60 protein-coding genes, 1 tRNA gene and 1 pseudogene (1 of these 62 running past the window's edge) are annotated in these 54194 nt (G+C 67.2%); 24 read left to right on the top strand and 38 right to left on the bottom strand.

The window, feature by feature from the left end; genetic code table 11:
- Nucleotides 1-57: 57 nt before the first annotated feature.
- Together ABIB28_RS16420 and ABIB28_RS16425 are read right to left on the bottom strand one after the other, a co-directional pair.
- A pseudogene (locus ABIB28_RS16420) lies at nucleotides 58-350 on the bottom strand (IS66 family transposase); the annotation flags it as partial.
- Nucleotides 351-622: 272 nt separating this feature from the next.
- The gene (locus ABIB28_RS16425; protein ID WP_354289163.1) at nucleotides 623-2038 is read right to left on the bottom strand and encodes a serine hydrolase domain-containing protein; all 1416 of its coding nucleotides are present in this window, start codon (nucleotides 2036-2038) and stop codon (nucleotides 623-625) included.
- A gap of 276 nt (nucleotides 2039-2314) precedes the next feature.
- Between ABIB28_RS16425 and ABIB28_RS16430 the strand changes: the two genes are divergently transcribed.
- The gene (locus ABIB28_RS16430) at nucleotides 2315-2911 is read left to right on the top strand and encodes an arylesterase (RefSeq protein ID WP_354289164.1); all 597 of its coding nucleotides are present in this window, start codon (nucleotides 2315-2317) and stop codon (nucleotides 2909-2911) included.
- Between the two features lie 177 nt (nucleotides 2912-3088).
- Here ABIB28_RS16430 and ABIB28_RS16435 read toward each other — a convergent pair whose 3' ends face one another.
- The gene (locus ABIB28_RS16435) at nucleotides 3089-3379 is read right to left on the bottom strand and encodes an ArsR/SmtB family transcription factor (protein ID WP_354289237.1); all 291 of its coding nucleotides are present in this window, start codon (nucleotides 3377-3379) and stop codon (nucleotides 3089-3091) included.
- A 189-nt stretch (nucleotides 3380-3568) separates the two neighbouring features.
- Here ABIB28_RS16435 and ABIB28_RS16440 point away from each other — a divergent pair, with 189 nt between their 5' ends.
- The 5 genes from ABIB28_RS16440 to ABIB28_RS16460 all read left to right on the top strand — a co-directional run bounded on the left by ABIB28_RS16440 (nucleotide 3569) and on the right by ABIB28_RS16460 (nucleotide 7217).
- Entirely contained in the window at nucleotides 3569-4342 is a 774-nt protein-coding gene (locus tag ABIB28_RS16440) for a hypothetical protein (protein ID WP_354289165.1), read from the top strand.
- An 87-nt stretch (nucleotides 4343-4429) separates the two neighbouring features.
- Nucleotides 4430-5338, top strand: coding sequence for a 3'-5' exonuclease (locus ABIB28_RS16445; protein WP_354289166.1), 909 nt, complete (start codon nucleotides 4430-4432; stop codon nucleotides 5336-5338).
- Nucleotides 5338-6081 (top strand): hypothetical protein, encoded by a 744-nt coding sequence (locus tag ABIB28_RS16450; protein ID WP_354289167.1) that lies wholly within the window; start codon nucleotides 5338-5340, stop codon nucleotides 6079-6081. Before ABIB28_RS16445 ends, ABIB28_RS16450 begins: the two co-directional genes overlap by 1 nt.
- 177 nt (nucleotides 6082-6258) lie before the next feature.
- Complete coding sequence (locus ABIB28_RS16455; protein WP_354289168.1) at nucleotides 6259-6501, top strand: hypothetical protein; 243 nt, start codon at nucleotides 6259-6261, stop codon at nucleotides 6499-6501.
- Nucleotides 6502-6512: 11 nt separating this feature from the next.
- A complete protein-coding gene (locus ABIB28_RS16460; RefSeq protein ID WP_354289170.1) occupies nucleotides 6513-7217 on the top strand; it encodes a hypothetical protein in 705 nt (234 codons plus the stop codon).
- A gap of 182 nt (nucleotides 7218-7399) precedes the next feature.
- On the opposite strand, the gene ABIB28_RS16465 is transcribed toward ABIB28_RS16460, so the two are convergent.
- The 3 genes from ABIB28_RS16465 to ABIB28_RS16475 form a co-directional block, all read right to left on the bottom strand.
- Complete coding sequence (locus ABIB28_RS16465) at nucleotides 7400-8089, bottom strand: hypothetical protein (protein ID WP_354289171.1); 690 nt, start codon at nucleotides 8087-8089, stop codon at nucleotides 7400-7402.
- Nucleotides 8090-8314: 225 nt separating this feature from the next.
- Nucleotides 8315-9322, bottom strand: a complete 1008-nt coding sequence (locus tag ABIB28_RS16470) for a hypothetical protein (protein ID WP_354289172.1) — start codon at nucleotides 9320-9322, stop codon at nucleotides 8315-8317.
- Nucleotides 9323-9822: 500 nt separating this feature from the next.
- Nucleotides 9823-10125, bottom strand: a complete 303-nt coding sequence (locus ABIB28_RS16475) for an ArsR/SmtB family transcription factor (RefSeq protein ID WP_354289174.1) — start codon at nucleotides 10123-10125, stop codon at nucleotides 9823-9825.
- A gap of 314 nt (nucleotides 10126-10439) precedes the next feature.
- On the opposite strand from ABIB28_RS16475, the gene ABIB28_RS16480 reads away from it, so the two are divergent.
- Nucleotides 10440-11036: a hypothetical protein gene (locus ABIB28_RS16480; RefSeq protein WP_354289175.1), complete on the top strand. Its 597-nt coding sequence runs from the start codon at nucleotides 10440-10442 to the stop codon at nucleotides 11034-11036.
- A gap of 43 nt (nucleotides 11037-11079) precedes the next feature.
- On the opposite strand, the gene ABIB28_RS16485 is transcribed toward ABIB28_RS16480, so the two are convergent.
- The 10 genes from ABIB28_RS16485 to thiL form a co-directional block, all read right to left on the bottom strand.
- Nucleotides 11080-11155, bottom strand: a tRNA-Phe gene (locus ABIB28_RS16485).
- A gap of 30 nt (nucleotides 11156-11185) precedes the next feature.
- Nucleotides 11186-11374 (bottom strand): DNA gyrase inhibitor YacG, encoded by a 189-nt coding sequence (locus tag ABIB28_RS16490; RefSeq protein ID WP_133190620.1) that lies wholly within the window; start codon nucleotides 11372-11374, stop codon nucleotides 11186-11188.
- On the bottom strand, nucleotides 11374-12330 hold the full coding sequence (locus tag ABIB28_RS16495) for a ribonuclease (RefSeq protein WP_354289177.1): 957 nt from the start codon (nucleotides 12328-12330) through the stop codon (nucleotides 11374-11376). Before ABIB28_RS16495 ends, ABIB28_RS16490 begins: the two co-directional genes overlap by 1 nt.
- 6 nt (nucleotides 12331-12336) lie before the next feature.
- Nucleotides 12337-12906, bottom strand: coding sequence for a Maf family protein (locus ABIB28_RS16500; RefSeq protein WP_354289178.1), 570 nt, complete (start codon nucleotides 12904-12906; stop codon nucleotides 12337-12339).
- Between the two features lie 136 nt (nucleotides 12907-13042).
- Nucleotides 13043-13261, bottom strand: coding sequence for a translation initiation factor IF-1 (infA, locus tag ABIB28_RS16505; protein ID WP_010162480.1), 219 nt, complete (start codon nucleotides 13259-13261; stop codon nucleotides 13043-13045).
- Nucleotides 13262-13559: 298 nt separating this feature from the next.
- On the bottom strand, nucleotides 13560-14876 hold the full coding sequence (locus ABIB28_RS16510) for a type IIL restriction-modification enzyme MmeI (RefSeq protein ID WP_354289238.1): 1317 nt from the start codon (nucleotides 14874-14876) through the stop codon (nucleotides 13560-13562).
- Between the two features lie 33 nt (nucleotides 14877-14909).
- Entirely contained in the window at nucleotides 14910-16949 is a 2040-nt protein-coding gene (locus ABIB28_RS16515; protein ID WP_354289179.1) for a DNA methyltransferase, read from the bottom strand.
- A gap of 54 nt (nucleotides 16950-17003) precedes the next feature.
- Nucleotides 17004-17468 (bottom strand): vgr related protein, encoded by a 465-nt coding sequence (locus ABIB28_RS16520; protein WP_354289181.1) that lies wholly within the window; start codon nucleotides 17466-17468, stop codon nucleotides 17004-17006.
- A gap of 238 nt (nucleotides 17469-17706) precedes the next feature.
- Complete coding sequence (locus ABIB28_RS16525) at nucleotides 17707-19863, bottom strand: sodium-translocating pyrophosphatase (protein ID WP_354289182.1); 2157 nt, start codon at nucleotides 19861-19863, stop codon at nucleotides 17707-17709.
- Between the two features lie 112 nt (nucleotides 19864-19975).
- On the bottom strand, nucleotides 19976-20926 hold the full coding sequence (thiL, locus tag ABIB28_RS16530; protein WP_354289183.1) for a thiamine-phosphate kinase: 951 nt from the start codon (nucleotides 20924-20926) through the stop codon (nucleotides 19976-19978).
- A 114-nt stretch (nucleotides 20927-21040) separates the two neighbouring features.
- Here thiL and ABIB28_RS16535 point away from each other — a divergent pair, with 114 nt between their 5' ends.
- Entirely contained in the window at nucleotides 21041-21481 is a 441-nt protein-coding gene (locus ABIB28_RS16535) for a WapI family immunity protein (protein WP_354289184.1), read from the top strand.
- A 256-nt stretch (nucleotides 21482-21737) separates the two neighbouring features.
- Here the strand turns inward: ABIB28_RS16535 and ABIB28_RS16540 are convergent, their stop codons facing one another.
- The 5 genes from ABIB28_RS16540 to hisG all read right to left on the bottom strand — a co-directional run bounded on the left by ABIB28_RS16540 (nucleotide 21738) and on the right by hisG (nucleotide 26182).
- Entirely contained in the window at nucleotides 21738-23099 is a 1362-nt protein-coding gene (locus tag ABIB28_RS16540) for a S41 family peptidase (protein ID WP_354289185.1), read from the bottom strand.
- Nucleotides 23100-23263: 164 nt separating this feature from the next.
- Nucleotides 23264-23440, bottom strand: a complete 177-nt coding sequence (locus ABIB28_RS16545; protein ID WP_354289186.1) for a DUF4169 family protein — start codon at nucleotides 23438-23440, stop codon at nucleotides 23264-23266.
- 2 nt (nucleotides 23441-23442) lie between these two features.
- Entirely contained in the window at nucleotides 23443-23913 is a 471-nt protein-coding gene (gene nusB, locus ABIB28_RS16550; protein WP_133191784.1) for a transcription antitermination factor NusB, read from the bottom strand.
- Nucleotides 23914-24189: 276 nt separating this feature from the next.
- Nucleotides 24190-25476: a histidinol dehydrogenase gene (gene hisD, locus ABIB28_RS16555; RefSeq protein ID WP_354289187.1), complete on the bottom strand. Its 1287-nt coding sequence runs from the start codon at nucleotides 25474-25476 to the stop codon at nucleotides 24190-24192.
- A 43-nt stretch (nucleotides 25477-25519) separates the two neighbouring features.
- The gene (gene hisG, locus ABIB28_RS16560; protein ID WP_133191786.1) at nucleotides 25520-26182 is read right to left on the bottom strand and encodes an ATP phosphoribosyltransferase; all 663 of its coding nucleotides are present in this window, start codon (nucleotides 26180-26182) and stop codon (nucleotides 25520-25522) included.
- Nucleotides 26183-26245: 63 nt separating this feature from the next.
- Between hisG and ABIB28_RS16565 the strand changes: the two genes are divergently transcribed.
- Nucleotides 26246-27346, top strand: a complete 1101-nt coding sequence (locus ABIB28_RS16565) for a DUF2332 domain-containing protein (RefSeq protein ID WP_354289188.1) — start codon at nucleotides 26246-26248, stop codon at nucleotides 27344-27346.
- Nucleotides 27347-27491: 145 nt separating this feature from the next.
- On the opposite strand, the gene ABIB28_RS16570 is transcribed toward ABIB28_RS16565, so the two are convergent.
- From ABIB28_RS16570 to ABIB28_RS16590, 5 genes are all read right to left on the bottom strand, one after another.
- Complete coding sequence (locus ABIB28_RS16570; RefSeq protein ID WP_354289189.1) at nucleotides 27492-28379, bottom strand: alpha/beta fold hydrolase; 888 nt, start codon at nucleotides 28377-28379, stop codon at nucleotides 27492-27494.
- Nucleotides 28380-28500: 121 nt separating this feature from the next.
- Entirely contained in the window at nucleotides 28501-29403 is a 903-nt protein-coding gene (locus tag ABIB28_RS16575; RefSeq protein WP_354289191.1) for a pirin family protein, read from the bottom strand.
- Nucleotides 29400-29843, bottom strand: coding sequence for an NUDIX hydrolase (locus tag ABIB28_RS16580; protein WP_354289192.1), 444 nt, complete (start codon nucleotides 29841-29843; stop codon nucleotides 29400-29402). Before ABIB28_RS16580 ends, ABIB28_RS16575 begins: the two co-directional genes overlap by 4 nt.
- The gene (locus ABIB28_RS16585) at nucleotides 29840-30571 is read right to left on the bottom strand and encodes a glutathione S-transferase (protein ID WP_354289193.1); all 732 of its coding nucleotides are present in this window, start codon (nucleotides 30569-30571) and stop codon (nucleotides 29840-29842) included. The genes ABIB28_RS16580 and ABIB28_RS16585 overlap by 4 nt, the downstream gene beginning before the upstream one ends.
- The gene (locus tag ABIB28_RS16590) at nucleotides 30568-30882 is read right to left on the bottom strand and encodes a BolA family protein (protein ID WP_354289194.1); all 315 of its coding nucleotides are present in this window, start codon (nucleotides 30880-30882) and stop codon (nucleotides 30568-30570) included. Before ABIB28_RS16590 ends, ABIB28_RS16585 begins: the two co-directional genes overlap by 4 nt.
- 40 nt (nucleotides 30883-30922) lie before the next feature.
- Here ABIB28_RS16590 and ABIB28_RS16595 point away from each other — a divergent pair, with 40 nt between their 5' ends.
- Nucleotides 30923-31543, top strand: a complete 621-nt coding sequence (locus ABIB28_RS16595) for a J domain-containing protein (protein WP_322161112.1) — start codon at nucleotides 30923-30925, stop codon at nucleotides 31541-31543.
- 24 nt (nucleotides 31544-31567) lie between these two features.
- Here the strand turns inward: ABIB28_RS16595 and ABIB28_RS16600 are convergent, their stop codons facing one another.
- Genes ABIB28_RS16600 through ABIB28_RS16610 form a run of 3 tightly spaced genes read right to left on the bottom strand, consistent with a single transcriptional unit; the run spans nucleotide 31568 to nucleotide 33469 of the window.
- Entirely contained in the window at nucleotides 31568-32344 is a 777-nt protein-coding gene (locus ABIB28_RS16600) for a VOC family protein (protein ID WP_354289196.1), read from the bottom strand.
- Between the two features lie 13 nt (nucleotides 32345-32357).
- A complete protein-coding gene (locus ABIB28_RS16605) occupies nucleotides 32358-33011 on the bottom strand; it encodes a glutathione S-transferase family protein (protein WP_354289197.1) in 654 nt (217 codons plus the stop codon).
- Between the two features lie 26 nt (nucleotides 33012-33037).
- On the bottom strand, nucleotides 33038-33469 hold the full coding sequence (locus tag ABIB28_RS16610) for a VOC family protein (protein ID WP_354289198.1): 432 nt from the start codon (nucleotides 33467-33469) through the stop codon (nucleotides 33038-33040).
- Between the two features lie 80 nt (nucleotides 33470-33549).
- Between ABIB28_RS16610 and ABIB28_RS16615 the strand changes: the two genes are divergently transcribed.
- The 8 genes from ABIB28_RS16615 (at nucleotide 33550) to ABIB28_RS16650 (ending at nucleotide 38025) form a co-directional block, all read left to right on the top strand.
- A complete protein-coding gene (locus tag ABIB28_RS16615; protein WP_354289199.1) occupies nucleotides 33550-34227 on the top strand; it encodes a winged helix-turn-helix transcriptional regulator in 678 nt (225 codons plus the stop codon).
- 70 nt (nucleotides 34228-34297) lie between these two features.
- Nucleotides 34298-35320, top strand: coding sequence for a cobaltochelatase subunit CobS (cobS, locus tag ABIB28_RS16620; protein ID WP_133191799.1), 1023 nt, complete (start codon nucleotides 34298-34300; stop codon nucleotides 35318-35320).
- Nucleotides 35320-35874 carry a hypothetical protein gene (locus ABIB28_RS16625; RefSeq protein ID WP_354289200.1) on the top strand — a complete coding sequence of 185 codons (555 nt, stop codon included), beginning with the start codon at nucleotides 35320-35322 and terminating at the stop codon, nucleotides 35872-35874. Before cobS ends, ABIB28_RS16625 begins: the two co-directional genes overlap by 1 nt.
- Nucleotides 35875-35884: 10 nt before the next feature.
- On the top strand, nucleotides 35885-36319 hold the full coding sequence (gene mce / locus ABIB28_RS16630) for a methylmalonyl-CoA epimerase (protein ID WP_354289201.1): 435 nt from the start codon (nucleotides 35885-35887) through the stop codon (nucleotides 36317-36319).
- Between the two features lie 32 nt (nucleotides 36320-36351).
- Nucleotides 36352-36600 carry a hypothetical protein gene (locus ABIB28_RS16635; RefSeq protein WP_354289202.1) on the top strand — a complete coding sequence of 83 codons (249 nt, stop codon included), beginning with the start codon at nucleotides 36352-36354 and terminating at the stop codon, nucleotides 36598-36600.
- Nucleotides 36597-36878, top strand: coding sequence for a type II toxin-antitoxin system RelE/ParE family toxin (locus ABIB28_RS16640; protein WP_354289203.1), 282 nt, complete (start codon nucleotides 36597-36599; stop codon nucleotides 36876-36878). The genes ABIB28_RS16635 and ABIB28_RS16640 overlap by 4 nt, the downstream gene beginning before the upstream one ends.
- Nucleotides 36875-37654 carry an enoyl-CoA hydratase-related protein gene (locus tag ABIB28_RS16645; protein WP_354289205.1) on the top strand — a complete coding sequence of 260 codons (780 nt, stop codon included), beginning with the start codon at nucleotides 36875-36877 and terminating at the stop codon, nucleotides 37652-37654. Before ABIB28_RS16640 ends, ABIB28_RS16645 begins: the two co-directional genes overlap by 4 nt.
- A 233-nt stretch (nucleotides 37655-37887) precedes the next feature.
- Complete coding sequence (locus ABIB28_RS16650) at nucleotides 37888-38025, top strand: hypothetical protein (protein ID WP_354289206.1); 138 nt, start codon at nucleotides 37888-37890, stop codon at nucleotides 38023-38025.
- A 27-nt stretch (nucleotides 38026-38052) separates the two neighbouring features.
- Here the strand turns inward: ABIB28_RS16650 and ABIB28_RS16655 are convergent, their stop codons facing one another.
- Together ABIB28_RS16655 and ABIB28_RS16660 are read right to left on the bottom strand one after the other, a co-directional pair.
- Nucleotides 38053-38940, bottom strand: coding sequence for a hypothetical protein (locus tag ABIB28_RS16655; protein WP_354289208.1), 888 nt, complete (start codon nucleotides 38938-38940; stop codon nucleotides 38053-38055).
- Between the two features lie 69 nt (nucleotides 38941-39009).
- On the bottom strand, nucleotides 39010-40236 hold the full coding sequence (locus tag ABIB28_RS16660; RefSeq protein ID WP_354289209.1) for a S8 family serine peptidase: 1227 nt from the start codon (nucleotides 40234-40236) through the stop codon (nucleotides 39010-39012).
- A gap of 87 nt (nucleotides 40237-40323) precedes the next feature.
- Between ABIB28_RS16660 and ABIB28_RS16665 the strand changes: the two genes are divergently transcribed.
- From ABIB28_RS16665 to ABIB28_RS16675, 3 genes are all read left to right on the top strand, one after another.
- Nucleotides 40324-40809, top strand: a complete 486-nt coding sequence (locus ABIB28_RS16665; protein ID WP_354289210.1) for a sigma-70 family RNA polymerase sigma factor — start codon at nucleotides 40324-40326, stop codon at nucleotides 40807-40809.
- Nucleotides 40806-41480, top strand: coding sequence for an anti-sigma factor family protein (locus tag ABIB28_RS16670; RefSeq protein WP_354289211.1), 675 nt, complete (start codon nucleotides 40806-40808; stop codon nucleotides 41478-41480). Before ABIB28_RS16665 ends, ABIB28_RS16670 begins: the two co-directional genes overlap by 4 nt.
- Nucleotides 41481-41622: 142 nt before the next feature.
- Complete coding sequence (locus tag ABIB28_RS16675; RefSeq protein WP_354289212.1) at nucleotides 41623-42837, top strand: outer membrane beta-barrel protein; 1215 nt, start codon at nucleotides 41623-41625, stop codon at nucleotides 42835-42837.
- Nucleotides 42838-42883: 46 nt separating this feature from the next.
- Here the strand turns inward: ABIB28_RS16675 and ABIB28_RS16680 are convergent, their stop codons facing one another.
- From ABIB28_RS16680 to ABIB28_RS16705, 6 genes are all read right to left on the bottom strand, one after another.
- The gene (locus tag ABIB28_RS16680; RefSeq protein ID WP_133191807.1) at nucleotides 42884-43561 is read right to left on the bottom strand and encodes a response regulator; all 678 of its coding nucleotides are present in this window, start codon (nucleotides 43559-43561) and stop codon (nucleotides 42884-42886) included.
- Nucleotides 43562-43598: 37 nt separating this feature from the next.
- Nucleotides 43599-46238 (bottom strand): DUF4118 domain-containing protein, encoded by a 2640-nt coding sequence (locus ABIB28_RS16685; RefSeq protein WP_354289213.1) that lies wholly within the window; start codon nucleotides 46236-46238, stop codon nucleotides 43599-43601.
- 133 nt (nucleotides 46239-46371) lie between these two features.
- Nucleotides 46372-46971, bottom strand: a complete 600-nt coding sequence (gene kdpC / locus ABIB28_RS16690; RefSeq protein WP_354289214.1) for a potassium-transporting ATPase subunit KdpC — start codon at nucleotides 46969-46971, stop codon at nucleotides 46372-46374.
- 10 nt (nucleotides 46972-46981) lie between these two features.
- Nucleotides 46982-49009 carry a potassium-transporting ATPase subunit KdpB gene (gene kdpB / locus ABIB28_RS16695; RefSeq protein WP_354289215.1) on the bottom strand — a complete coding sequence of 676 codons (2028 nt, stop codon included), beginning with the start codon at nucleotides 49007-49009 and terminating at the stop codon, nucleotides 46982-46984.
- A gap of 14 nt (nucleotides 49010-49023) precedes the next feature.
- Nucleotides 49024-50715 (bottom strand): potassium-transporting ATPase subunit KdpA, encoded by a 1692-nt coding sequence (gene kdpA / locus ABIB28_RS16700; protein WP_354289216.1) that lies wholly within the window; start codon nucleotides 50713-50715, stop codon nucleotides 49024-49026.
- Between the two features lie 13 nt (nucleotides 50716-50728).
- Nucleotides 50729-50818 carry a potassium-transporting ATPase subunit F gene (locus ABIB28_RS16705; RefSeq protein WP_081476845.1) on the bottom strand — a complete coding sequence of 30 codons (90 nt, stop codon included), beginning with the start codon at nucleotides 50816-50818 and terminating at the stop codon, nucleotides 50729-50731.
- Between the two features lie 220 nt (nucleotides 50819-51038).
- Between ABIB28_RS16705 and ABIB28_RS16710 the strand changes: the two genes are divergently transcribed.
- From ABIB28_RS16710 to ABIB28_RS16720, 3 genes are read left to right on the top strand one after another with little or no spacing between them, the layout of a single operon-like run.
- On the top strand, nucleotides 51039-51242 hold the full coding sequence (locus ABIB28_RS16710) for a hypothetical protein (protein WP_189675999.1): 204 nt from the start codon (nucleotides 51039-51041) through the stop codon (nucleotides 51240-51242).
- Nucleotides 51243-51285: 43 nt separating this feature from the next.
- Complete coding sequence (locus ABIB28_RS16715; protein WP_189675998.1) at nucleotides 51286-51696, top strand: hypothetical protein; 411 nt, start codon at nucleotides 51286-51288, stop codon at nucleotides 51694-51696.
- Nucleotides 51693-52838, top strand: a complete 1146-nt coding sequence (locus ABIB28_RS16720) for a glutathionylspermidine synthase family protein (protein WP_354289217.1) — start codon at nucleotides 51693-51695, stop codon at nucleotides 52836-52838. The genes ABIB28_RS16715 and ABIB28_RS16720 overlap by 4 nt, the downstream gene beginning before the upstream one ends.
- A gap of 241 nt (nucleotides 52839-53079) precedes the next feature.
- Here ABIB28_RS16720 and ABIB28_RS16725 read toward each other — a convergent pair whose 3' ends face one another.
- Nucleotides 53080-54194: the 3' portion of an alginate export family protein gene (locus tag ABIB28_RS16725; protein WP_189675996.1), read on the bottom strand. It continues 106 nt past the right edge of the window; 1115 of the gene's 1221 nt are visible here — the last part of the coding sequence; its start codon lies off the right edge, out of view; the stop codon is at nucleotides 53080-53082.

Below are 54194 nucleotides of genomic sequence, written 5' to 3' on the forward strand. Positions count from 1 at the left end.
GACTTCATCATCCACCGCGCCGCTCCGCCGAAAGGCACAAGCATCGCAGCATCACCGTCAGCCGCAAGGCGGCCTATGCGCCACGCTTACGGCGATGCGGGCGATGGTGTCGGTGAGCCACGCCACGGGATCGACGCCACTGAGCTTCGCGGTCTCGATCAAGCTGTAGATATTGGCGGCGCGATGGCCGCCCTGGTCCTAGCCCACGAACAACCAGTTCTTACAACCGACCCCGATGCCGCGCAGCGAGCGTTCCGCCGCGTTGTTGTTGATTTCGAGCCGACCATCCTCGACGTAGCGGGACAATACGACCAGAGAGTGAGCGCATAACGCCGCGCGACATCCGAACGCTCGCCCCGGGCAGCATCGCCTCCAAGACGATCCTCCTTGTCGTCATCGCTATTCGCAGGTTGCAAACCCAATCTGATCTGATCGCCATCCCACAAAGTCGTCCAAGGTTTCCGCCGGTAAGGCCCAGGACAGATCGACCGCAATCGTGTGTCGCGGATGACCCACGTTGGGAACGCCAGTCATGGGGACGCCCCCTCGCAGTGCCCCTGCACCATCTCGGGTCGCTCCGTCGTGTCCAGTCCAGCTAAGCCCTCTCAGAGCGCCGGCAGGATCAGCTGTCGCCTTTCGCTCGCGTTGATATGGCGTTCAGGATCGCTGAAAAGTGCCGGTCGATGGCGAAGTCCTGATCGGGTGGTGTCCACCCCAAGCGAACTATGACGATGTTCAGGGACGGGACGATCGCGACGAACTGGCCGGAGAAGCCCTCTGCCAGATACATGTCGGCGGGACAGTGCGGGTAGTGACGCGCGCTTCGCCCACTGACCGGCCCTTGGTTGAGCCAGAACTGCGCGCCATAGAGCTTGGTCGGCGCAGCTGGCGTTGGCGTCGTTGTGAAATCGATCCAGCTTTTCGGCAGGATTTGCTGACCCTTTACGTTTCCACCGTGCAGGTAGAGAAGTCCGAACCGTGCCCAGTCGCGCGTTGTGGCATAGCCATATGAGCTGCCGACCGGCACGCCGGACTGGTCGGGTTCGATGACCATGCTGCGGATGCCGGCCGGCGCAAACAGCGCATCGCGGGCGAAGTTATTGAAGCTGGCGTCAGTGCCACCCACGGCGTTTCGGACCATTCGCGCCAAGATGTTGGTGGTTCCGGACGAGTAGGACCAGTGGCTTCCAGGCTGATGCTGCTGTGGCTGTCGCGCGGCATAGGCCGCCATGTCGGGCTCGTGGAAGAGCATCTGCACCGAGTCCGAACCCGCAACATAGTCCTCGATGAACTTCAGGCCGCTGCTCATCGTCAACAGTTGGCGGAGCGTGATCGTATGACGCGGATCGCCTGGCTTTTGCCATTCGGGAACCGGGGCGGGCGCGTCCAACTCAAGACGACCTCGGCCAACGAGGATTCCGATAAGAGCGCTGGTGACGCTTTTCGTCATCGACCATCCGAGCATGGGCGTGGCTGCAGAATATCCAGGGGCATAGCGCTCGGCGATGATACGGCCGTCCTTCACGACAACCATTCCGCGTGTATCCGGATAGCCGTTCGCATTGGTTTCGTTGAAGATGCGATCGACAGCGGCCTGTGCAGGGCCATTCAGCTGCGTTGGAAGCGGGACCTCCGTTGCGTTCAGGCCAGGCAAAGATGAACTGGCGGCGCTTGGGACAGAGGCTGCGAGGTTGGACTTAGCCGTCGAACCGCTTGCCAGCGTGCAACCGAAGCCGGGACGAAACGTCGAAATCCGCGTCACGACCCCTGGTATGCTCGCCTTGACGGTTCTCGCGGCTGGGTCTGACCTCAGACGTATGATCATAGCAGTGGGCGCTAGGGAATGAACGTCGTTGCGCTCGGCATCTTCGACGGTGCGATGCATCAGGAACACATCAGCGCAACCGATCTGTGCGGCTAGTGCGGTTCCGGCGCCCGCTTGGCCGTCACGCAGCAATGGCGCACCGATCAGATAGGCACCCCCAAGAGCCGCGATGGCGAACGCCCCACCAAGCGCAATCCTTGCTCCTGTTCGCATCGGCTATCCTCGGTTCCTTGGGAACTGTGCCCAACTTCATCACTCATAGACCCTCGATCTTGGCTGAGGGGCAAGAATTTCCCTGAATACCACCTACGCACGGCAGGACGCTCTCCGCTGAATTTTCATCCGCCAAAGTTGCCGCACGCTTTCGCGACGCCTTCGCCACCACCATGTTGCCCCAGAGGAGTGTGAGATGACGCAATGTATCTACGGCCTGCTTCTGCCCATGGCTCGAGTATCCGATCATGTCGGTCTCGCTCGGATCCCCGCGCTTTGACCGGCACGGTCCCGAAGGCGGATCCGTTTCTGCTAGCGTTCGGCGACAGCCTCACCGCTGGATACGGCCTGCGTCGTGACGAGGCGTTCCCCTCGCGCCTGCAGGCGCTACTGCGAGCGGTCCGCCCTGGCGCCGTCGTTCAAAATGCAGGCGTTTCTGGCGACACGACCTCCAGCGGACGTGCCCGTCTGCCGCGCCTTCTGACGGGCTTGCGGCAGAGGCCTGACCTCGCGATCGTCGAATTGGGGGCGAACGACATGCTGCGCGGCCAGGATCCTGCTCGCATGCGCGATAACCTCGAATGGATTCTTGGCGAGTTCGGCCGCTGCGACATACCGGTGCTGGTTGCTGGCATAATGGCCCCACCGTTCCTGGGGGACATCGCCCGCCGCTTCAATGCGGTCCATCCAGAAGTGGCAGCGAAGCACAGCTTACCACTCTATCCATTCTTCCTCGCAGGCGTGGCTGGCAGGACCGGCTTCACGTTGGCCGATCGCGTCCATCCGAACGCGCGTGCGATCGAGATTGTCGCTCAGTCGATCCTGCCGCATGTCGTCGCCGCCCTCGGCATGACCACGAGAAAAGCCGCCTGATTGGTAAGAGCGAGCCAGACGGCCGGTAACGGTCCGGGCGCCTGGAATTTCGCAGTGTCAGTATCGCTGCCATCTATACTCCGCAGCATAAGGCAAGCGACTACCCAACGGTCGGGGATTGAAAAGTTGGATTCGCCGATGGTTCGGCGAGCGCCATCTGCATTTCGGACCGTGGACCTAGTCGCGCGTCTTCCTGCCGCGCGCGCATGCCAGGACAAGGAATTCCGAAAGTTCCTCCACGGTCGAGGTCTCCGCACGGTAGATGACGGTGCGCCCGACCTTGTTTGAATCGACAAGGCCCGCGCGCGTGAGGATCGCGAGGTGAGCGCTCATCGTGTTCGGAGAAGTAGCGGTGGCGGTGGCGAGATCGCCTGAAGCCATGCCGTTCGGCAGCATGTCGACGAGCAGGCGGAACACCTCAAGCCGTGTTGCCTGCGCGAGGGCGCTCATCACCTGCATAGCGTGCATGTTTTCCACTCCAATACGATAAACGAAGAACCGCCGGCTTCAAGCCGGCTGAACTCGATATAGGAAACGAGCGTTAACAATACAACATTTCGCGAAGCCTTGTAATGTCCGATATTGGTGTTATCTTGGTGACGTTCGCGGATGTCGCCGCCGCGGACCGATGGAGAAATCGGCGAGCAGGAGCCTGTCATGAACATGACTGCCACAAAGGGGGCCGCACGGCCCAAGACGCCCGCCGCCGCGAACATCGGCAGCCCCGCCTATCTCGATCCGCTCGATGACGACCGTCCGGGCGACGACGTCGTGGTCACGACGCGTCGGGCGATCTCGCGCATCGCTCTAGTGGCGGCTGAGACTGCGGGGCGGTTTCAGCGCGAGGGCGTGCCCCACGACGCGATGACCTGGATGCTGGCACCGCTCGCGCTGTTCAGCGGATCGAACGCGCTGGAGGCGTGCCTCGACCGCGATGCCTGTCTTCGGGGCATTCTGATCCACGGGCTCTCGCTTGGCCTGGATGCGGATCCGATGACCATCGACGCGCTGACAGCGGACGATGATACGGCTTACGACGATGTCGGTTGCGAGCTGTCGCCGCACGGGTTCGCTCCGGATGCCGCGACCGGTGGGTTTCGCTCCAACGTGCTGTCGTTTCCGGAGCCGACCGCATGTGGGTTGCGCCTGTTCACCGCCACGCTCGTGGCCAGCGATGGCTTCGAAACGGTGCAGGCGTTCCACGCGTCTCTCGCGATGGACGAGGTCGAGGTCGCGGGACGACTATATTGCCGCATTGGCGCCGCCGCTGCGGACGCCAAGATCTTGAAGGGGTTCGACCCGACCGATCCCCTCGTGGCGGCACTGGTGTCCGATGTGATGTGCGACACGCTGGCGCTGATCGCGGCCGAGCCCACATCGCCGATCGCTGCGGGCCTCGACGTCAACATCGAGCAGCGCTTCTACGGCTGAGCTGCGTTCGGGTCGGGCGCGCCGCTGAGCGCGATCGCCTGTCCTAGGCGCCTGGGCGCCCGGCCTGTCCAATAATGGAGAGATGCAATGCGAGACGTGATTCTCGGATCGGGAGAGCTGCGCGCTGTAAATTCCGACGACGACCTGCGGTTGTTGCACCGCCTCGACATCCGCGAGGGCGAGACGGGCGTCGGTGGCCGCGTCGACACCCAGATCGGCGTCGTGGTCGACGTCGAGACGTCTGGCCTCGGCAATGAGGATGTCATCATCGAGCTCGCGCTGCGTCGCTTCCGTTGCGATCCCGACGGCGTGATCGTGAAGATCGACAAACCGTATGCGTGGCTGGAGGATCCGGGGCGCGAGCTGCCCGCTGACATCGTCCGACTGACCGGGCTCACTGACGCCGATCTCACTGGACAGGTCATTGACGACGAGGCGGCCGTTCGGCTGCTGCGCTCCGCTGACTTCATCTGCGCTCACAATGCGAAGTTCGACCGGCCGCATGTCGAGCGCCGCCTGCCCGACGCGAGTGGGCTGGCTTGGACATGCAGCTGCTCCGACATCGATTGGCGCGCGCGGGGCTTCGACGGCAGATCGCTGGGCTGGCTGCTGGCGCAGTGCGGCTGGTTCCATGGTGCGCACCGCGCGGGCGACGACGTGGACGCGGTGATCGCGCTCCTGCAGCATTCGCTGTCGGCGGGCGGCACTGCGCTGGCCGAGATGCTGGAAACCGCGCGCACGCCGACCTTCCGTTTCCGCGCCATCGGGGCTGCCTTCGAACTGAAGGACGAGCTGCGGCTCCGCGGCTACCGGTGGGATGCCGACAGCGATCCGAAGTGCTGGTGGCGAGACGTGCCGGAGGCGCGTCGGACCGAAGAGGAGTGGTGGCTCGCGGGCCACGTCTATTCCGCGGATGCGCGCCCCAAGGCGCTCGGACCCATCGTTCAGCAGGTGACCTGGCGTGAGCGCTACGCTGCGGCGGCGCGGCGATCGTGATGGCCGTGCGCCAGGGTGCCGGACCTCGCGAGCTGGATTCCGGCGCGAGGACGTATCGGCATCCGGATCCTACAACCGTGGACGACCGAGGCCGGATCAGGAACGCGCGGATCGAGGCCCGCGGACGTCTGAGGGCAACGAAAAGCGATGAACACGGTCTGATCAAGGGGATTTTCCAGCGGGAGATCGGCACGAACGTGCGGTCGGTATCACCCTTCCTTCTCGCCTTCGTCGCGTCGCAGGGTGGAGAGATCGACGGGCTGGTCGACCGGATCGAGCCCGGACCGAGATGGCCGCGCGCCCCTGCGCTTTCGGAGCGTCCGGCCAACCTCTTCCGGCGTGCCCGGGAGCCGTATCGGGAATATGTGATCGGCACTCCGTCGGGAGACAGGAAGACCGCCCGAATGCGCAGCTTCGGTCACGGGCTTCTCTTCGCATCGTTGGGAAGCGACTGGGCCTGCCTAGACGTTGTCGACCATTCTCTGGAGATCGAGGCGCGGATCGGGGCAGTGAAGATCGAGACGCTTTTCGGCGTGCTGCGGATCGAACTGGACTTTGGCATCCCCGAGGCTCTGGCGATTGCATGCGTCGGCAGGCCGGTGGGCGATGTCGTCGCCCACGCGGCGCTGTGCGGACGCGACTGGCCGATCACCGGGGTCGAGGGTTCGTCATCGCCGATCTTCGGACAGACCCTGATCGCCGAAACCGGTTCCATGCCCTTCCGCATGCCTTGGATGCGCTGACGCGTGTCCTTCGCCGGGCGGCCTATCTGCTAGCCGTCACCACGCCAGCGACGCCGGGCCGGCAACGCCAAACCGCAACGCTTTATTTTGCGAAGGAATGTCATGACGAGAATGTCCGCCGTGTTCGCAACGGCTTCCCCTCGTGACCAGCACAGGCCGAGGCGGCGCAGGACCGCAGTGCCCTTCGCCATCTTCATCGTCGACGACGCGTTGAACTCGGTCCTCGGACCTGCGCTCACAATCGTCGCGCCGCCTCACGGCCGGCCGTATCCCGATTCGCGGGAAATTCCGTTCAACTTCCTTACTGTTGTTGTGCGGAACCGGCTCGATCGGGATGGTTTGTCTCGCCGCCGATGCGACTATGCGCTCGTTCGTCGATTGATGGGGGCGATCACGATCACGGGCGGGGTGGCGAGATGATGGCGGCGCGAATGCGGGGCCGTGCCAACCTCGTCGTCAGCGAAGGCGTGCTGGACGAACCTACGGCCGGCGATCGCCGACGCATGAAGAATGCCCGGCGCAAGGCGCATGCCCGGCTCCGAGAGATCGACGTCGCGCGGACCGCCGCCGTGGCCGACGCGTTCCGCGCGGAGATGGCGGCTACCGTCAGGTCCCCCTCGCCCCTGCTCACAGCGCTGCTCGCTACGTTTGATCTAACATTGAACGATGCTGTGCGGCGGATCGGCCCGCAGCGCGAGTGGCCGCGCCGGCCCCGCTTGTCAGGCCCGAAGGGCTATTACCCGTTGCATCCTCATCTGCTTCGCCACCACATCGCCGGACTGCATCCGGCGCAGATCTCGTCACACCCGCTGACCGGCTGCCGGTTCGAACGGGACAACGGGGACTTTCTCCTGCTACAGTTCGTGGACCACTCTCTGGAGCTCAACGCGCGCATCGGCCGGGTCCTGATCGAGACCCGGTTTGGCGAGCTGCGCATCGAATTCATGGACACGTTGCCTGAGACGATCCTCGCCAGCTGCGTGGGGCGGATGATCGAAGAGATCGTCGATCACGTCGCGTGGCGGGGCAGGGGTTGGCGGATCAGGTCCGCAAAGGACGCCGAATGGCCCTTTCTCGGCCAGAGGCTGATCGTCGTGACGGGATCGGTCTCGTATCGGATGCCTTGGGCGCGATAGGACTGTCTGCTTTGAACGCATTGAGGCGGCAGCGCGACGGCGAGATGGCGCTGCCATGCAACGCGACCGACTCTTTTCTGGTCTGATGGCGTGGATTGTTTCATCCCGCAGACGAAGGTGAAACGGTGCGAGCACCTCGGCGAAGTCGCCTCGCCAATGTTGGACGACTCAGCTCTGCGAACTCATTTCCCGATCACGGCTATCATTGCCACGACAGAGATCAGCAGCGAGCCGATACCGGAAATATTGTTCAGGACCTGGAGAAGCTCCTTGATCGCGGTCGCTGGCGGGTCGGGTGCCTCGGCGGCGTATCGTATGGCCGCCAGTATCGCCATGGCCTGAGCGCGGTCGCGATTGGATAGGACCCCGAGTGTCTGGAATTCGATGTCGGCCTTGGCGATGAAGGTTTTCAGCGCCTCGAGCTTCTCCCCTTCGATCACGATTGGGTCAGGTCGCCCTGTCCAGGATACGCTGTGGACAGCCTCGGGATCCTTAATCGTGTCGGAAGGCCCTGCCGGTAGCGCATAGCCTATGGCGCCTTCGACAGGATCTGGCAGGGCGTCGTGCGTGCGCTTCACCTGTTTTGGAAAAATGAGGAAGTTTGCGTTCCTGAGCTTTGCCGCGCGTGTAGCCCCCGACTTCGTGAGCTGAATGAACTGATCGTCGGCGTCTCCGTCCCGAGTGTAAGGCACCAATAAGCCAAGGGCGCCAAGATTGCGGGCGGCTTCAAACACCCAGTCGGATGAAGGCTGATCGAAATTATACCTCGAGGTCAGTGCGCGCGCTTCCAGTCGCCTCTCCAGATCGCCTTCACAGACCTCCAGCGCCGCGACCAGCAACTCGTTTTCAAGCCGTGTGAATTCTAAGGCCAAACTTACCACCTCGAGGACGGGGATTATTGAGCCGCGAGGATGAGATCGCGAGCCTCCGAGCTACCGCATGGGTATGGCCGAGGTCAAAGAGTCGACCGCACCGCCTCTACAACACGATGACCATTGTAACATCGTGAAGAACTCGTTGCCGGCGGGTGAGCACGAGATTTTACGCCTCATAGTGTTGGCACGATCGGAGGCAACCGTCGCAGCATGCATACGGGCTCATGCATCCGAGCTCTCCAGCCAGGTTGCGAGGCAACCCGCAAGATCCTTCCAGCCAGGGCTGGCTCGATCGCCTGACGTCTTGATCCCGATTACCGCCTCGACGAACGCTTGGGCCTCCTCGAGGGACATCGGCTGCTGACCGCTCGCGACGCGGGGATGGCGCTTCTCGGGCGGACGGGTGGCGAGACGGGGCCGCAGGGCAAGACCGTTCACCTTCTCTCCGACGAAGGCTTCCGCCACGCCGCGCCGTAGCTTTTCCCGCGCCGAACCCGTGATGGTAGCGCCAGTGCTCTCGATCGTTCTGACTAGCTCAAGCCAATCGACGCCGTCGTAGGTGTCGATGGCGATGCGCGGGAGACGCCCGTCGCCATCGATCCGCGTCGCCAGCCGCGTGGCTGAGAGCAACGCCCGCGCGGTGTGCCGGGCATCCGGCCCATCGATGGATAGCGACACGCCCACGATGCGCCGTGATGCAACGTCGATCACCAGGGCCGCAACCGGCATCGTCACCGCGATCCCGGGCGCGGTGACGGGAATTGCGATCGCGCAGTGATCCACGACTAGGTCGGCGCCAGCCCCGAAAGTCGAGGGCTCGGCGACCGCCCGCAGTTCCTTGACCCGCGTGCGCATGGTAACGAGAGACGGCATCGCAATGTCCCGCTGGGCCGCGATCCTGACCGCGACACGGACCACTTCCTCGGTGACAGCTTCGGGCGTCAGAGCGATCGCTTCACGGATTACCGCGAGCTGCTCGTCCTTGGTCTCGATGCGCTTGCGCTTGATCCAGTCGGCGCCAGGCAGGCTGTCGGCGCGCTGCTTCGCCTCCCAAACGCTGACCAGCTTCTTGAAGTGCCCGATGCCTAAGCCGAGCTCGCGCGCGCCCTTCTCGGCGTTCTCGCGTGTCCGCACTTTGATATAGGCCCTTATCGCCCGGATCCGCTTGCGGATCATCTCCCGCTTGTGCGGGGGCAGGTGGTCGAGGCCACCAATCCGTGTGCTGGTCATTTTCAATCTCCCATTATAGTTCAACAGTTATTGAATTATTAGCGCGTGCGCTTATCTCCTCTCCTGTGAGGCAGGAACGGTGCGCAAAGGCCGGCTGGAGGCCCGGACATGGCGGGTCATTAGGTATTGGTCTGGTTGGATTAGGAAGCACGTGCGTCGTGAGCTGTGCTCACTGGTCGCCCCGGCCTATCGTCTCAGCCCCTGCGTCTCCGGGACTAAGATGTTTGATCACTCAGGCCGTGCCGTGTGGCCCGGGTTGCGCACGGGGACCCGCCTAGGTTTTGGGCCAGTTGCTGTTGCCGGTAGCGTTGGCCGGCGATGCGCAGGTGACAGAGGCGAACGGCGGTTCGACTGATGCAGTGGCGCAGTGCCTTGCGTCCGTCCCGCGACCGTCTTGTGGGCGGGGTGCTAAGCGATGTGGTGGGCTTACTGAAAGCCGTGTGGAAAAGCGCGAAGCCGTCGGCCCGCGGGCGCGAAGGAAACGGAAGGTGAGCGCCGTTCTAGTGGCCTTGGACGCGCCGATTCGGGTTGGCGATGGCGTTCAGGATGTCGGTAGCCATGACGTGTGCGGATTGCGGCGTTGCTCGGTAGGTGATCTCGCGACCGTTTCGCTCTGACGATACCAGACCGGCCGCCTGCATGATCTTGAGGTGTGAGGAGAGTAGGTTTTTCGATACGCCGAGGGCAGCCGCGATCTCTCCCTGCAGCAGCCCCTTGTCAGTCGCGCTGAGCAGAAGCTCGAAGACACGCCAACGCGAAGATTGGGCGAGCGCGGACATGACGAAAAAGGAAGGATCAGCCATGCCTATAGGTAAGGGGGAGTTTACCAGTCCGCCAGCCGCCGCGGGGGAAGCGGGCACCCGCGCGCCCGTTTTCGTCGGTGAGCCGGAATCAGTAGAGCGGCCTGCGCCTTTCAGGATCACCCATGCCAAGTCCCCAACGGGTTCGGCCGTGACGATGAGGCACCAGAAGAGATTCAACGCTCACTTGCCCGATCGACTCGATATCGAGGAGGCTGCGAGGGCTTGCGAGCGCCTGCCGTGCCTGCCGCTCAGGCGCGCCGGATCGGCAACCAGGCGCGCGCTGCGACTAAGCCGCCGATTGCGGCGGCGACCCCATGATAGCTGATCCGGTGGCGACGCTTAACGCCTTTTCGACGAGTGCCAGGCTACCAGTGCTGCGGAGCGCAATCTGGAGTGTCGCGATGCAGGACAGCTCAATGGTAAGGGAGCAGGCGGACTTTGTTCTCGTGCCGGTTATCCTATCAGAGTATCTCGCCGTGCGGACTGCCGACCCCGATCGCATACTTCAGCTGCTGGTTGCGGCGATCGGCGGAGGGTTGACCGAGATCATTCTGCCCGACGCCGATGTCCATGCCGGTCTGACTGCTTGTCCGTGGAAGGCGCTGACGATGACCGCTATGGTCGGCAACTGCGTCAAGGTTGACATCGTAGCCACTGATTGGACGATCAGCGCGGACGACAATACGACGGTCCTAACCTACAGGAAAATTTTTCAGATCGTTGAAGGAACGGTCGGCTTGCCGCTGAAAAGCGTCTTCGAAGCGGCGATACTGCCGCCAGAGCTCATTATCAAAAGTGTCGAGGTCAGCGCTACCGGTGAGGGCGTGTTCTCGTGCAGCGGCTTCACCAGGCCCCTCGGGAGCCGCCCAAACAGGCATCTTAGCGCCTTAGTGATGTCAGCGGACACCTAACCCGGTCCGATCGTCCTCGATAGAGGGTCCGATCACAGGAAAATGGTGCCCGAGGGCGGATTCGAACCACCGACACTGCGATTTTCAGTCGCATGCTCTACCAACTGAGCTACTCGGGCACTCCCGAATTGCTCCGGGGAAGCGGCCTCTTAGTCGCGGTCTTGGGGCGTGTCTAGCCCGTCTTCATCATCTTCGCTCGGCAAAGTGCGCACCGGGATCGCATACCCCTCGCCGAGCCACTGCAGCAGGTCGCGGTCGCGACAGCCTTGCGAGCAGAACGGGGAGAAGGCCGCGAGCGGCGGTTTGCCGCAGAGCGGACAGGGTTTGGAACGCGCCATCATGCCACCTCGAAGACCGGGGTGACGCCGGTGCGCCGGGCGAGCTCGGCGATCCAGTGCGGATTGGCGGCGAGTGCGCTTCGCACGCGCGGCGACACGCGGTGCTGCGTCGGGGACGGCGGCGGGGTGCGCTCGATTCGGCGGAGCAGCGCACGCGCCTCGGCGGCGGCGGGATCGGCACGGAGCAGCTCGGGGAGCGAGACGCGGGTGCGGCGGCGGATGATCTGGACGAAGCCGAAGCCGTTCATCGCGGTGCGTTCGAACGGCTGGGGCAAGCCGGCATCGAGCGCGGCATCGACCGCGCCGCGCGCCGCCTTGCCGGTGAGCGTCGGGAAGTCCACGCCGATCGACCCGCCGATGTCGAAGCGCACGATGGCTGCGGCAACCGCGCGCGCGGCGGCGAGCGCGAGCGGTTCGAGCGGGGGATAGCCGTCGACGTCGAACAGCGTCATCGCCGGGGTCGGGCTCATCCGCAGCGCGCCGCCGACGGGGCCGGAAAAGACGATGTCGCCGGTCTGCGCTTCCTCGAGCGTTTCGGACCAGCCGGCGGCCTCGAAATGGTCGGGCTCGTGCGCGTGGCAGGTCCGTACGGCCACGCCGCTTGCGGTGATTCGCTCGTACAGGCTTGGCCCGGTGCGCTCGGGGCCGTCAGCGGGGACGCAGCGTGGCAGCTTGGTGCGGCGCCCCTCGGGAATCGCCTCGCGCACCAGCTCGACCAGCAGCGTCGCCCCTTGCGTGATGCCGGGCGGGAGCGGCGCGAGCATCGCCTCGCCGCCGGCAAAGGCGACGCGGCCCTCGCGGCCCTTCACCGTGACCTCGACCAGCCGGGCGGGCAGCACCGCGCCGATCCGCGGGCCGTCGCGGTCAAGCTCGATCCGCGCCTCGACGATCGCGCCGCCCGCGAGCTGGATCGCGCGGGCCTCGCCGATCCCGGCCTCGTAGAGCCACTCGCTCATGGCCGCTCAGCCAAGCGCCACGCCCGCTGCCAGCAACAGCGCGCGCGTCTCGAACAGCGGCAAGCCGACGACGCCCGAATGCGACCCCGACAGGAAGCGCACGAAGGCCTCGGCGCGGCCCTGGATGGCATAGCCGCCAGCCTTGCCGAGCCCCTCGCCGCTGGCGACATAGCTGTCGATCTCGGCGGCGGAGAGCGGCTTGAACGCGACGATCGTGTCCGACAGCCGGGTGCGCGGCGTGCCGTCGGCGGCGATGACGCACACCGCACTCAGGCAATGATGGCGCCGGCCCGCAAGCAGGCCGAGCAAGCCGCGCTGGATCTCCTCGGTGTCGGCGGGCGGCAGGATGCGGCGCCCGCATGCGATCGTCGTGTCGCCGGCGAGGACGATCTCGCCCGCGGCACGCGCCACCGCCTGCGCCTTGGCGATCGCGAGCCGCAGCGCATAGACGCGGGGCGCCTCGCCGGGCAGCGGGCTCTCGTCGATGTCGGGCGATTCGATTCGCGACGGCGTCACCCCGATCCGCGCGAGCAGATCGCGGCGGCGCGGCGAGGAGGAAGCGAGGACGAGGGTCATATCATACCTTCCCCGGCGACGGCCGCCGGCCGAGCGCGCAGGTCGTTGTCATCACGCGCGGCAGAGTCCGCGGCAGTTCACGACCGGGCCACGACCGGACCCCGGCCGTCGCCGGGGCGGAACGGGGTCGGCGCGCTTACTTGAAGCGGTAGGTGATCCGCCCCTTGGTCAGATCGTACGGCGTCAGCTCGACCAGCACCTCGTCGCCGACGAGCACGCGGATGCGGTTCTTGCGCATCTTGCCGGCGGTGTGACCGAGGATTTCGTGATCGTTCTCAAGCTTCACGCGGAACATGGCGTTGGGCAGAAGCTCCACCACCTGGCCGCGCATTTCGAGCAGTTCTTCTTTTGCCAAACAAACCTCTGAGGATGTGGGTGATCTTGTGCGGTGTTCGCGAAGCGCGGCGCATAGCCGAACACGCCCGAAAAGGAAAGCGGTGCGACGAACCGAGCCGTGCTTGACTCGATTGACCCCTGGAGCTGGTGTTATCGAGTTCGATCGTTTCCGTTTTTGTGATGATCGCGCGGGGGTGGGCGCGCGGGGGATGCAGTTGACGGGCCGACGCTGAGAAAGAGCGGCGCTGTGGGGCGCGAGTCGGGTGGGAGGATGACGGAAAGGGGGCGTGTAGGACAGCGGTTTTTGTGGGGGGCGCTCAGGCCGCGCGACGCAGCGTGTAGCGATCCCCCTCAGCTGCGACATGGCCGAGCCGGACAAGCGCGGCGAGCGTCGCGGCGATGCGCGGCTCGGCCTTGAGCCCCTGCGCATAGCGGCGCGCGATCTCGGCGCTGGTGAGCCCGGCGCCGCCGCGCAGATCGGCGAGCACGGCGGCGGTCTGTCCGATCGCCTCGCGCGGGAAAGCGGGCTTCTTCGTTGCGGCTGCGGGGAGCAGCGCCTCGAGCTGTTCGGTCTGCACCTTCGGCGCGAGAACGGTGACCCCGGCGCGCGGCAGCTGATAATCGGGGCGCAGCCAGCGGACCTTGCCGGCTTTTTCCTCGGCATGGCGCTCGGCATTGAGCGCGACGAGGCGGGTGATGATCGCCTCGTCGGTAAGGTCGCGCGGCCAGCCATAGGCGTCGGCGACCGCAGCATCGATCCGGTCGTGCAGCTCGGCGATGATGTCGACGCGGCCGCGGCGGCGCTGGTCTTGCTCGCCCGGGGTGAACGGCCCGTGCTGGCGCAGCTTCTCGCGCAGATTGTAGAGGCCGGTGAGCGTCAGGTCGATGTGTTCGGCGAGCACCTCCTTGCGCGTCGCGTCGAGTTCCTCGGCGAGATCGCCGATGATCGTGCGTTGCTCGGGGGTGGCGTCGGGGAAGGGGAAGGGGTCGAAGGTCTTTGTCTTCAGATATCGGGAGTCATTTCCGATCCCAAGCCAGCCTCCCGATGCCGTGGCCCATGCCACATGGATGCTTGAGCTTAGGATCCCCAGCGACGTCCATCGATCATCCGCGACGCAAACCACCCCATCATCGCAAATGAGCTCTTGCGGAAGCATCTGAAAAATTCGGTGGGCTGCTGTATCGACCGTTGCGATATATCTATTCACTGAAACCATCGCGGCGCGAAAATCGCGACGTGGCTCTCCAAATAGCCACCAATTGTTCCTATAGGAATCTCGTCTATTTGATTCCCGTTCCGGCCGCACCGTCATCGCAAGATGTTGATAAAGCTCGGGGACAGTTCGACGGGCGCTTACCTCGTCCAAACCATAGAGGTCGATTACGTAGAGGCCACGCGCGCGGCTCGCTAGGTCGCGACCGTTACGATACTGACGCACGTGTTTTTTCGCATCGGAGTTGGCGGAAAAGCCGAAGCCTTCAGCCTCTCGGCTTGTCACGACAAAGCCTTTGCCGTGGAGTTTTACGCCGTCGTGGCAAATCCCGCTGTTGGCGTTGAGCTTTGAAACCTTGGTCAGGTCATTGCCAATGGTCAGGTCGGCGTGAATTGCGCCTGCCTTTTCTTGGTAAGCGATCGCTGGGGCGTCGGTGTCGAGCGCTCGTTCTGATTAGACCTCGAGGACGCGCCCTTCATGGACTCCCGCCTCCGCGACCGTCATCGCAATCCGCACCGCTGCTGCATCTGTCGTCGCCTTGGTCCAGGGATGATCGGGTATCGCCATCACCAGACTGATCGGCGCACGCGCGTCCATTCGCGCGGCCATCACGCGGCGGCTAAATTCCTGCGTGATGGAATTGGTGGTTACGAAACCAAAGCGCTTGAGCCGCGTCCCCTTTTCGGTCAGTCGCCCGGCGGCGCGGTCCCACCAATACATCACGAAATCAGCTGATTTGTTGATCTTCGGGTTAGCTCGCCACAGAGCGAGGGCATAAGATTCGCCAAAACGTGATCGGAAGTCCTGCCCCGCGATGAAGGGCGGGTTGCCGACGATATAATCCGTCTGCGGCCAGTCGGGCCGGCGCGGGTTGGGAAATTCGTCGAACGTCCCGTCGTCGCGCATCCGCCCCGGATCGTGCTTCAACACCGCATCCATCGCGGTGATGTTGCTCAGGCGTTCGAGCACCGGATCGGCGATCTGCCCGCCGTTGCGCATCTGCCATTGCAGATAGCCGAGCCACAGAACGAGCTCGGCGATCGCGGCGGCGCGCGGGTTGAGCTCGAGCCCGAGAAAGTTGCGCGGGTGGACCGTCGCGGTCTCGAGCGCGAGCGCTTCCTGCCCGCCGAGATCGGCGAGCACTTCGAGCACGTCGCCCTCGAGCCGCTTCATCAGCTCGAGCGCGACATAGAGGAAATTGCCGGTGCCGCAGGCGGGATCGAGCACGCGCGTCGCGGCGAGCTTTTCGTGGAAATCATGCACCGCGCGGATCGCGCCCTGCGGATCGGCGCTGCGCTCGCGCTCGACCGTGCCGAGCACTTCGGTCTCCCATTCGCGCTGGAGCGGCTCGATGATCGTCGCGATGACGAGCCGCTCGACATAGGCGCGCGGCGTGTAATGCGCGCCGAGGCGCTTGCGCTCGACCTTGTCGAGCGCCTGTTCGAGCAGCGTGCCGAAGATCGCTGGCTCGACCTCGGTCCAGACGTGGCGCGCGGCCTCGTACAGCTCGCCAATCTCTTCCTTGTGGAGCGGGATGGCGGTGCGTTCGGCGAACAGCCCGCCGTTGAATTTGCGGATCGTCTTGCGCAGCACGGGCGAGAAGCCGCCGGTGTCCATCGTGCGCCACAGATCCTCGAGCATCGGCGCGAAGCTGTCGGGGGCGTTGCGGGCATCGGCGAGGACGTCGGTAAAGCTGCCGGGTTCGAGCAGCCCCGTATCCTCGGCGAACATCGTGAACAGGCAGCGCATCAGGAAATGCGCGACGGGCTCGGGTTGATAGCCGCGCTCCTCGAGCAATTTGCTGACATGCGCGAGGCGGCGCGCGATGTCGCGGGTGACGGCGGCGGCGTGCTTGGCGGGATCAAGGCTGTGCGGATCGAGCCACATCGCGCGCAGGCGGGCGCGGACGCCCTCGTCGCGTAGATCGTCGAGATAGATGCGATAGCCCGAGCGATCGGGGAACTGGCGGTAGTTTTTGCCCTGGCCGGAGAAGTCGGCGAAGATTTCGAACGCGTGGCCGACATCGGCGACGATGATGAAGGGTGGCCAGCCGTGTTCGGTGGGGAGGGCGCGGGCGTATTGCTCGGCCTGTTCGCGCGCGTTGCGCATCAGCACGTCCCAGCCGCGCTGCGCGCTGCGGCGGCCGCGGATCTGTGTTGGCGCGAAGCCGGGGAGGCCGGGCTGTTCGGCGGGGAGCGCGACTTCCTTCTTGCCGCCGGGTTCGCGGCTCTGCTTGGCCTCGAGCACGAAGGCGCCGCGCTTGTAGAGGTCGATCCGGCCGTGGCCCGACTTGCCGGCTTCGTCCTTGAAGGTGACGGCGCGTTCGAAGACGTAGTCGTTGCGGGTGTGGCTGGCGTCGGCCGGGTCGGGCTGCGGCAGGTCGAGCAGCGTGCACAGTTCGGTGAGAAACAGGACGTAATTGGCGCGCTCGGCGCCGCCTTCATTGGCGCGCCAGCGGGTGATGAATGTCTCGATCGCTGCGGCGTCCCCCATGCGGGCGAACCTAGGCGGGTTGGCGGTTTGGCTGCAAGGTCAAAAGGATGGGCCTTACGCCGCGCCCACGAACGGCAGCACGCGCTCGTAATCGGCGCGCGCGCCGCGGCCGTGTTGGGCGTGGTAGCCGTTGGTGGTCAGCACGTAATCGCCGACGATCGCCGCTTGCTGCTCGATATTGAAGCGGGTGAAGGGGCGGTTGGTGTCGGCGAGGTCGCCGTAATGGTAGCGCCCCGCGGCGAGCGTGCCGCGCAGGCGGACCCACATGCCGTGCTGGTGCTGCCAGACATGGGTGAGTTCGTGGAGGATCCAGGCGAGATCGGGGACGGTGGTCGAGAAGTCCGGCTTGTAGCTGGGCTTCGGGAAATAGATGTGGCCGTTGGGGGCCATCGCGACGCTGCGCGGCTGGAAGGGGAGGTAGCGGCGGGCGTGGACCTTGATGCCGTCGTACGCGATCGCGTCGCCGAATAGCGCTTGCGCGTGGTCGAGCTCGCCGGGGGAGAGGGGGCGGTGGGGCATTTTTGCTGGGTAGCGCGGGCTGGGGGGAGTCCGCCACCCTTTCGTCACGCCGGCCTTGTGCCGGGGTCTACCGCGATGCGCGCGCAACCGACGGAGTGCGCGTGGGACGGTGGGCCCCGGCACAAGGCCGGGGTGACGGAGGGGAGGGGTTAAGAAGGGGCGTCGTGGCGAAGCCACGCCGTCGGTCGGGGGCGTCGGGCGCCCCCGCCGGCCGGTCGCGCTTGCTGAGGCTTTCGCCTCAGCCTGTGCTCGCGGCGAGAGCCGCGAGCAGCAGCAGTGCGACGATATTCGTAATCTTGATCATCGGATTAACCGCCGGCCCCGCGGTATCCTTGTACGGATCCCCCACGGTATCGCCCGTCACCGCCGCCTTGTGCGCCTCCGAGCCCTTGCCGCCATAATGCCCGTCCTCGATATATTTCTTGGCATTGTCCCACGCCCCGCCGCCGCTCGTCATCGAGATCGCGACGAACAGCCCCGAGACGATCACCCCGAGCAGCATCGCGCCGAGCGCCGCGAAGCCCTCGGCCTGCCCCGCGACGAAGCGGATCACGAAGAACACCAGGATCGGCGAGAGCACCGGGAGCAGCGAGGGGACGATCATCTCCTTGATCGCCGCCTTGGTGACGAGATCGACGGTGCGTGCGTAATCGGGGCGGCTGGTGCCCGCCATGATGCCGGGATTCTCGCGGAACTGGTGGCGCACTTCCTCGACGACCGCGCCCGCCGCGCGGCCGACCGCGGTCATCCCCATCGCGCCGAACAGATAGGGGAGCAGCGCGCCGAGCAGCAGCCCGACGATGACGTACGGGTTCGACAGCGCGAAATTGACCGTGAGATCGGGGAAATCGCGCGCCAGGTCCGAGGTATAGGCGTTGAACAGCACGAGCGCGGCGAGTGCTGCCGAGCCAATCGCATAGCCCTTGGTCACCGCCTTGGTGGTGTTGCCGACCGCGTCGAGCGCATCGGTGCGGTGGCGGACATCGTCGGGCAGCCCCGCCATCTCGGCGATGCCGCCGGCATTGTCGGTCACCGGGCCGTAGGCGTCCAAAGCGACGACCATCCCCGCCTGTGCCAGCATCGCGGTCGCGGCAAAGGCGATGCCGATCACGCCGGCGAGCTGATACGCCGCGATCACCGCGACGACGATGACGAGGGTGGGGAGCGCGGTCGATTCGAGGCTGATCGCGAGGCCCTGGATGACGTTCGTGCCGTGGCCGGTCTGCGATGCCTTGGCGATGCTGCGGACGGGTCTGAAGTTGGTGCCGGTATAATATTCGGTGATCCACACCAGAAGGCCGGTGACCGCGAGCCCGACCATCATCGACCAGAACAGCTCCCAGCCGGTGAAGGTCGCCGCCGCGACGCCCGCCGCGGCGACTTGCGTCCCGCCGTCGAGGAAGGCGTTGCCGCCGATGATCGCGCTCATGTCGCCGAGCACATAGTGCGTGACGAGGTAGATCGCCGGGATCGACAGCAGGATGCTGACCCAGAACCCCTTGTAGAGCGCGCCCATGATCGACTGGCCTTTGCCGAGCCGGACGAAATAGGTGCCGATGATCGAGGTCAGGATGCACACCCCGCCGACGATCAGCGGGAGCGTCATCACCTGCAGCAGCGCATCGGCCTGGCGCAACGCGAGCGCGACCGAGATCATCGTCACGCCGATCGTGACGACATAGGTCTCGAACAGATCGGCCGCCATGCCGGCGCAATCGCCGACATTGTCGCCGACGTTGTCGGCGATGGTGGCGGGGTTGCGCGGGTCGTCCTCGGGGATGCCGGCCTCGACCTTGCCGACGAGATCGGCGCCGACATCGGCCGCCTTGGTGAAGATCCCGCCGCCCAATCGCGCGAAGATCGAGATGAGCGAGGCACCGAACGCGAGTGCGGTGAGCGCCTTCACCACCACCGGCGCGCCGGCATCGGCGCCGTTCGGGCCGGCGAGGAACCAGAAGGTGCCCGAGATCGCGAGCAGGCCGAGGCCCGCCACCAGCAATCCGGTGACCGCGCCCGAGCGAAACGCCATGGTAAGGCCGCCCTGGAGCGATGTCCGCGCGGCTTCCGCGGTGCGGACGTTGGCGCGGACCGAGATGTTCATGCCGACATAGCCCGCCACGCCCGACAGCACCGCGCCGAGCGCGAAGCTCACCGCCGAGACGGGGGTACGCATCCCGTCGAGGAAGATCCAGACGAGCACGAGGACGATCACCCCGACGATCGCGATCGTGCGGTATTGCCGACCGAGATAGGCCTTGGCGCCTTCCTGGATCGCGGCGGCGATGTCCTGCATCTTCTCGTTGCCCGCGGGCGCTCGGAGGACCTGGGCGGAGGTGAGGAGGCCGTAGGCTACGGCAAGCAAGCCACAGATGATGGCGGCATAGACGATCGTCATGCGTGTCCTTTCCCATGGATTATCGGTGGGACGGTACGCGACGGCGGCCCCCACGCTTGCCCGGCAGAGTAACGCGGCGGCGGGGCTTGGCAAGCGGCGTGGTTCGGGCGGGCTAGCCCGCGTGCTGATAGCCGAGCGCGGCGGGGAGCGACAGCGGCGCCCCGGCGTCGTGCAGCGTGAGGCCCGCGCCCGATGCGAAGACGCCGATCCGCGTCGCGGGGGCGGCGGGCGCGCGGTGCGGCGCGAGCGCGAAAAGCAATTGATAGTCGTCCCCCGCGGTCGCCGCGGCGCACCGCGCGGCGCGGGTGTCGCCGGCCTGCGCGCGGTACGCGTCGGACAGCGGGATCGCCGCGAGGTCGATCGTGACGGCGAGCCCGCTTGCCGCCGCCATGCGCTGCGCGTCGATCAACAGGCCGTCGGACACGTCCATCATCGCATGGACCTGCGGGGCGAGCGCTTGACCTGCGGCAAGCTGCGGCTGCGGGCGGCGATAGGCAGCGAGCAGCTCGGCGGGGCCTGGCTGGCCGTACGCGATGGCGAGCCCTGCGCCGGCATCGCCGATCGTGCCGGTGACCCAGAGCGCGTCGCCAGCCTGCGCGCCGCTGCGCGTCGGCGCGTGTGCGGCGTCGCCGAGCGCGGTGAGCGTGATGACGCGCGGGGCGTGGGCGGGGAGCGAGACGGTGTCGCCGCCAAGGATCGGCGCGGCGAAGGTGATGAGCGCGTCGGCGAGGCCGGCGAGGAAGGCGCTGTCCCAGTCTTCGCTCGGCGAGGCTTCGCCCGCTGTCGCGTCGCCTGGAGGGGGGACGGCAGCGCTTCGCAGCGGGTAGTTGAGCATCACCCCGACGGGCACCGCGCCCTTGGCGGCGAGATCCGACAGGTTGGTCGCGACCAGCTTCCACGCGACGTCGCCCGGCGGATCGCCGGCGAGGTAGTGCACGCCTTCGACGAGCGTATCGCTCGTCAGCACGAGCCGTCCGAGCCGCGCGGCATCGTCGCGCAAGCCAAGCGCGCCGGGATGGAGCGGCAGCGCGCGCAAGGCGGCGAGGAAATCGGCTTCGGTCATGCGCGCCGGTCTAGCCGGGGTGGGCGCGGATGTCTGCTTTTGGTGGTTAGCTGCAAGTCGGCTTCGGGGAACCACCGTCTGGAAAGCGGACGCTGAGCATGACATGACAGGGATATGGCAGACAGCCCCGATATGCATTTTTGCGGTTTTTCACTTTGGGTGGATCATCGCCAGTTTCCCGATGCGAAGGACTATTGGGACGGCAACTGGCTAGTGATCCGCGCTCGGATGGAAGCGAGTGGCGCTCGTGTTGACTGCCGCGGGCCGATACTAATGACCGCCGACATTCGAGACTTTCGAGATCAACTTGCTTCGATGATCGATACGTTGGCAGGGGAGGCAACTTTAAAGGGGCTGGAACCCGAACTCGACTTTGAGCTGCAGATGAAAAAGCGCGGGCACATTGAAGCGACGATCGAGATAACCCCCGATCACCTCAATCAACACCATCAGTTCACTGTCGAAACGGACCAGACATATCTGCCCGACCTTGTACGGTCTTGCGACGCTATCCTCGAACGATTTCCCGTCATAAATGAGGCCAGCAAGGGCTGACTTATGTCGGCTTCGATTGTGTGGCAGCGCGGTTCCGCATGACCGCAAGTGGGCGATTTGAGACCGACCGCTTTGCCGCCTGATCGCTGCCGGTCGGCTTTCAGGCGATGCTCGCGCGGACTCGAGGGCGAAACGGCGATACGGGGTGGAGACCGCCCGGCCGCTTTGGGGAAGGCGGATGGCGATAGCCAGCTCAGCGCGGCGTTGCTGCCTTTCCCGGAAAGGATGCCGAAACGGGAAGGCAGGATCATGCCGCTCAGCGCGGAGGCGACAGGCTCTGCACGACCCGCCGGATCATCGTCTGGTGATCGGGATCGAAGGGCGGCAAGGATCGCGCGGGATCGATGCCGACACCTTCCTGCGATCGGCCAGCGGGATCGCGATAGTCCTCGGCCGGCAGCATCAACGTCCAGCCATTCGGCAAGGGCTTGGCGAGCTGATCGGACAGCGCGCCGCGCGTTCTTCCGCCGATCTGCCTCACGTTTGGCAGCGCCCGCATCGCCAGGGTGAAGGTTTCGCCCGCACTGACTGTCACGTCGCTGGTCAGCAGCGCGACCGTGCCGAGATACCGGACGCGATCGCTCGGCACGACTTCGAACCGCTGATAGGCGCCCTTCGCGCCGACCGCTCGTTTCGAGAAGGCTAACCGGCGTTCGCGCGCGAACCGACCGGCGATGTGGAGGCCGATCGCATCATACCCACCCCGGTTGTTGGTCACGTCCACGATCACCCCCGGAAGCCCTTGGAAGGCGGTGAGAGCATCATCGAGCGCCGCGTCCAGTGCGTGCATGTCGTCGGGTGGAGCATCCTTGTCGAACGCGCCCATCGCCACGATGTTGAGGTAGCCGATCCGACCTATGGTGCCCCACAGGATGCGGCGGTTCGCGACGTGATGCCCGCCGCCGTCGAGCAGACCGGTAATCCCCTTGCGATAGGATTTGGACCAGGCTCGCTCCCTCTCGGCGGGATCGGCCCCCATTGCCGGGTTGGCTCGTGCGCTCGATATGGTTGGCGCTTCACCGCCTTCGAAAGCGTGATCGACACCGGCGATCGTGGCCTGCAAGCCCACATGCGCATCGTCGAGCCGCGCGAGCGCCTGGGTCGTACGCTGGAAAAAGACGAGGTCGGGAGGTCGGGTATCCGGAGTGGCAAGGGCAGCGGTGAGCGTGCCCAACGTTCGTCCGCGTCGGCCGAAGCCGGGATACAGATCGGCAAAGGTGGCTGCGATCACCTCGCCAAGCTCGTGCGCCGTCCAACCTCGTTGCACGGTGCAGCGCCGCGGAAGCGCGGCGATACGATCGAAGCCATAGCGCGTCTGGTCGGCCGAGGCGGCGAATACGATGTGCGTCGGGCTTACGATCGACACGAGCCGATACGTATCGTCGTCGGTTTCGCCGGTTGGATCACGATAACAGAACGCGCCGGCGACGTGATACAGCGTGCGCGCGCCGCCGTGCACCACGAGGATATGCCCGTAGCCGCGGGATCGCCAAACTCCGTCGGCAGCCTTGCCCGCACTTGCCATCGGCACCCATGGGCCGGCCAAGGCGGGAGACATGCCCGCTGCGACGAGCGTCGCCCACGCGGCATATCGGATGAGCTTCCCCGTCAGTGTCACCGCAATCGCCTTTCCATCGAACCATAAGCGAGGTGTCTTGCTGCGGCAATACAGTTGCGGGTGTTTTGCTTTCCCAAACTCTGTGCTCGAGCGCGCATCCTCCTCCCGCCTGGCCGCAAGGCGCGCGGAAGCGTGGGGACCGCCCGGCGGTCGCGACCGCAGGGTCATTCCTCGCGTTTGGCTCCGTCGAGCGCGCGTTCGGCGCGTGCCGCGTCGTGCGCTGTCGCGGCGCGTTCGGCCTTGCTGCGGCCGAACACGGCGCGGTTGGTGGCGGCGGTCGTCTCGGCGGTGTCGCGCGCGCGCGCCTTGCGCACGCGGCGGAGGTTGACGACCTCGCCCATGCTCAGGCGCGGACGTCCTTGGCGATACCGTCGAGCAGGCCGTTGACGAAGCCCGCCTCGCGCTTGTCGAAGAAGGCGTGCGCGACATCGACATATTCGGTGATGACGGTGCCGACGGGCACGTCGGCGCGCGCGAGCAGCTCGTAGGTGCCGGCGCGCAGGATCGCGCGCATCGCCTTGTCGAGCCGCGCGAGGTTCCAGCCCTTGGCGAGCTTGGCGGCGATCGTCGTGTCGATCTCGGCGAGGCGCGCCTCGGTGCCCTTTACGACATCGTCGAAGAAATCGACCTCGGGCTCGGCATATTCGGCGTCTTCGATCGTCGCGCCGAGGCGGTGATTGTGGAACTCGTTGAGCAGCTGCGCGACAGGGGTCGCTTCCATGTCGTGCTGGTAAAGCGCCTGGACGGCGGCGAGACGGGCGGCGGCGCGCGCTTTGGAGCGGGCGGCCGTGCGGGGAGTGGCGTGGGAGGACATGGGCGGGCGCCATAGGGGAAAAAGCGGGGAACGGGAAGATTGGTGTGTGGGGGGCCTGTTACCTCCTCGGGGAAGGGAGGCGCTGGCGGATCAGTGCGCGCGCAGGGTTGCCCCGCAAGCCTCCCCTCCCTGGAAGGGAGGGGGCGGGGGTGGGTCGGCCCGTAATCGGGCGTGACGCGCGCCATAGATGCGGCGGCGACACCGCTTGCGTCAGAGCGCCGCTCGCCCGGGAGGCCGACCCACCCCCAGCCCCTCCCTTTCAGGGAGGGGAGGAGGTTAGGGGAGCCGGAGCGCGACCGATCTTGCGTGGGCGGGGAGGCCTTCGGCTTGCGCCAGCGCTACTGCGGCCGGGCCGATGGCCGCCAGGCCTTCGGGTCCTAGCTGCAGGAAGCTGGTGCGCTTCATGAAATCGAGCACCGACAGCCCGCTGGCGAAGCGCGCGCGCCGCCCGGTCGGCAGCACGTGGTTCGGTCCGGCGACATAATCGCCGATCGCCTCGGGCGTGTGGCGGCCCATGAACACCGAGCCGGCGTGGCGCAGCTTGTCGAACAGCGCTTGCGGATCGTCGCACGCCAGTTCGAGATGCTCGGCGGCGAGGCGGTCGACCAGTGGGAGCGCCTCTTCGAGCGTGCGCACGACGATGATCGCGCCGTTCGCGTCCCATGCCGCGCGCGCGACCTTCGCGGTTGCGAGCGTCTCGATCTGGGCGTCGACTTGCGCCGCGACGGCGTCGGCGAATTCGGCCGAGTCGGTGAACAGGATCGACTGGCTGGTCGGGTCGTGCTCGGACTGGCTGAGCAGATCGGCGGCGATCCAGTCGGCGCGGTTCTCGCCGTCGGCGACGACGACGATCTCGGAGGGACCTGCCACCATGTCGATGCCGACGACGCCGTAGAGCTGGCGCTTGGCCTCGGCGACCCAGGCATTGCCCGGGCCGGTGATGACGTCGACCGGGCGGAGCCGGTCGGTGCCGTAGGCGAGCGCGGCGATCGCCTGCGCGCCGCCGATCCGCCACAGCTCGTCGACGCCGACGATGTGCGCGGCGGCGAGCACCAGCGGATTGACTTCGCCGTCGGGGGTGGGCGTGACCATCACGATGCGGTCGACGCCGGCGACCTTGGCGGGGATCGCGTTCATCAGCACCGAGCTCGGATACGCCGCGCGGCCGCCGGGGATGTAGATCCCGGCATGTTCGATCGCGTTCCAGCGCGCGCCGGTGCGGATGCCGTTGGCGTCGGTGCTGTCGGTGCCCTGCGGCTTCTGCTTCTCGTGATAGGTGGCGATGCGCTCTGCCGCGAGCTCGAGCGCGGTGCGGAGGTCGGGGGCCAGGCCGTCATACGCGGCGCGCCATTCGCTGGGGTCGATCTGCCAGCCGGTGGCGTCGAGATCGTGGCGGTCGAAGCTTTGCGTATAGGCGTGGACCGCGGAATCGCCTTCGTCGCGGACGCGCGCGATGATCGCGCGGACGTCGCGCGCGACGTCGGCATCGGCTTCGCGGCGGGCGTTGACCAGCGTGGTGAAGTCGGCCGCGAAGGTGGGCGAGGTGGTGGTGAGCTTGATCATAAGATCCTCCCCTCCCTTTCAGCGAGGCGAGTCGTAAACGCGCTCATGCCGCCATCTCCTGTGCAACAGCCTGCCGGAACGCCTCGACCAGCGGTACGACTTCGCCGCGCGTCTTGAACGCCGCGCGGTTGACGATCAGCCGCGACGTGACCTCGCAAATCACCTCGACCTCGACCAGGCCGTTCTCTTTCAGCGTGCGGCCCGACGACACCAGATCGACGATCCGCGGCGCGAGGCCGAGCAGCGGCGCCAGCTCCATCGCGCCGTTCAACTTCACGCACTCGGCCGACACGCCGCGGCGCGCGAAATGCGCTTCGGTAACGTGGGGGTATTTGGTCGCGACGCGGACGTGGCTCCAGCCGCGCGGATCGTCGTTCGCGGCCATGTCGGCGGGTTCCGCGACCGACAGGCGGCAATGGCCGATGCCGAGATCGACCGGCGCGTAGAGCTCGGAATAGTCGAACTCGGCGAGCACGTCGGACCCGACGATGCCGAGCTGCGCCGCACCGTGCGCGACGAAGGTCGCGACGTCGAACGCGCGGACGCGGATGAGGTCGATTCCGGGGGTGTTGGTAGTGAAGCGCAGCGCGCGGCTGTTCTCGTCGCTGAACGCGGCTTCGGGGACGATTCCGGCGCGTTCGAGCAAGGGGATCGCTTCGGCGAGGATGCGGCCCTTGGGGACGGCGATGATGATCGGGTCTGCCATGTCGCGGGCTTTACTTGGCGGCGGGGGTGGGCGCAACAACGCGACCGACGGAGAAAATCGATCATGGCCGATGAGCAGACCAATCGTGACGCGTTCCGGATCCAGCAGCAGTATTGCGAGGCCAATGCCGCGCCGGTCTATGCCCGGATATGCGCGGCGCTCGTCGACGGGCTGACGCGGCGATCGGTCATCGGGGCGCGGGTGCTCGACTGGGCGGGCGAGCCGACGCGCGATGCGTTGCCGTTGCGGCTGTTCGGGGGGCTTCACGCGTTGGTGCAGGCGGGGCGCGATGCCGGGCTGGCGGCGGTGTATTCCGGGGCGGTGATCGATGCGGGCGCGATCCTCGCGATGATCGAGCGCGTGCTGGTGGAGCATGAGGCGGCGTTGCTGCCGTGGCTCGACGGGCCGCCGCAGACCAACGAGCCGGGGCGGTCGGCGGCGCTGCTGCTGGGGTTGCTCGAGATTGCGCGGGCGTGCGGGCCGCGCGTGGAGGTGCTCGAGATCGGGTCGAGCGCGGGGCTCAATCTGCTGATCGGGCGGTATCGCTTCGATCTTGGCGGCGTGGCGTTCGGGCCGACCGACTCGCCGGTGACGATCACGCCGCGCTGGAGCGGGCCGCCGCCCGATCCGGTGCCGCTCGAGATCGTGTCGGTGCGCGGGTGCGACATCGCGCCGATCGATGCGACCGATCCGGCGGTGGCGGCGCGGCTTGCGGCCTATGTCTGGCCCGAGACGCCCGAACGGCTCGCGCGGGTGCGCGCGGCGGTGGAGATGGTGCGCGCGCATGGCGTGGCCCTGGAGCGGGCGGATGCGGCCGACTGGATCGAGGCGCGGCTCGCCGAGCCACAGGCGGAAGGCGTGACGCGCGTGCTGATGCATTCGGTGGTGTGGCAGTATCTGCCCGAGCCGGTGGCCGAGCGGGTGCGCGTGGCAATGGCCGCAGCGGGCGCGCGTGCGACGGTCGAGCGCCCGCTTGGCTGGGTTGCGATGGAGCCCGATCGGTCGGTGGGGCACCAGGTGGTGCGGGCGCGGTGGTGGCCGGGGGGCGCGGAGTGGACGACAGTGGCGACGAGCCATGCGCATGGGGCGTGGATCGATACGGGGGCTGGCGCGGGGGCTGCGCCGCTGGTGGATTTGCCCGCGGCGGCGCAGGTCAGGGTTTGATCCTCCCCGGCACGGGGAGGGGGACCGCCAGCCTTTTTCAGGCTGGTGGTGGAGGGGGGCCGCCACACGCGTAACGCCCGCGGAGAGCCCCCTCCACCATTTGCCGGAAGAGGCAAATGGTCCCCCTCCCCGTGCCGGGGAGGATTTAGGTGGCCTCCCACTCTCGGATCGCGGCGACGATCGCGTCGGGGTTTTCCCACGGGACGAAATGCCCGGCATCGACCTTCACCAGCGTGAGATCGGGCACCAGCGTGTCGAGCCCCTCGAGCTGGCTCGGCAGCAGCGCGGCGTCGCCGAGACCCCACACCACCAGCGTCGGCTGCGTCACCGGCGGGAACGCGCCGTCGAGGAACGCCGGACGCGGCGGCGTCTCGTCCATCGCCGGCACCAGGATCGGGCTCGCGCGGTACCAGTTGAGCATCGCGGTCATCGCGCCGGGTTGGCTCCATTGGTCGAGATAGACCGGCTTTTCATCGGCGATCTTTGAGAAATCGGTGTGGCGCAGGAAGCTGCTGTCGAAGAAATTCGAGAGTCCGATGCTGTCGATATAGGTCTCGAACCCGGGATTGCGGAAGGCGGTGATGTACTGGCTCGCCTCGCGCTGCGCCATGTCGTCGAACAGCGTGCGCTGGAAGACGAAGGGGTGCGGCGCGTTGACGATGACGAGGCGGGTGATGCGGCTGGGGTTCTGCAGCGCCGCCATCCACGCGATCGCGCCGCCCCAGTCGTGGCCGACGAGCGTGAAGGTGGTCAGCCCGAAATGGTCAGCGAGCGCGAGCAAGTCGGCGACCATCTTGTCGGGGGTGTAGTCGCCAATCGCGGCGGGCTTGGAAGACCGCGCGAAGCCGCGCTGGTCGGGGGCGATGACGAAATGATCGGCGCTGAGCTGCGGGATGACGTGGCGCCAGGTGCGGTGCGATTCGGGGAAGCCGTGGAGCAGGAGGATCGGCGGGTGCGCAGGGTTGCCGGCGGTGGCGACATCGAGCTCGACGCCGGTGGGGAGGGCGATTCGGTTCAGGGTGAAGGCGGTCATTTTGATACTCCCCTCCCGCTTGCGGGAGGGGTCGGGGGTGGGCGCCCGGCCTCCACGTGCGGTTCGTTTCGATAGCGCGAGCCCACCCCCAGCCCCTCCCGCAAGCGGGAGGGGAGAGGCATTATGGATAGCTGACCGTCTTGGGAATGGCCGGAATCGGGATCCATTCCTTGTCGTCCCCCGGCACCTTGGGAAATTCCCCCGCGGTCCAGGCGCGCTTGGCTTCGTCGATCCGGTCGCGCCTCGAGGAGACGAAGTTCCACCAGACGTGGCGCGGCGTGGTGAACGCCTCGCCGCCGCACAGCATCGCGCGGGCGCCCGTCGTCGAGCGAAGCGTCGCGGCGGTGCCGGGCTTGAGCACGTAGAGCGTCATCGGCTCGAGCGTCATGCCGTCGAGCGTCGCCTCGCCGAGCGCGATGTAGAGCGCGCGTTCGTCGGCCTCCGCATCGATCGGGATCGATCCGCCCGCGTCGAGCACGATGTCGGCGTAGATCGTCTCGGCATAGGTCGTGGTTGGTGCGGTCGCGCCCCAGAGACTCCCCATCACGACGCGTGCGCGGGCGTTCGACGCTTCGACCGTCGGCAGATCGGCGCGCGCGACATGCTCGAACGCGGGCGCCATCTCCTCGTCCTGCTCGGGCATGGCGAGCCAGGTCTGGATGCCCGATAGCTCGGGGCCGTCGGCGCGCGCCGCGTCGGGGGTGCGCTCGGAATGGACGATGCCGTTCCCCGCGGTCATCAGATTGACCGCGCCGGGCTCGATCACGACGTCGCTGCCGAGCGAATCGCGATGGCCGAGTGCGCCGCCGAACAGATAGGTGACGGTCGACAGATTGATATGCGGGTGCGGGCGCACGTCGATCCCTTCGCCCATGCCGAGCCGCGACGGGCCCATCTGGTCGAAGAAGATGAACGGCCCGACCATCGTGCGCGGTCGCGACGGCAAGGTACGGTGGACCTTGAAGCCACCGAGATCGTGCGTGACGGGCGTGATCGTCTGCAGGATGAGGTCGTCGTTGGTCATTCGGAACCCTCCAGCGCGTCGAGGATCGCGGGGAGATCCTCGGGGAAATAGGGTTCGGTGGCAGCGGCGAGTTCGGCGCGCGTGAACCAGTGGAAGCGCGTCATCACGCGCTGTTCGAGCGCGGTATGGCCGCTCGTGTCGACCGCATCGTGCGGCGCGCGGACGCGGAAATAGCGCTCGTCGGCGCTGACTTCGACGCCCTCGATCGTCAGGAACTCGACATGGCGTTGCAGCACTTGCGGCCCGCAATCGAGATCGAGCCCGGTCTCCTCGCGCAGCTCGCGGCGCGCGGCGGCTTCATAGCTCTCGCCGGGATCGACCGCGCCGCCCGGCGTACACCAGAAGGGCGGGCGATCGTCGGGATCGAAGCGGAACAGCAGCACGCGATCGGCTTCGTCGAGCAGCAGGATGCGCGCCGCCGGGCGGGGGACGCGGCTCATGCCCGCTCGTCTCCGGCGGCGTCGAGCTCGGGATAGTGGCGGAAGATGCCCTGCTCGTTGAACGCGATGCGCCGGTCGCTCTCGAGATAGGCGCGGATACCCGGCAGCGCGGCGACCTGATCGTGGATGCGGAGCACCGCCGGATACGCGCCCTCGATCGCCGCCATCCGCTTGGGGAACATGTAGCGCAGGCCCTCGACCAGCTGGAACAGCGAGGTGTCGCCATAGCTCCAGCGATCGCCGATCAGCCATTCGCCGGGATTGGCCTTCGCCGCGCGTTCGAAATAGCCGAGGAACTTGGGGGTGCGATCTTCGCGGAACGCGGCCGCGGCGATCAGCGCGGCGTCCTGCTGGTCCTCGTAATAGGCGTTGCCGTCGAGCGGGTGATGGACGTTGTGCGCCTCGGCGACGACATCGGCGATCGTCAGCTGGAGCTGGTTGAGCCACAGCCGGTCGGCGATTGTTGCGCCCCCGATATGGTGCTGGTCGCCGAGGTAGAGCAGAATGTTGGCGACTTGCGCGATCACCATTCCGTCGAGTTCCAGATACGGCGGCGCGAACGGCCCGCGCGCCGCCGCGTGGCGTTCCATGTCGTCGAGCAGCGCCTCGGCGCCGTGCTGCCGTGCGCAATCGTCATAGCCGATCCCCGCCGCTTCGAGCGCGAGCCGGACGAACTCGCCGCGGCCCTGAAGGTCGGGCCAGTACCACAGCTTGTAGCGCGCGCTCATTCGCCAGGCGCCCGTGCGCGGATCGCAAGCGCGTGGATCCGGTCGCGCAGCAGATCGGCGAGCGCGGTGTTGACGAGGCGTTGCCGCGCGACGCGCGACAGGCCGGCAAAGGCGGCCGATTCGACGCTCACGCTGAAATGCGATTCGCCGGTGCCGTCGTCGCCGAGATGGCCGGCATGCTGGGCGCTGTCGTTCGACACGTCGAGCGCGATCGGATCGAGCGCGGCGACGAGGCGCTCGCGGATCTCATCGACGAGCGGGCGCGGGGGTGCGCCAGGAATCGGGGCGGGGGCGGTGGCAGGGTCGGTCATCGCGCCTATATAGGCCGTTTTTGCAGTTAGGGAGCCCCGCGTGGCGCGCGAGGACGACAAGAAAGATGGCGCGAGAGAGCGGCCCGCCCCGCGCTTCCACGGCCGGGTCGAGGGGACCGGGCGCGTGTGCGAGGAACCGGGGTGCGACGAAGCGGGCGAATTCCGCGCGCCCGCAGGCGATTCGCCGCGGATGAGCGGCGACGGGCCACGGCCGTATCGCTGGTTCTGCCTCGATCATGTCCGCGCGTTCAATGCGCGCTACAATTTCTTCACGGGCATGAGCGCCGAGGAAATCCACGCGCAGCAGCGCCCGTTCGCCGGATGGGAGCGCGAGACGCGCGCCTTTGCGCATTCGGGCGCCGACGTGCCGCCGAAATGGGGCGATTTCAGCGATCCGCTCGATGCGATCGGCGCGCGCTTCCGGCGCGCGGCCGAGCCGGCGCGCAAGGACGGGCGGCCGTTGTCGGAGGTCGACCGGCGGTCGCTCAAGGTGCTCGGGCTGGCGGCGGATGTCGACCGGCGGGGGTTGCGCGAGCGCTATGCCGAGCTGGTGCGCAAATATCATCCCGATCGCAACGGCGGGGACCGCGGTTTCGAGGCCAAGCTGCAGGAGGTGATTGCCGCCTATACGCAGCTGAAGGGTGCACCGGCGTTCGCGTGATGCGGCCGGGCGCGATCGCGACGCTCAGCCCGCCGCCCCCGGACCGACCATGCCGAACACGACGCCGTGCGGATCGCTCGCGACGATGATGCGGTCGCCGCCGGGCACGTCCATCGGACCCGACAAGACGCTGCCGCCCGCCTCGGCCACGCGCACGACTGCGGCCTCGATATCGGGCGCGCGGAAATAGAAGCGCCAGCCGGGGTGCCGCGCTTCGCCCGCATGCCGCATCGTCGCGCCGAAGGTCTGCTCGCCGACCGCGATGAAGCGGTACTCGCCGATCGGGCCCATCGGCATCACGTCGGGATAGCTCCAGTGGAAGATGTGGCGGTAGAAGGCGTCGCCGGCGTCCTGATCGGGGGTGATCAGCTCGTTCCAGTTGCATTTGCCCATGCCGGTGCGGTCAAAGGCGGTGCTGTCTTCGTCGCTGTCGCCGCGCATGATGTAGAAGGGAATGTCCTGCGGATCGGTGACAATCGCCATACGGCCGACGCCGGGGATGCTCCACGGGCCCATAAGGACCGCGCCGCCGGCGGCGTTGATCGCCTCGGCCGAGGCATCGACATCGTCTACTCCGATGTAGAACAGCCAGCCAGGTTTTGCCCCGCCGGCAGCCATTTCGGGCGTGAGCCGCATCACGCCGCCGACGAGTCCGTGGCCGGTCTCGATCATGCGATAGTCCATGTCGGGGGCGGGTTCGCCGATCTGCCAGCCGATGACATGATCGTAGAACGCTTTTGACGCGGGCGGATCGGCGCTGTGCAATTCGTACCAGATCGGCGTGCCATGCAGGTTGGTCATCGCTCGGGCTTCCTCATACGGCGGGGACGGCTTGCTCGGCGTACACCGCGAGCTGGTCGGCGAGCGCGCGTTCGAAGGCGGGCCGCGCGGTGCAGCGCGCGAGATAGGCGGCGAGCGTCGGGAGGCCTTCGAACAGTTCGTCGGTCGGGCCTATGCGCAGCACTGCTGCCATCATCAGGTCGCCGACGGTGAAGGCGTCGCCGCCGAGATAGGGCTGGGCGCCGAGCGCCGCCGCGACCCCGCCGAGCCGCGCGCGCGCCGTTTCCAGGACGCTCGGGCGGCGTTGCGCCGACCACGGCTTGTCGGCCTCGAACAGGTCGCAGCGCACCAGATCCATCACCGCCGGCTCGACCGAATTGAGCGCGGCGATGACCCATTGCTCGGCGATCGCGCGGCCCGCAGCATCGTCGGGGAGCAGCCCCGCGCCGCGGCGCGCGATGTGCAGCACGATCGCGCCCGATTCGAACAGCGCGACGCCGTCGTCGCGATAGATCGGCACCTGGCCGAAGGGTTGCAGGCGGCGATACTCGGGCGTCTTGGCGTCGCGGATCAGATCGACCGTGTAGCGCTCGCCAATTTCCTCGAACGCCCAGCGCGCGCGAAGATCGCGGACCTGGCCGCGCGCAAATTTGGGCACCCAGGCGAAGGTGGTGATGGTCGGGGTCATTCGGTACCGCTCCTCGATTGGCCGGATCAGTCGGCGAGCGCCGCCTCGGGAGGCGCCGCGGGCGCGGCCGCCGCGTCCATCCAGAACGGCCCGAAGCCGTGGCCGTCAGGATCCTCGACCCCGCGCGAATACATAAAGCCTTCGTCCTCGGCGCCGTGGACTTCGCGTCCGCCCGCCGCGATCGCGGCGGCGGCGAAGGCATCGACCGCTTCGCGCGAATCGAGCGCCAGCGCGAAGAGCGGGCCGCCGGTCGCGCGCGCATCGTCCGGCGGCTTGGGCGAGATGCCGCGATAGACCGGGTGGCTCAGCAGGTTGAAGGTGATGGTGTCGGACCACGCCATCGAGGCGGCGGCATCGCTGGAGAGGGCCTGGTTCTTGGTGCAGCCGATCGCCTCGTAAAAGGCGGTGGACGCCGCGACGTCGGCAACCGGCAGGCTGATGAAGATCCGCTGTGTCATGGCGCCACTCTCCGGTGCGATTCGACGTTTGCAAAGGATGCGGTCGATAGTTACAAATTGCAACCATGAAGTTAGCAAAAGTGACTGAAGCACCCAGTGGGACAATCAAGCGCTGGTATGACGATGCGTGCGGCACCGCGCTCGCGCTCGAATTCGTCGGCGAGCGCTGGTCGCTGCTGGTGATCCGCGAGCTGCTGCTCGGCCCGCGGCGCTTCGGCGAGATCCGCAGCGGATTGCCGGGGCTGAGCGCGAACGTGCTGACGCAGCGGCTGCAGGGGCTCGAGGCGGCGGGCGTGCTGACGCGCGAGACGCTGCCGCCGCCGGCGAATGTGCAGGTCTACGCCTTGACGCCGTGGGGCTATGAGGCCGAGCCGATCGTGATGGCGCTCGGCCGCTGGGCGCTGCGCTCGCCCGCGCACGACCCGTCGCTGCCGTTCTCGCGCGTCGCGCTGATGCTCGCGCTGCGGATGATGTTCGATCCCGCAAAAGCGGAGGGCTTTGCCGCGCGGATCGGATTTTCGCTGGGGAACGAGCGGTATGTGGCGGCGATCGGCGATGGCGGTCTGACGCTCGCCCGCGGCGGGACCGCGCAAGCGGACGCGGTGCTGGCTGGCGAGCCCAACGCGTTCCTGCCGGCGCTGTTCGGAACGACGCCGCTCGCCGCGCTGGTGGCGAGCGGGCGGCTTGCGGTCAGCGGCGACGTGGCGCTTGCCGCGCATTTCTGCACGCTGTTTGCGCTACCCGCCAAGATTGCATGAAACTCGCGTCTCGACTTGGCGCGATCCGACCGGCTAGGGAGGGACGACCTTCTTGCAGAGCATTTTCAGCATGACCACGATTCCGAACACCCAGCCCGACAGCCGCGAGACGACGATCCTCGACGCGCCCGACCAGATGAAGAAAGTCCGCGACCTGTTCGGGATCGATTCGGACATGGAAGTCCCAGCCTTCTCGCTCGCCGACGAGCGCGTGCCCGATCTCGACCCGGCCTATGTCTTCGACAAGGACACCACGCTCGCGATCTGCGCTGGCTTCGCGTTCAACCGCCGCGTGATGGTGCAGGGCTATCACGGCACGGGCAAGTCGACGCATATCGAGCAGATCGCCGCACGCCTCAACTGGCCGTGCATCCGCATCAACTTGGACGCGCATATCAGCCGCATCGATCTCGTCGGCCGCGATGCGATCGTCTTGAAGGACGGCCAGCAGGTCACCGAATTCAAGGAGGGCCTGCTGCCGTGGGCGCTGCAGACGCCGACCGCGCTCGTGTTCGACGAATATGACGCGGGCCGCCCCGACGTGATGTTCGTGATCCAGCGCGTGCTCGAGACCGAGGGCAAGCTGACGCTGCTCGACCAGAACCGCGTGATCCGCCCGAACCCGTTCTTCCGCATGTTCGCCACCGCCAACACGGTCGGCCTCGGCGATACGTCGGGCCTGTATCATGGCACGCAGCAGATCAACCAGGGCCAGATGGACCGCTGGAACATCGTCGTCACGCTCAACTATCTGCCCGCCGCGGTCGAGGCGCAGATCGTGCTCGCCAAGTCGGGCGAGTATGACCAGCCCGAGGGCAAACGCCAAGTCGACAACATGGTGCGCGTGGCCGACCTCACGCGCCGTGGTTTCATGAACGGCGACATCTCGACCGTGATGAGCCCGCGGACCGTCATCACCTGGGCGCAGAACACGCTGATCTTCGGCGATGTCGGTTTCGCGTTCCGGCTGTCGTTCCTCAACAAGTGCGACGAGACCGAGCGCAGCCTGGTCGCGGAATATTACCAGCGCGTGTTCGGCAAGGATCTGCCCGAGAGCGTGGTCGGTGCGCCCACCAAGGCCGGCGCAAAGTGATGTTGGCGCTGCTCCTGCTCCAGGCGGCAGCGCCCGCCGCTCCGGCGACGCCAGCACCCTGGGCGGTGCAGACGCGTCCGAGCGGCAAGACGATCGCGACCTCGAGCTCGGCCTGGTCGACCGACAACAGCGCGCGGCTGGTGGTGCGCTGCGATACGACGGGCGAGAAGATCGTCTCGCTCCAGTTCATTCCCAAGGCCGGCTTTGCCGCCGCGCTGCCGCGGCCGGTGTCGATCAACGTCGATGACGGCGGCTGGCTCGGCACCAACTGGCAGTTCCCGGGGAGCGGCGCGTTCATCAGCGACGATGTCGTCGTCACCAATCTCGCAGCGATGATCGCGGGGGGCAAGTCGATCCGGGTGCGCGTGATCGATCCCGACAACAAGCCGGTCGATGCGGTGTTTGTCGGACCGGGGCCAGCACCGATCCGGCAAGTGCTTTCGGCGTGCGGCTATGAATTCGGCAAGGCGCCGGCGCGCGTCTTGGCACCCGCGACGCGCGTGCCCGCCGATCCGGCGACGGCCAAGAAAGCCTCCGCTCCCGAAGACGAATAAGGCCGTTACGATGACCGATTCCGCCGCCACCACGCTTGGGCGCCTCAACCATGTCGGCGTCGCGACGCCCTCGATCGAGCGCTCGATCGCGCTGTACCGCGACTTGCTTGGCGCGACGCAGATCGGGGAGCCGTTCGACCTCCCCGCGCAAGGCGTGAAGGTCTGCTTCATCGACACGCCCAACACGCAGATCGAGCTGATCGAGCCGTATGACGAGACCTCGCCGATCGCTGGGTTCCTGCGCAAGAATCCGGCGGGCGGGCAGCATCACGTCTGTTTCGAAGTGCCCGACATCCACGTCGCGGTCGCCGATTTGCAGGCCAAGGGCGCGACCGTGCTCGGGACCCCGCGGATCGGCGCGCATGGCACGCCGATCGTGTTCGTCCATCCCAAGGACATGGGCGGGATGCTGGTCGAGCTGATGGAGACGCCGGCGCACGGCTAGCGTGGCGCTCGGTTTCGGCGTATGTTCGGACTGTGAACGACCCTAATCCCAAGCTTCAGCCGGTCGATGATGCCATCGGTCCGCTCGACGAGCATGGCCAGCAGACCTGGTCGCCCGAGGCTGAGGCAATGGTCGCCCGAGTGCACGCTGATCCAGACTATTGGGCAGGGATCGAAGAGGCGGAGGCCGACATCGCCGCCGGGCGCGTCTACACCACCGATGAAGTCTGGGAGCATCTGGCAGAGACCAAGCGGCGTTGGCGGGCCGAACGCGGCCTGTGAAGGTACGGTGGTCGGCGCGTGCCACTGCCGATGTGCAGCGGCTCTGGCTCTTTGCCGCTGACCGCGACATCGGCCTGGCCGAGCGACTGGAAGATGAGCTTCGCCAACGCGCGGAGCTGTTGGCGGCTTTTCCGAATATGGGGCGTCGTATCAGCGACGACGGACACCGTGAGATATCGCTGGTGAACCTGCAATGCATCCTCAGATATCGTCTTGCGGATGACGTGATTCTTATCATCCGCGTCCACCACGCCCGCGAAAACAGGGAAACACCATGACCACGATGATCCAGTCCGAACGGCGCGGCGACGTGCTTGTCCTCACGCTCGACCGGCCCGAGCGGCTGAACGCTGCGCCGCCCGCGATGTTCGTCGAATTGCGCGCGGCACTCGCATCGCTCGACGGGGCGCGCGCGGTGCTGATCGCGGGGGCGGGGCGGGCGTTCTGTTCGGGGGCCGATGTCGGCAGCGGGGCGCTCGGTAGTGAGGATCCGGGCAATGCGACGTTCGCGGCGCTGACGGAGAGCTACAATCCGACGATGGCGGCGATCGCCGATCTGGCAGTGCCTGTCGTCAGCGCGGTGCGCGGGCCGGCGGCGGGGATCGGCTGCAGCCTCGCGCTCGCGGCCGATTTCTGCGTGGCGAGCGAGACGGCGTATTTCCTCCAGGCGTTCGTCAATATCGGGCTGGTGCCCGATGGCGGGGCGAGCTGGATGCTGCCGCGCCTGATCGGCAAGGCTCGCGCGAGCGAGATGATGCTGCTCGGCGAGAAGGTGCCCGCGGCCAAGGCGCTCGACTGGGGGATGATCCACAGCGTCGTCGCCGACGACGCGCTCGATGCGACGGCGTTCGCGCTGGCCGAGCGGCTGGCAGCGGGGCCGACGGTCGCGATCGGGCTGATGCGCCGCCAGATCCGCAGCGCGTATGAAGGCGATTATGCCGCGGCGATGCTGCAGGAGGCGGAGAACCAGCGCACCGCGCGGGGATCGGCCGATTCGATGGAGGGCGGGATCGCCTTCCTGCAGAAGCGTAAGGCCGCCTTCAAGGGCGCCTGATGCGCGGCGATCAGCGCAGCGTGACGCCGTAGAGTGCGTGGTGGGTCAGGACGTACAGCGTCTTGCCCGCCTCGCACCGCGGGCTTGCCCGGCCACCGCTGCCTCGACCTCGGCAGCGGGGGCGAACACGGGGTCGGATCGGGGGCAGGCGCCTGTGCGGTCACTGGCGCGGCGATCGACAGCAGCGACGTCATACGCGAGCAGATCGCCGAATCGTGGGATCCTCGCGCGGGATGATGATCCCGACGCCCGAGGCCGAAGCGCTCGGCCTGATCGCCAATGGCGAGCCGATCGCGTCCTGCGGATGGTCGCGGGACGCGGTACGGAAAAGGCGCGCCCGGCTGGTGAAAGCCGGACGCGCCCCGCCGTGATCGATGCCGTGATCGATGCCGCGCGCGTTACTGCGCGGCGTTCTTGACGTCGCTCTTGCCCATCGCCGAGACGAGCACGTCGCCCGACCCCGAGAAATTGGCCGCAGGAAGCGTGGCGATGCGATTGCCGACGCGGACCAGCACATCGCTCAGCGCGCCGTTCGCGCCTGCGCGGACCGACTGAACCGTGCCGATCGCGCGCCCTGCAGTGTCGCGGATCGCCATACCGGGCGCGACCGGGAAGGCCCCGGCGCTCGCCGCACCCGATCCTGCCAGCGCGAGGCTGCCGGTCGCACTGGCGGCATTGCCCATCGTCGATGCCGCGCCCGAGGCCATGCCGTTGGCCGAAGCCCCGACCACATTGACCGCGCCGGTGGTACGCGAGGCTGCGGTGCCTGCCACGCTCCGACCGCGATCGGCGATGCTGCGCGTCGCGCCGACCGCACGATCCGCGCCCGAGCGGACCGCGCCGGTCGCCTGGCCCGCGGTGCTGCGGACCGCGTCGGTGCCGACCAGTTGCGCGTCGATGCTGCCGCCGAGCGAAGCACTGCCGCTGCCGCTACCGGTGAGCGAGCGGTCGCCGATGCGGTTGGTCGAATCGAGCGCGGACGCGCTGCTCGTGGTGTTCGAGGCGTCCACCGTGCCCTTGCGCGTATCGACCGTCTTGCTCGTGCGCGTCGCGTGCGTGCTGCGCGTGACGCTGTCGGTGCTGAGCGGTCCGCGCTCGAGCGTGCTGCCGAGCATGCCGTTGGTCGAGCCGCTCAGCCCGCCCAATCCGCCCCCCAATCCGCCTCCGAGCGAACCACCGAGCGCGCCACCGAGGCCGCCGCCGCCGCCGCCGAGGAGCTGCGCCGAAGCGGGCGACGCCGCGATCGCGAGGGCAAGCGTTGCAGTGCCAAACAGGGTCTTGATCATGATGAGTCTCCGTTGCTGCTGCAGGGAGAACGGGGCCCGCTTGCGATTTAATCCCGCGCTGTGCGAAAATTATTTCGCGGGTGGCGTGCGACACGTCCCGCAGACCAGCCCGCGGCCATATCTGGCATCGGGCCCGCGCGCGCCGAGATCGACCGCACCGGCATCGACCCGCGCGAGCGCGGCGGGCATCGCGGTGGGATCGAGCGCCGGGTACACGCGCGCGATCGTCGCGGCGACGAGCGGCGCGGCGAACGAGGTGCCGCGCACCGTCATGCTGCGTCCGCCGGTCGCGGCGGCGCGCAAATCGGCGCCGGGTGCGGCATAGTCGAGATGCCGCGCACGCCCCGCCTCGATCAGCACGCGGTTGCGCGCGTCGACGCCGGTCACCGCGATCACGCCGGGATAGGAGGCGGGATAGCTCGGCGGTGCGGCCGGGCCGTCATTGCCGACCGCGGCGACGATCATCAGCCCGCGCGCTTGCGCCGCCGCGACGACGCGGCCGAGCAACGGGTTGGCCGGGCCGACCAGGCTGATCGTCACGACGGCGACGCGCTGCGCGACCATCCAGCCGAGCGCCTTGGCGATCGCGGTCGCGTTGCCGCCGGCGGGATCGGCGCCATAGACGTCGGCCGAGGCGATCCGCGCGCCGGGCAAGGCACCGCGCACGCTGCCCGATCCGGCGATCAACGATGCGACCGCGGTGGCATGGTCGTTCGCGCGCGGGGCGCCTTCCGCAAAGCCGCTCGACAGCGCCGCCCCCGCGACGCCACCGTCGATCACCCCGACCAGCGGCCCCGCACCGCGCGCGGCCGCCGCGGCAGCGACAGGCGCGATACCGCTCGCGAAATGCAGCTGGTCCGCGCTGACCTCTGCATCGCCGAGCTGGCGAAGATCGCCGATCGCCGCTTTCAGCGAGCGATTCGCCGGGACAGCCAGGCGCGCGAAGCCGACGCCGAGAATGTCGCCGCGTTCGAGCAGCCGATAGCCCTTGGCTTGAGCGGCGGCGAGCCAAGCGTCGCTTGGCGCATCGACGACGATCTCTCCGGCGCGTGCCGCGAACCCGTCGGGATCGCGCGCGATCTCGCGCGGATGGTCGCGCACCAGCCGGTCGATCGTCGCGCGGCGGACGTCGTCGAGTCGGTCGATCGCGGTGGCGGGCAGGCGCAGCGCGCTGTCGGCAAGCCCCTCGATCCGCGGCAATGCGCCGACCACCGGCACTTGCGGCAGCAATTGCGCCTGCGCCGCGGAAAGGCCGAGCGGCAGGATCGCGGCGAGCAAGACGAGTCGTTTGGGCAAGGCGGATCCCCGTATTGGCCTTTTGGCCTGTGCGTGGATTAAACGGGCGACGCCATCCGTTTCATCCGCTCGAGAAGGAAAACACCTTTGGCCGCGTTCGAGGACGATCTGCTGGGACTGCTGCCGCGCTTGCGGCGGTTCGCCCGCGCGCTCGCCCGCGACGCGGCGGATGCCGACGATCTGTGCCAGGTGACGGTCGAAAAGGCGTTGCTGGCGCGGACGCAGTGGCAGGCGGGCACGAGGATGGATAGCTGGATGTACCGGATCATGCGCAATAGCTGGATCGACACGACGCGCGCCCGAAGCCGCGCGGCGCAGACCTTCGTCGCCGAAGCGGCCGGGCTCGGCATCGGCGGCGACGGCGGCGGCGAGGCGCGCGTCGCGCTCGGCGAAATCGACCGCGCGATGCAGGCTCTACCCGACGAACAGCGCGAGGCGGTCGCGCTCGTGCTGGTCGAGGGGCTCGCATATAAGGAGGCGGCGGCCGTCCTCGACATTCCGATGGGAACACTGACCTCGCGACTGGTGCGCGGGCGCCAGGCGCTGATGGCGCACTTGGGAGAAGCGGCGTGACGGTCGATGCCGAACTTCTGATGGCCTATGCCGATGGCGAACTCGACCCGCTCAGCGCCAAGCGCGTCGAACGCGCGATCGCGCAGGATCCGGCGCTTGCCGCGCAAGTCGAGCGCCACCGCGGACTCCGCGCGCGGATTGCGGGCCGGTTTGCGCCGGTCGCCGCGGAAGAAGTGCCCGATCGGCTCGCGGCGCTGATCCGTGCGGCGCCGGTTGCGCTGCCGGTGCGGCGCCCGATCGCGACGCGCTGGCGCGAGGCGATCGCGATGGCGGCGTGCCTGGTGATCGGCGTTTCGGTCGGGCTCGGCTGGGATCGCGGCCCGGTCACGACGCAGGGCGGTCGGCTGTATGCAGCGGGACCGCTCGCGACCGCCCTCGACACGCAATTGGCGTCGGCTGCGGGCGCGGTGCGCGTTCCGGTCAGCTTCAAGGACCAGGCAGGCCGCTATTGCCGCGTCTTCAGCGCGGTCGCGATCGACGGCATCGCCTGCCATGACGCGACAGGCTGGGCGCTGCGCCAGACGCGCAACGGCGCGACCGGCGCGACGACCGAGTACCGCCAGGCCGGATCGAGCGACGCGGCGTTGATGGCGGATGCGCAAGCGCTGATGGCAGGCGATCCGCTCGACGCGACCGCCGAGCGCAGCGCGCGAGCCGGGGGGTGGCGGTGATGCGTCAGGCGCTGGTGAGTGCGCTCACGCGGTCGCGCGACGGTATACGCGTTCTTTATGGAAAGCGGCTGACTTCCCTCGGGAATCTTTACGGCGGGATCGATACCGCGCTGGGCATCGACCCCGGAAAAGGATTCTCCACGTGCGTTTTTGTATACTAGCGACGCGGGCTCGCGGCGCGCTCGGTCCGCGCCGTCTCGCGCTGGTCGGCGGTGGCGCGCTGCTTTTCGCGTCGTCTGCCGCCTTCGCCGATCCGGCGGCGTCGCCCGGCTTCTCCGGGCCGCTCGCCCCTAATCCGCATCCGATCGCGGTGAATGCTGGACCCTTTGGCGACGTGACGGTCACCGGCCAAGTCAGCGGTCTGGCGATCGCGCAAAGCCATGTGACGAATGCGGCCGGCACCGTGGCGTCGGATACGGCGGCCGACATTCCGAACGCGCAGGTCGAGATCCAGACCACCACCGGTCCGCTCCAGCTCTACGTACAGGCCGGCGCCTATTCGCTGCCCGCGCTCGGCACGTCGTACCTTCGGTCGGGCAAGGCGCAGGACCTGCTCTTCGGTCCCGTTCCCGTGGCCTATGCCAAGGCCGTGCTCAGCAAGGATCTGTCGATCACCGCGGGCCTGTTGCCGACCATGGTGGGTGCGGAATCGACCTTCACCTTCCAGAACATGAACGTCGAGCGCGGACTTCTCTGGAACCAGGAACCCTCGATCAGCCGCGGTGCGCAAGTCAATTACGCGCATGGCAAGCTGAGCGCGGCGGTCTCACTCAACGACGGTTACTATTCGGGCAAGTTCAACTGGGTCTCGGGAACTGTGGCCTATGCGTTCGACGGCTCGAACACGCTTACGCTGATCGGCGCGGGCAGCGTTTCGCGGTCGCGGCACGCGTCTTATGCAACGCCGCTGGCGCAAAACAACGGCAGCATATTCAATATCATCTACACATACAGCAAGGGGCCGCTCACCCTGACCCCCTATCTGCAGTACAACCGAGTCGAGCGCGACGACGTTTTGGGCCTCAACCGCTCGGCAGCGACGTTCGGGGGCGCCCTGCTCGCCAAATATACCCTACCCAAGGGCTTCTCGCTGGCCGCGCGCGGCGAATATCTGAAGTCTTCGGGAAAGGATTGCGGACTGGCGAGTGCCTGTGTGCCGACCAACCTGCTTTACGGGCCGCACAGCGATGCCTGGTCGGCGACCTTCACGCCGACCTATCAAAAGGGCATCTTCTTCGCGCGGGGCGAAGTCTCCTATACCCGGATCGGCAAGCTTGAACCCGGTTTGGGCTTCGGGGCCGATGCCAATCGGCGCGATCAAGTTCGCGGCTTGCTCGAAACCGGCTTCCTGTTCTGACGCTCGGGCGCGGGGCGGCCAGCTCCAGGCTGCCGCCCCGCGCACTTTACGCAATCAAGCGATAGCCGATCCCCGGCTCGTTCAGGAGGAAGCTGGGTGCTGCGGGATCGGCTTCGAGTTTTAGCCTGAGCGCGCGGATCGCGACCCTGAGATAGGCGACATCCTCGACATGTCCGTCGCCCCACACGCGACGCAGCAGATGCGTGTGCGTCAGAAGCTTGCCGGCATGGCGCGCGAGTTCGGCAAGCAGCGCAAACTCCTTGCGCGTCAGTTTGACCGGCGCGCCGTCGCGCCAGACCTGGTGCGCGGCAAGGTCGATCTCGACTGGCCCCGCACGGAGACGGTTCTGACCGACCGCGGACACAGTGTGCCGGCGCAGCGCGACGCGGACGCGGGCGAGCAGTTCGTCGGTGTCGAACGGCTTTACCACATAGTCGTCGGCACCCAGATCGAGCGCCGCGACCTTCTCGGTGATCGCGTCGCGCGCGGTGAGGACGATGACGGTACGCTCGAGCGCCTTGAGATGGGGGATGAGTTCGATTCCGTCGCGATCGGGAAGCCCTAGGTCGAGCAGGACGAGCTCGCAGCCCGGGCGCCGCGCACAGGTGAGCGCCTCGGCGGCGTTGGCGGCCTCTTCCGCGCTCAGCCCGCCGCGCTCGATAGCGCCGCGCACCAGTCGGCGGATCGCCGCTTCGTCGTCGACGATCAAAATCTGGCCGGTCATGGGAGCCGCACCGCGATCACCTGTCGTCTCATGGGCCTCATTCCGATGTCGTGCGCCGGATCAGGGCATTCGGCCAGGTGACGACGAACGCCGAACCCTCGTCGTCGCGGTTGGCGGCGCTGACGCGCAATCCCATCGCCTGCGCAAAGCCCTGGACGATCGCGAGGCCGAGCCCGGTGCCGCCGGTCCGATCATTGCCGTCGACGCGGGTGAAGCGGTCGAACAGATGCGCTTCGCTGCCGACCGGCAGGCCGGGCCCCTGATCGAGCACGCCGAGCGTCAGCCCGTCGGGCGTGCGGCGGCCCTCGATCACGATGTCGGTATCGGCGGGGGCGAACTTGGCGGCGTTGCCGAGCAGGTTGATCAGCACGTGATGCAGCATCCGCGGATCGGCCTCGACCAACGGGAGCGTCGGCGGCACGTCGAGCACCAGCCGGTGCCGCGCCAGCTCGGCGCGCAAATCGCGCGCGGCGGCGGCGACGGCATCGGTCAGGTCGGTCGCCTCGCGCTTGACGACGAGCGCGCCCGCCTCGATCCGCGTCATCTCGACCAGATCGTCGAACACGCGCCGCAACCGCCGCGCCTCGCTCTTGAGCGTGGCGGTGGCGGGGGAGGTGCCGTGCGCGACCGCGAGTTCGTCTGCTGCGGCGACGACTGCGGTGAGCGGCGTCTTGAGATCGTGTCCGATCGACGACAGCAGGGTCGCGCGCAGATCGTCGCGTTGCTTGAGCGCATTGACCTCGCGCGCCTGCGCCTCGAGCTGGAGCCGCTCGTGTGCCAGCGCGGCCTGACCGACCAAGGTCGAGAACAGCACGCGCTTGTCCGCCGGGATCGGGTCGCCGCCTTCGCGTGCCACGCCGAGCACGCCGAGCACGCCCAAAGCGGTCTTGAGCGGATGGAACTGCCACTCGCTCGCGGTGAGCGTGCCGCTGTCGCGCCCGGTGACCTCGCCGCGGTCGAACGCCCATTCGGCGGCGGCGGTATCGATCGGGCTCAGCTCGACCATCGACGGCGCGGCGGCGATCGCGACATGGCGGCCGTCGCGGTTGGCGAGCAGGATCGTCGAGACGCCGAGCAACGCGGCGATCTCCTCGCAGGTCGCGGTCGCGGTGCCGTTCTCGTCGGAGACGCCGGCAAGGCGCTGGCCGAACGCGGCGAGCGCGGCATTCTCGGTCGCGGTGCGTGCGCCGACATTGGCCTCGCGCCGCACCTGTCCCGCCAGCTGGCTCGCCACCACCGCGACGATCACGAACACCGTGAGCGTGACGACATTGTGCGGATCGGTGATCGTCAGCGTGTAGAGCGGCGGCAGGAAGAAGAAATTGTACGCCAGCGCCGCCCCGACGCTCGCGATCAGCGACGAGCGCAGGCCGTAGAGCGTCGCGGTGGCGATCACCGGGAGCAGGTAGAGCAAGTCGATCGCATCGGCCCCGACCACCGGCAGCAGCAACTGCGACAGCGCGGTGCTCGCGGCGACGAAGGCGAGGCCGATCGCGCTGCCGCGCGCCAGGATCGGACGCGTCGTCGGCGTTTCGCGGCGCGTCTCGCTGGCTTCGGCCACCGGTACGACGTGGATCGCGACGCCATCGAGCGCGCGCACCAGCCGGTCGACCACCGAGCCGTGACGCAGCTCGAACCACCACGAGCGCCGCGACTTGCCGATCACTACCGCGGTCGCGCGTGCCTCGCGGATATGCGCGCAGAGCCCTTCGAGTACGTTGCCCGCCGGCACCGTCGCGATCGTCGCGCCGAGCCCGGTGGCGAGGTCGAGCGCAGCGGCCATCCGCGCGCGGGCGGGGGCCGAGAGCGTGGCGGAGCGCGGCGTCTCGACCACCACCGCGGTCCAGCTCGCGTGCAGCGCATCGGCGAGCCGCTTGGCCGAGCGGATCAGCACGTCGCTCCCCGGCTGGTCGCCGACCGCGACGACGAGCCGCTCGCCGCCCGCCCAGGTGCCGCTCTCGCCGAGACTCGCGACATGGTCGAGCAGATGTCGGTCGACGGTCTGCGCGGCGCGGCGCAGCGCGAGTTCGCGCAGGGCGGACAGGTTCGACTTGGAAAAGAAATGGCCGAGCGCGCGCGTCGCCTCGGCCGGGATATAGACCTTGCCCTCCTTCAGCCGCGCGATCAGCTCGTCGGGGGGGACGTCGACGACTTCGATCTCGGCATCGTCGAGCACCGCATCGGGCACCGTCTCGCGCACGCGGACGCGGGTGAAGCCGGCGACGACGTCGTTGAGGCTCTCGACATGCTGGATGTTGAGCGTGCTGAGCACGTCGATCCCGGCCTCGCGCAGTTCCTCGATGTCCTGCCAACGCTTGGGATGGCGGCTACCCGGCGCATTGGTGTGCGCGAATTCGTCGATCAGCGCGACCTTGGGGTGCCGCGCGAGCATCGCGTCGAGATCGAATTCTTCTAGGGTGTGCGCGCCGTGGACAATCTTTGCGCGCGGCAGGATCTCGAACGGGGCGGTGAGCCGGTCGGTGTCGGCGCGGCCGTGCGTCTCGATCACGCCGGCGACGACGTCGGTGCCGCTGCGCAGCAGTTCGGCGCCCTCGCGCAGCATCTCGAAGGTCTTGCCGACGCCGGGTGCTGCGCCGAGGAAGATCTTGAGGCGGCCACGTCCCTCGCGGCGGGCGGCTTTCAGCAGCGCGTCGGGGGAGGGGCGGGTGTCGGTCATCGCGCGGCCACTTCCGTCACCCCGGACGTGTTCCGGGGCCCACCGGCCCGCACACGCTGAAGCCGGTCAGCGCGCGGCACGGTGGACCCCGGGACGAGCCCGGGGTGACGGTAGGAGGGGACGCGCGTCAGGGTCATTGACCCGGCGTGGTAGCGGAAAGCGTAGCGAGCTGTCGATTGAGCAGCAGGACATTGACGTGGGGCTCGCCGATGATGCCGAGCACCGGCGTATCTGTCTGTGCTTCGATCAGCGACCTGACCTTGGAGAGAGCGAGGCCGCGTGCCTTGGCGACACGCGGGGCTTGCAGCAACGCCGCCTCGGGGCTGAGATCGGGATCGAGTCCCGAGGCGCTCGTGGTGACCAGATCGGCGGGGAGATCCCCGGTCATCCCTTCCGCCCGCGCGCTCGAAACGCGCTTGGCGATGGCATCGCGCAAGTCCTTCGAACCCGGCGCGAGGTTGGTCGCGGCCGACGAACTCGCATCGTAGCCATCTTTGCCGGCGGCCGAGGGACGCGGATGGAAATAGGTCGGCCCCGTGAAATTCTGCGCGATGAGCGCGGAGCCGATCGGCTGACCGTGAACATCGCTCAGCAAACTGCCATTGGCCTGCACCGGCAGCGCGACCTGCGCGACGCCGGTGATCGCGGCGGGGTAGAGCAGGCCGAGGACGAGCGTCATCAGCAGCAGCAGGACGGCGGCGGGGCGCAGCGCGCGAAGCGTTTCGGTCAACATCTGGGGATCCTCAAGCAAGGTGCAAAGCGGCGACGACGAGGTCGATCGCCTTGATGCCGATGAACGGCGCGATCAGCCCGCCGACGCCGTAAATGGCGAGGTTGCGCGCGAGCAGCGTGCCGGCCGGGGCCGGGCGATACTTCACGCCCTTGAGCGCGAGCGGCACCAAAGCCGGGATGATCAGCGCGTTGAAGATGATCGCCGACAGGATCGCGCTCTCGGGGCTAGCGAGCCGCATCACGTTCAGCCCGCCCAAGCCCGGATAGAGCGCGACGAAGATCGCCGGCAGGATCGCGAAATATTTGGCGACGTCGTTCGAGATCGAGAAGGTGGTCAGGGCGCCGCGCGTCATCAGGAGCTGCTTGCCGAGCCCGACGATCTCGATCAGCTTGGTCGGATCGCTGTCGAGGTCGACCATGTTGCCCGCTTCGCGCGCCGCCTGCGTGCCGGTGTTCATCGCGACGCCGACGTCGGACTGCGCAAGGGCAGGGGCGTCGTTGGTGCCGTCACCGCACATTGCGACGAGCTTGCCGCCTTCCTGCTCCTTGCGGATCAGCGCGAGCTTGTCCTCGGGCGTCGCCTCGGCGAGGAAATCGTCGACCCCGCTTTCGGCGGCGATGCTCGCGGCGGTGAGCGGGTTGTCGCCGGTGATCATCACGGTGCGGATCCCCATCCGGCGGAGCTCGCCGAAGCGCTCGCGGATCCCCGCCTTGACGATATCCTTAAGCTGGACGACGCCGAGCAGGCGATTGCCATCGGCGACCGCGAGCGGGGTGGCGCCGCCGCGCGCGATCTCGTCGGCGATTTTCCGAAGCGCGTCGGCATTGGGCGCGTCGGGAAGCCGCTTGAGGATCGCATCGACCGCGCCCTTGACGAGCGCGCGGTCGCCGATCTGGAGACCCGAAACGCGCGTCTGCGAGGTGAATTTGATCTCCTCGGCACCCGCCGGCATCGCAACGGCGGCGCTGCCGTCCTGGTTGGCGAGCACGACGATCGAGCGACCCTCGGGCGTTTCGTCCGACAGGCTGGCGAGGCGGGCGGCGGCGGTGAGTTCTGCAACGGTGACGCCGGGGACGGGCAGAAAGGCGGTCGCCTGGCGATCGCCGATCGTGATCGTGCCCGTCTTGTCGAGCAGCAGCGTGTCGATGTCGCCCGCTGCTTCCACCGCGCGGCCCGACTTGGCGAGCACGTTGAAGCGGACGAGGCGGTCCATGCCTGCGATGCCGATCGCCGAAAGCAAGGCCGAGATCGTCGTCGGGATCAGCGTGACGAACAAGGCAACGAGCACCGGAATGGCGAGTATCCCGCCGGCATAGGAGGCGAACGCCGGCAAGGTGCCGACCGCGATCAGGAAGATCAGCGTGAGCCCGGCGAGCAGGATCGTCAGCGCGATCTCGTTCGGCGTCTTCTGGCGCTGCGCACCCTCGACGAGAGCGATCATGCGATCGAGAAAGCCCTGGCCAGCGCCTGCGGTCACGCGAACCGTGATCGCATCGGCAATCACGCGCGTCCCCGCGGTGACGGCGGAGCGGTCGCCGCCGCCCTCGCGGATCACCGGCGCGCTCTCGCCGGTAATCGCGGCTTCGTTGACCGAGGCCACGCCGGCGATGACTTCGCCGTCGGCGGGGACGAGGTCGCCCGTTTCGACGAGCACTTCGTCGCCGACTTGCAGGCTGGTCGCATCGACCATCTCCCAGGCGCCCGCGACGCCGATCAGCTTCTTGGCGCGGAGTTCGGCCTTGGTGGCGCGCAGCGACGCGGCCTGCGCCTTGCCGCGGCCTTCGGCGAGCGCCTCGGCGACGTTGCCGAACAGCACCGTCAGCCACAGCCAGAAGACCAACTGGCCTTCGAACAGCGGGTGGCCAGTGCCGGTGACGAGCCCCTTAACGAGGAGGATCGTCGACAGGCTCGCGACGATTGCCGTCACGAACATCACCGGGGTCTTGATCAGCTTGCGCGGATCGAGCTTGAGGACGGCATCCCGGGCCGCTGCAGCAAGCAGCGGGCCGGTGAAGAGCGAAGCGTTCTGGTTTGCCATGGGGCTATGACCTTTTAGAGCAAGGTGCCGGCGGCGACTTGTGCCTGGTCCGCGATCGGACCGAGCGCGAGCGCGGGCAGGAAGGTGAGGCCACCGACGATCACGATGATCGCCGCAAGCAGGCCGATCCACAGCAGCCCGGTGGTCGGGAACGACCCCGCGCCCTCGGGCACGCGCCGCTTGGCGGCGAGGCCACCGGCGATCGCGAGGACGGGCAGGATCACCCCGAAGCGGCCGACGAACATGTCGAGCGCGAGCAGCAGGTTGTAGAACGGCGTGTTGCCGCTGAGGCCACCGAACGCCGAGCCGTTATTGGCCGCGCCCGAAGTGAAGGCGTAGAGGATCTCGCTGAACCCGTGCGCGCCCTTGGCGGCGGGCCCCGCAAGCCCCGCACCGGTGACGCACGCCACCGCGGTCAGCCCGAGGATGGCGAGCGGCGGGACGGCGATGGCGATCACCGCGAGCTTCATCTCGCGCGATTCGATCTTCTTGCCGACATATTCGGGCGTGCGGCCGACCATAAGTCCGGCGATGAACACCGCGAGGATGCAGTAGATCAGCACCGCATAAAGCCCCGAGCCGACGCCGCCGATGACGAGCTCGCCGAGCTGCATGTTGAACAGCGGAACAAGCCCGCCGATCGCGGTGAAGCTGTCGTGCATGCCGATCACGGCGCCGCACGAGCTGGCGGTGGTGACGACCGCGAACAGCGCGGTGGCCGCAATCCCGAAGCGGACTTCTTTGCCCTCCATATTCCCGCCGGCGACGCCGAGCGCGTGATGGATCGGGTTGCCCGCGGCTTCCGCGCCGTACGCGACCGCGACACCGGCGACGAACAGCAGCAGCATCGCGGCGAGGATCGCCCAGCCCTGGCGGACATTGCCGACCGCCTTGCCGAAGGTGAGCGTCAGCCCCGCGCCGAGCACGAAGATCGACAGCATCTGGAGGAAGTTGCTGAGCGCGGTCGGGTTCTCGAACGGGTGCGCGGAGTTGGCATTGAAGAAGCCGCCGCCATTGGTACCGAGCATCTTGATCGCGAGCTGCGAGGCGACAGGGCCGACAGCAATCGTTTGCTTGGCGCCTTCGATCGTCGTCGCGACGACCGACGGGCCGAAGGTCTGCGGCACGCCCATCACGACATACACTAGCGCGAGCACGATCGAGATCGGCAGCAGCAGGTAGAGCGTGGCGCGCGTCACATCGACCCAGAAATTGCCGATTCCGCTCGCCTGCTTGCGCGCGAACCCGCGGATGAAGGCGAAGGCGACGGCAATGCCGACCGCGGCCGACAGGAAGTTCTGCACCGTCAGCCCCGCCATCTGGCTGAGGTTCGACAGCGCGGATTCACCACCGTAATTCTGCCAATTGGTATTGGTGACGAAGCTGACCGCGGTGTTGAACGCGAGCAACGACTCCATGCCGGTGAAGCCTTGCGGGTTCATCGGCAGTACGCCCTGCAGCTTGAGGATCGCGAACAGCAAGGCGATCCCGCCGAGGTTGAACATCATCAGCGAGGCGGCATAGCCGACCCAGCTCTGCTCGGCCTTGGGGTCGATCCCGGCGAGCTTGTAAAAGCCGCGTTCGACAAAGCCCAAAGGCAGCGTCTCGCGCGCATACAGGGCGTGCATCCAGGCGCCGGCCGGTTTGGCCAGCGCGACGATCAGCACAACGAAGAGGAGGATCATGCTCCAGCCGGCAAGCGTCATGGTGCCGCGCTCCTCAATACCGCTCGGGCTGTGCGAGCACAGCGAGCAGGTAGATAAGGACTAAGACGGCGACGATGCCGCCGAGGATAAGGTCGAAGGACATGGGGAGCCCGCCTGTTATGGTTTTCAGGCGGTCGCTGTGCGGCGGATCGGCGTTAGCGCGCGCGGTGGAAGACGATCGATTCGCATAAAGACACCGTAAAGTGGCGCGGCGCGCGTGCCGTGATGCGCGCGTGTCGGCGCGGGCGTGTTGCGGATTGACCGCGAACGGCGAATGCGCGCACCTATCGCCGGGGCGACGAACCCGTCGCTTGGAGGGGATCATGAAGACGCTGGCTTTGGTGGCGGTTGCCGCACTTGGGATAGGGATGCCTGCAGCGATCGGCGCCCGGCACACGCACCACCGGGTATCGCCCCCGGCGAAAACGGTATCCGAAGGCGCCCGCGGCGGAATCTTCATCGGGGCGTTCGGCGGAACAACCAATCGCCCCGGGCACCACCGGATGTTCTGGGCGCCGCAACGCTGACGCGTCCGCACGCGCACCGGGTTCGACTGGGACGGGGATCGAGATGAAGACCGACTTGAGGATCACGACGGCGATTGCCGCGGCGTTGCTTGCAGGTGCGTGCAGCCAGCAGAACGACGACGATTGGGGCGAGACCGCGCAACGCGCCACCGCGATCTGTACCGACCGCAACGGGCAGCGTGTCCCCGACGCGAACTGCCAGCAGCAGCGTGTCGCAGGCGGCGGGGGCGGCGGGGCCGCAAACGCCTTCCTGTGGTACTATCTCGCGCGCAGCAGCGTGATCCCGTATTACGGTGATCGCGTTGGGGGCGGGTCGTTTCAACGCAGCGCGAACACGCCCTATTTCCGTGCACCCGCGGCAGCGGCGATGACGCGTGCGACGGCGATTTCACGCGGCGGCTTCGGCGCGTCGGCCAGGGGCTTTGGTGGCGGCCATGGCGGCGCGGGCGAATGATCCGGCGCGACATCGCCGCGCGGCCAGACTGGCGCGCAAAGGTCGAGGCGGACGGGCTGATCTGGCACACCGCGGCCGGCGATCCGTACTGGTTCGAAAGCGCTTATTACGCCTTCACCGGCGCGCAGATCGCCGAGCTCGAGGCGAGCACCGCCGAGCTCTACCGCTTGCTGCTGCTCGCCGGCCAGGCGATTGTCGACGACCAGGCGTTGCTCGACCGCTTCGGCATCCCGCGCGCCTTCCACCAGCCGATCCGCGATGCGTGGAATGCCGAACCCCCGGCGCTCAACTATGGCCGTTTCGACCTTGGCTATGACGGCAAGAGCCCGCCCAAGCTGTTCGAGTTCAACTGCGACACGCCGACGTCGCTGCTCGAGGTGGCCGTCGTGCAATGGAGCTGGAAGGAAGAATGCTTCCCGCAGCTCGACCAGTTCACCAGCCTGCACGACATGCTCGCCGCGAAATGGGCCGACATCGCGCCGCTGCTCCCGCCGGGCGTGCTGTTCGCCCATGTCGCCGACAGCGCCGGCGAGGATACGATCACGACGTCGTATCTGCGCGATACCGCCGAGGCCGCCGGGATCGAGACCGGCGCGATCGTGATCGACGACCTCGGCTGGGACAGCGACCGCGCCTGCTTCGTCGATCTGGACGACCAGCCGATCGCCGCGCTGTTCAAGCTGTATCCGTGGGAATGGCTGGTGAACGAAGCGTTCGCGCCGCATCTGGTCACAAGCCTTGCCGACGGGGTGGTCTGGATCGAGCCGATCTGGAAGATGCTCTGGTCGAACAAGGCGATTCTCACGGTGCTGTGGGACCTGTTCCCCGATCACCCGAACCTGCTCGCGGCGACGATGACGGCGCCCGGCGGCGATGCCGTCGCCAAGCCGCTGCTCGCGCGCGAAGGGGCGAACGTGTCGATCCGCAAAGCCGGCACGGTCGTCGCGCAAAGCGACGGCGACTATGGTGATGAAGGGTACGTCTATCAGGCGCTCTACCCGTTGCCCGAGACGGCGCCCGGTGTGTTTCCGGTCATCGGCAGTTGGGTTGTCGACGGCACACCGGCGGGAATCGGGATTCGCGAGGATGGCTTGATCACCGGCAACACGGCGCGCTTCGTGCCACACGTGATCGAAGGCTGACAGCCCGGCCGCCGCCGCCGCGCATGGCGCCGACATAGCCGACGCCTTGCAAATCATGCCCCGGCACCGGGATGACGAACGGGTCCGATCCGATCGCGAGGATCAGCGTGTCATCGCGCTCGACCCGGCGAGAGCGTGGGGTTGTCGCTTCCATGGGGCGCCGCACCGAAGATCGTGATGCGATAGCGCGCGGCGGCCCGCCCTTCGGTTATCGATCACGATCAAATGCGCGGTCGTCGTCTCAATATACCCAGTTGAGCGAAAGCCAGAACTTCTTGGTGTCGGTCGCGAAGCGGTCGGCGCGGTAATCGGCATATTTGACGAGCGCGGTGTACCGGCCCTGCTTGACGCTGACCTGCGCATCGACCTCGTTGCCGTAATGCTGGCCGAGCCGATCGCTGTCGAAGCGGTGATAGGCCGCGCTCAGCGCGATCGCGTCGAGCCCGGCGACTTTCTTCCAGCCATAGCTGACCGACCCATAGGCATCGCGCAGGCCGTTGGGCGGCGTGACGAGGAACTTGTCGGCCCAGCCGTTGAACTTGTGGAGCGCGGCGAGCGGCGTCTGGAAGCTGGTGACCGCCACGCCCTGGTCCGCGCCTAGCACTTCATAGCCCCCCGTCAGCGTCAGCGCGGTGACCGCGACGCCGAGTTCGCCGGCATAATAGTCGGCGTGATAGCGGTTGGGATTGCGGTGATAGTCGCTCTGCGAGGCGAAACTCGCCAGGTAGGTGAGCGTCACCGTCTTGCTCAGCGGATAGGCGCCGGCAAAGCGTCCGCCATAGGTCTGGCTCGATTCGACGAACACCGGCGCCTGGTCCTGGTCGACCAGATAGGCAAAGCCGGTCAGCGTGCCGAAGCGGGTCTTGTAGCCGAGATTGGCGAAGACGTTGTCGCCGCCGATATGCCCCAGCCGCGTCGGCCCGAAGCGGTTGCCGCCGTCGATCCCGTAGATCGTGTTGACGGTGTTGGCATAGGTCAGATCGGCCTTGAGGTTCTTGATGCCCGACCATTCGACGCGAACCGCATCGTAGGTCTGCTCGTTCTGGCGCCACGCCGCCGCGCCGACGAAGCGCTGGTCGTCGAGATTGATCACTTGCCGCCCGACGGTGACGACCGTGTGCTGCAGCCCGCGATATTGCAGCTGGAGCCGGTTGAGTTCGATCGTCTGCGGGTCGCTGACCTGGGGAAAGGCGGTCTTGCCGTTGAGCCCGCTATTGTAGCTCGGGTCGATCGCCAGATTGGCTTCGGATTCGGCGAGGAAACTGAAGTCGCTGAGCTTCGCCTCGAAGCCGCTGCGCAGCCGGAGCGTGACGGCATTGGCATCCTTGGTCAGCGGTGCTTGTTCGACATGTTCGT

Source organism: Sphingomonas sp. UYEF23, from assembly GCF_040546165.1.
Lineage (GTDB): Bacteria > Pseudomonadota > Alphaproteobacteria > Sphingomonadales > Sphingomonadaceae > Sphingomonas > Sphingomonas glacialis.

Excerpts from the sequence above, each read along its gene's own strand:
- ABIB28_RS16425 (WP_354289163.1), bottom strand. The coding sequence starts at position 2,038 with ATGCGAACAGGAGCAAGGATTGCGCTTGGTGGGGCGTTCGCCATCGCG.
- ABIB28_RS16435 (WP_354289237.1), bottom strand. The coding sequence starts at position 3,379 with ATGCACGCTATGCAGGTGATGAGCGCCCTCGCGCAGGCAACACGGCTT.
- ABIB28_RS16440 (WP_354289165.1), top strand. The coding sequence starts at position 3,569 with ATGAACATGACTGCCACAAAGGGGGCCGCACGGCCCAAGACGCCCGCC.
- ABIB28_RS16445 (WP_354289166.1), top strand. The coding sequence starts at position 4,430 with ATGCGAGACGTGATTCTCGGATCGGGAGAGCTGCGCGCTGTAAATTCC.
- ABIB28_RS16450 (WP_354289167.1), top strand. The coding sequence starts at position 5,338 with ATGGCCGTGCGCCAGGGTGCCGGACCTCGCGAGCTGGATTCCGGCGCG.
- ABIB28_RS16460 (WP_354289170.1), top strand. The coding sequence starts at position 6,513 with ATGCGGGGCCGTGCCAACCTCGTCGTCAGCGAAGGCGTGCTGGACGAA.
- ABIB28_RS16470 (WP_354289172.1), bottom strand. The coding sequence starts at position 9,322 with ATGACCAGCACACGGATTGGTGGCCTCGACCACCTGCCCCCGCACAAG.
- ABIB28_RS16475 (WP_354289174.1), bottom strand. The coding sequence starts at position 10,125 with ATGGCTGATCCTTCCTTTTTCGTCATGTCCGCGCTCGCCCAATCTTCG.
- ABIB28_RS16480 (WP_354289175.1), top strand. The coding sequence starts at position 10,440 with ATGATAGCTGATCCGGTGGCGACGCTTAACGCCTTTTCGACGAGTGCC.
- ABIB28_RS16490 (WP_133190620.1), bottom strand. The coding sequence starts at position 11,374 with ATGGCGCGTTCCAAACCCTGTCCGCTCTGCGGCAAACCGCCGCTCGCG.
- ABIB28_RS16495 (WP_354289177.1), bottom strand. The coding sequence starts at position 12,330 with ATGAGCGAGTGGCTCTACGAGGCCGGGATCGGCGAGGCCCGCGCGATC.
- ABIB28_RS16500 (WP_354289178.1), bottom strand. The coding sequence starts at position 12,906 with ATGACCCTCGTCCTCGCTTCCTCCTCGCCGCGCCGCCGCGATCTGCTC.
- ABIB28_RS16515 (WP_354289179.1), bottom strand. The coding sequence starts at position 16,949 with ATGGGGGACGCCGCAGCGATCGAGACATTCATCACCCGCTGGCGCGCC.
- ABIB28_RS16520 (WP_354289181.1), bottom strand. The coding sequence starts at position 17,468 with ATGCCCCACCGCCCCCTCTCCCCCGGCGAGCTCGACCACGCGCAAGCG.
- ABIB28_RS16525 (WP_354289182.1), bottom strand. The coding sequence starts at position 19,863 with ATGACGATCGTCTATGCCGCCATCATCTGTGGCTTGCTTGCCGTAGCC.
- thiL (WP_354289183.1), bottom strand. The coding sequence starts at position 20,926 with ATGACCGAAGCCGATTTCCTCGCCGCCTTGCGCGCGCTGCCGCTCCAT.
- ABIB28_RS16535 (WP_354289184.1), top strand. The coding sequence starts at position 21,041 with ATGGCAGACAGCCCCGATATGCATTTTTGCGGTTTTTCACTTTGGGTG.
- ABIB28_RS16545 (WP_354289186.1), bottom strand. The coding sequence starts at position 23,440 with ATGGGCGAGGTCGTCAACCTCCGCCGCGTGCGCAAGGCGCGCGCGCGC.
- nusB (WP_133191784.1), bottom strand. The coding sequence starts at position 23,913 with ATGTCCTCCCACGCCACTCCCCGCACGGCCGCCCGCTCCAAAGCGCGC.
- hisD (WP_354289187.1), bottom strand. The coding sequence starts at position 25,476 with ATGATCAAGCTCACCACCACCTCGCCCACCTTCGCGGCCGACTTCACC.
- hisG (WP_133191786.1), bottom strand. The coding sequence starts at position 26,182 with ATGGCAGACCCGATCATCATCGCCGTCCCCAAGGGCCGCATCCTCGCC.
- ABIB28_RS16565 (WP_354289188.1), top strand. The coding sequence starts at position 26,246 with ATGGCCGATGAGCAGACCAATCGTGACGCGTTCCGGATCCAGCAGCAG.
- ABIB28_RS16570 (WP_354289189.1), bottom strand. The coding sequence starts at position 28,379 with ATGACCGCCTTCACCCTGAACCGAATCGCCCTCCCCACCGGCGTCGAG.
- ABIB28_RS16575 (WP_354289191.1), bottom strand. The coding sequence starts at position 29,403 with ATGACCAACGACGACCTCATCCTGCAGACGATCACGCCCGTCACGCAC.
- ABIB28_RS16580 (WP_354289192.1), bottom strand. The coding sequence starts at position 29,843 with ATGAGCCGCGTCCCCCGCCCGGCGGCGCGCATCCTGCTGCTCGACGAA.
- ABIB28_RS16585 (WP_354289193.1), bottom strand. The coding sequence starts at position 30,571 with ATGAGCGCGCGCTACAAGCTGTGGTACTGGCCCGACCTTCAGGGCCGC.
- ABIB28_RS16590 (WP_354289194.1), bottom strand. The coding sequence starts at position 30,882 with ATGACCGACCCTGCCACCGCCCCCGCCCCGATTCCTGGCGCACCCCCG.
- ABIB28_RS16600 (WP_354289196.1), bottom strand. The coding sequence starts at position 32,344 with ATGACCAACCTGCATGGCACGCCGATCTGGTACGAATTGCACAGCGCC.
- ABIB28_RS16605 (WP_354289197.1), bottom strand. The coding sequence starts at position 33,011 with ATGACCCCGACCATCACCACCTTCGCCTGGGTGCCCAAATTTGCGCGC.
- ABIB28_RS16610 (WP_354289198.1), bottom strand. The coding sequence starts at position 33,469 with ATGACACAGCGGATCTTCATCAGCCTGCCGGTTGCCGACGTCGCGGCG.
- cobS (WP_133191799.1), top strand. The coding sequence starts at position 34,298 with ATGACCACGATTCCGAACACCCAGCCCGACAGCCGCGAGACGACGATC.
- ABIB28_RS16625 (WP_354289200.1), top strand. The coding sequence starts at position 35,320 with ATGTTGGCGCTGCTCCTGCTCCAGGCGGCAGCGCCCGCCGCTCCGGCG.
- mce (WP_354289201.1), top strand. The coding sequence starts at position 35,885 with ATGACCGATTCCGCCGCCACCACGCTTGGGCGCCTCAACCATGTCGGC.
- ABIB28_RS16645 (WP_354289205.1), top strand. The coding sequence starts at position 36,875 with ATGACCACGATGATCCAGTCCGAACGGCGCGGCGACGTGCTTGTCCTC.
- ABIB28_RS16650 (WP_354289206.1), top strand. The coding sequence starts at position 37,888 with ATGATGATCCCGACGCCCGAGGCCGAAGCGCTCGGCCTGATCGCCAAT.
- ABIB28_RS16655 (WP_354289208.1), bottom strand. The coding sequence starts at position 38,940 with ATGATCAAGACCCTGTTTGGCACTGCAACGCTTGCCCTCGCGATCGCG.
- ABIB28_RS16680 (WP_133191807.1), bottom strand. The coding sequence starts at position 43,561 with ATGACCGGCCAGATTTTGATCGTCGACGACGAAGCGGCGATCCGCCGA.
- ABIB28_RS16685 (WP_354289213.1), bottom strand. The coding sequence starts at position 46,238 with ATGACCGACACCCGCCCCTCCCCCGACGCGCTGCTGAAAGCCGCCCGC.
- kdpC (WP_354289214.1), bottom strand. The coding sequence starts at position 46,971 with ATGTTGACCGAAACGCTTCGCGCGCTGCGCCCCGCCGCCGTCCTGCTG.
- kdpB (WP_354289215.1), bottom strand. The coding sequence starts at position 49,009 with ATGGCAAACCAGAACGCTTCGCTCTTCACCGGCCCGCTGCTTGCTGCA.
- kdpA (WP_354289216.1), bottom strand. The coding sequence starts at position 50,715 with ATGACGCTTGCCGGCTGGAGCATGATCCTCCTCTTCGTTGTGCTGATC.
- ABIB28_RS16705 (WP_081476845.1), bottom strand. The coding sequence starts at position 50,818 with ATGTCCTTCGACCTTATCCTCGGCGGCATCGTCGCCGTCTTAGTCCTT.
- ABIB28_RS16710 (WP_189675999.1), top strand. The coding sequence starts at position 51,039 with ATGAAGACGCTGGCTTTGGTGGCGGTTGCCGCACTTGGGATAGGGATG.
- ABIB28_RS16715 (WP_189675998.1), top strand. The coding sequence starts at position 51,286 with ATGAAGACCGACTTGAGGATCACGACGGCGATTGCCGCGGCGTTGCTT.
- ABIB28_RS16720 (WP_354289217.1), top strand. The coding sequence starts at position 51,693 with ATGATCCGGCGCGACATCGCCGCGCGGCCAGACTGGCGCGCAAAGGTC.